At 49.6% G+C, this 56,613-nt stretch carries 60 protein-coding genes (2 of these 60 running past the window's edge); 42 read left to right on the top strand and 18 right to left on the bottom strand.

What is annotated here, in order from left to right:
* The 9 genes in view from fliM to AMM03_RS07905 are tightly spaced (at most 36 nt apart) and all read left to right on the top strand, a layout consistent with a single transcriptional unit that may run on beyond the window.
* A protein-coding gene (fliM, locus tag AMM03_RS07945) for a flagellar motor switch protein FliM (RefSeq protein WP_090130180.1) crosses the window boundary here: on the top strand, window positions 1–430 show its 3' portion. Its footprint begins 560 nt before the window's first position; the window shows 430 of its 990 coding nt (coding positions 561–990); the start codon falls outside the window, past its left edge; it ends in the stop codon at window positions 428–430.
* Between the two features lie 17 nt (window positions 431–447).
* The gene (gene fliN / locus AMM03_RS07940; protein ID WP_090130179.1) at window positions 448–759 is read left to right on the top strand and encodes a flagellar motor switch protein FliN; all 312 of its coding nucleotides are present in this window, start codon (window positions 448–450) and stop codon (window positions 757–759) included.
* 36 nt (window positions 760–795) lie between these two features.
* Window positions 796–1,125 (top strand): flagellar biosynthetic protein FliO, encoded by a 330-nt coding sequence (fliO, locus tag AMM03_RS07935; protein WP_090130177.1) that lies wholly within the window; start codon window positions 796–798, stop codon window positions 1,123–1,125.
* On the top strand, window positions 1,115–1,882 hold the full coding sequence (gene fliP, locus AMM03_RS07930; RefSeq protein WP_090130175.1) for a flagellar type III secretion system pore protein FliP: 768 nt from the start codon (window positions 1,115–1,117) through the stop codon (window positions 1,880–1,882). Before fliO ends, fliP begins: the two co-directional genes overlap by 11 nt.
* Before the next feature lie 14 nt (window positions 1,883–1,896).
* Entirely contained in the window at window positions 1,897–2,166 is a 270-nt protein-coding gene (gene fliQ, locus AMM03_RS07925; protein WP_090130173.1) for a flagellar biosynthesis protein FliQ, read from the top strand.
* Window positions 2,166–2,936 (top strand): flagellar biosynthetic protein FliR, encoded by a 771-nt coding sequence (gene fliR / locus AMM03_RS07920; RefSeq protein WP_090130171.1) that lies wholly within the window; start codon window positions 2,166–2,168, stop codon window positions 2,934–2,936. Before fliQ ends, fliR begins: the two co-directional genes overlap by 1 nt.
* 12 nt (window positions 2,937–2,948) lie before the next feature.
* Window positions 2,949–4,097 carry a flagellar biosynthesis protein FlhB gene (flhB, locus tag AMM03_RS07915; protein WP_090130169.1) on the top strand — a complete coding sequence of 383 codons (1,149 nt, stop codon included), beginning with the start codon at window positions 2,949–2,951 and terminating at the stop codon, window positions 4,095–4,097.
* Between the two features lie 22 nt (window positions 4,098–4,119).
* Window positions 4,120–4,659, top strand: a complete 540-nt coding sequence (locus AMM03_RS07910) for a hypothetical protein (RefSeq protein WP_090130167.1) — start codon at window positions 4,120–4,122, stop codon at window positions 4,657–4,659.
* An 11-nt stretch (window positions 4,660–4,670) separates the two neighbouring features.
* Window positions 4,671–5,582, top strand: a complete 912-nt coding sequence (locus AMM03_RS07905; RefSeq protein WP_090130165.1) for a hypothetical protein — start codon at window positions 4,671–4,673, stop codon at window positions 5,580–5,582.
* A gap of 37 nt (window positions 5,583–5,619) precedes the next feature.
* Here AMM03_RS07905 and AMM03_RS07900 read toward each other — a convergent pair whose 3' ends face one another.
* Window positions 5,620–6,807: a sigma-54 interaction domain-containing protein gene (locus AMM03_RS07900; RefSeq protein ID WP_090130163.1), complete on the bottom strand. Its 1,188-nt coding sequence runs from the start codon at window positions 6,805–6,807 to the stop codon at window positions 5,620–5,622.
* A gap of 202 nt (window positions 6,808–7,009) precedes the next feature.
* On the opposite strand from AMM03_RS07900, the gene AMM03_RS07895 reads away from it, so the two are divergent.
* The 5 genes from AMM03_RS07895 to AMM03_RS07875 are packed head-to-tail and all read left to right on the top strand — an operon-like array spanning window position 7,010 to window position 10,664.
* Window positions 7,010–7,486 (top strand): LPP20 family lipoprotein, encoded by a 477-nt coding sequence (locus tag AMM03_RS07895; protein WP_090130161.1) that lies wholly within the window; start codon window positions 7,010–7,012, stop codon window positions 7,484–7,486.
* Window positions 7,487–7,488: 2 nt separating this feature from the next.
* Window positions 7,489–8,877, top strand: a complete 1,389-nt coding sequence (locus AMM03_RS07890; protein ID WP_090130159.1) for a hypothetical protein — start codon at window positions 7,489–7,491, stop codon at window positions 8,875–8,877.
* Between the two features lie 16 nt (window positions 8,878–8,893).
* The gene (locus tag AMM03_RS07885) at window positions 8,894–9,322 is read left to right on the top strand and encodes a hypothetical protein (protein WP_090130157.1); all 429 of its coding nucleotides are present in this window, start codon (window positions 8,894–8,896) and stop codon (window positions 9,320–9,322) included.
* Complete coding sequence (locus AMM03_RS07880; RefSeq protein ID WP_090130155.1) at window positions 9,304–10,365, top strand: hypothetical protein; 1,062 nt, start codon at window positions 9,304–9,306, stop codon at window positions 10,363–10,365. Before AMM03_RS07885 ends, AMM03_RS07880 begins: the two co-directional genes overlap by 19 nt.
* On the top strand, window positions 10,362–10,664 hold the full coding sequence (locus AMM03_RS07875) for an EscU/YscU/HrcU family type III secretion system export apparatus switch protein (protein ID WP_090130153.1): 303 nt from the start codon (window positions 10,362–10,364) through the stop codon (window positions 10,662–10,664). Before AMM03_RS07880 ends, AMM03_RS07875 begins: the two co-directional genes overlap by 4 nt.
* Before the next feature lie 14 nt (window positions 10,665–10,678).
* Here AMM03_RS07875 and AMM03_RS07870 read toward each other — a convergent pair whose 3' ends face one another.
* The 3 genes from AMM03_RS07870 to flgA all read right to left on the bottom strand — a co-directional run bounded on the left by AMM03_RS07870 (window position 10,679) and on the right by flgA (window position 12,305).
* A complete protein-coding gene (locus tag AMM03_RS07870; protein WP_090130151.1) occupies window positions 10,679–11,059 on the bottom strand; it encodes a hypothetical protein in 381 nt (126 codons plus the stop codon).
* The gene (gene flgM, locus AMM03_RS07865; RefSeq protein ID WP_090130149.1) at window positions 11,052–11,369 is read right to left on the bottom strand and encodes a flagellar biosynthesis anti-sigma factor FlgM; all 318 of its coding nucleotides are present in this window, start codon (window positions 11,367–11,369) and stop codon (window positions 11,052–11,054) included. The genes AMM03_RS07870 and flgM overlap by 8 nt, the downstream gene beginning before the upstream one ends.
* Window positions 11,370–11,516: 147 nt before the next feature.
* Entirely contained in the window at window positions 11,517–12,305 is a 789-nt protein-coding gene (flgA, locus tag AMM03_RS07860) for a flagellar basal body P-ring formation chaperone FlgA (protein ID WP_194942821.1), read from the bottom strand.
* Window positions 12,306–12,325: 20 nt separating this feature from the next.
* Between flgA and AMM03_RS07855 the strand changes: the two genes are divergently transcribed.
* The 16 genes from AMM03_RS07855 (at window position 12,326) to AMM03_RS07780 (ending at window position 31,528) form a co-directional block, all read left to right on the top strand.
* On the top strand, window positions 12,326–13,531 hold the full coding sequence (locus AMM03_RS07855) for a LysM peptidoglycan-binding domain-containing protein (protein WP_194942820.1): 1,206 nt from the start codon (window positions 12,326–12,328) through the stop codon (window positions 13,529–13,531).
* A 286-nt stretch (window positions 13,532–13,817) separates the two neighbouring features.
* Complete coding sequence (flgB, locus tag AMM03_RS07850; protein WP_090130144.1) at window positions 13,818–14,201, top strand: flagellar basal body rod protein FlgB; 384 nt, start codon at window positions 13,818–13,820, stop codon at window positions 14,199–14,201.
* A gap of 5 nt (window positions 14,202–14,206) precedes the next feature.
* Window positions 14,207–14,632, top strand: coding sequence for a flagellar basal body rod protein FlgC (gene flgC, locus AMM03_RS07845; RefSeq protein ID WP_090130142.1), 426 nt, complete (start codon window positions 14,207–14,209; stop codon window positions 14,630–14,632).
* A 40-nt stretch (window positions 14,633–14,672) separates the two neighbouring features.
* Window positions 14,673–15,416, top strand: coding sequence for a flagellar hook assembly protein FlgD (locus tag AMM03_RS07840; RefSeq protein ID WP_090130140.1), 744 nt, complete (start codon window positions 14,673–14,675; stop codon window positions 15,414–15,416).
* A 72-nt stretch (window positions 15,417–15,488) separates the two neighbouring features.
* Window positions 15,489–18,011 (top strand): flagellar hook-basal body complex protein, encoded by a 2,523-nt coding sequence (locus AMM03_RS07835; protein WP_090130138.1) that lies wholly within the window; start codon window positions 15,489–15,491, stop codon window positions 18,009–18,011.
* A 35-nt stretch (window positions 18,012–18,046) separates the two neighbouring features.
* The gene (locus AMM03_RS07830) at window positions 18,047–18,808 is read left to right on the top strand and encodes a flagellar basal body rod C-terminal domain-containing protein (protein ID WP_090130136.1); all 762 of its coding nucleotides are present in this window, start codon (window positions 18,047–18,049) and stop codon (window positions 18,806–18,808) included.
* Between the two features lie 48 nt (window positions 18,809–18,856).
* Window positions 18,857–19,639 (top strand): flagellar basal-body rod protein FlgG, encoded by a 783-nt coding sequence (flgG, locus tag AMM03_RS07825; protein ID WP_194942819.1) that lies wholly within the window; start codon window positions 18,857–18,859, stop codon window positions 19,637–19,639.
* Window positions 19,640–19,663: 24 nt separating this feature from the next.
* The gene (locus tag AMM03_RS07820) at window positions 19,664–20,395 is read left to right on the top strand and encodes a flagellar basal body L-ring protein FlgH (RefSeq protein ID WP_090130134.1); all 732 of its coding nucleotides are present in this window, start codon (window positions 19,664–19,666) and stop codon (window positions 20,393–20,395) included.
* 36 nt (window positions 20,396–20,431) lie between these two features.
* Complete coding sequence (locus AMM03_RS07815) at window positions 20,432–21,580, top strand: flagellar basal body P-ring protein FlgI (protein ID WP_194942818.1); 1,149 nt, start codon at window positions 20,432–20,434, stop codon at window positions 21,578–21,580.
* A gap of 50 nt (window positions 21,581–21,630) precedes the next feature.
* A complete protein-coding gene (locus AMM03_RS07810) occupies window positions 21,631–22,140 on the top strand; it encodes a rod-binding protein (protein WP_090130132.1) in 510 nt (169 codons plus the stop codon).
* The gene (gene flgK / locus AMM03_RS07805) at window positions 22,137–24,908 is read left to right on the top strand and encodes a flagellar hook-associated protein FlgK (RefSeq protein WP_090130130.1); all 2,772 of its coding nucleotides are present in this window, start codon (window positions 22,137–22,139) and stop codon (window positions 24,906–24,908) included. Before AMM03_RS07810 ends, flgK begins: the two co-directional genes overlap by 4 nt.
* 22 nt (window positions 24,909–24,930) lie before the next feature.
* On the top strand, window positions 24,931–25,854 hold the full coding sequence (gene flgL, locus AMM03_RS07800) for a flagellar hook-associated protein FlgL (RefSeq protein ID WP_090130127.1): 924 nt from the start codon (window positions 24,931–24,933) through the stop codon (window positions 25,852–25,854).
* 17 nt (window positions 25,855–25,871) lie between these two features.
* Entirely contained in the window at window positions 25,872–27,668 is a 1,797-nt protein-coding gene (gene fliD, locus AMM03_RS07795) for a flagellar filament capping protein FliD (protein WP_090130125.1), read from the top strand.
* 179 nt (window positions 27,669–27,847) lie between these two features.
* Window positions 27,848–28,246 (top strand): flagellar protein FlaG, encoded by a 399-nt coding sequence (locus tag AMM03_RS07790; RefSeq protein WP_090130123.1) that lies wholly within the window; start codon window positions 27,848–27,850, stop codon window positions 28,244–28,246.
* Between the two features lie 133 nt (window positions 28,247–28,379).
* Window positions 28,380–29,813, top strand: coding sequence for a flagellin N-terminal helical domain-containing protein (locus AMM03_RS07785; RefSeq protein WP_090130121.1), 1,434 nt, complete (start codon window positions 28,380–28,382; stop codon window positions 29,811–29,813).
* A 77-nt stretch (window positions 29,814–29,890) separates the two neighbouring features.
* Window positions 29,891–31,528: a tetratricopeptide repeat protein gene (locus AMM03_RS07780; RefSeq protein WP_090130119.1), complete on the top strand. Its 1,638-nt coding sequence runs from the start codon at window positions 29,891–29,893 to the stop codon at window positions 31,526–31,528.
* Between the two features lie 15 nt (window positions 31,529–31,543).
* On the opposite strand, the gene pseI is transcribed toward AMM03_RS07780, so the two are convergent.
* The 11 genes from pseI to AMM03_RS14150 form a co-directional block, all read right to left on the bottom strand.
* On the bottom strand, window positions 31,544–32,587 hold the full coding sequence (gene pseI / locus AMM03_RS07775) for a pseudaminic acid synthase (protein WP_090130117.1): 1,044 nt from the start codon (window positions 32,585–32,587) through the stop codon (window positions 31,544–31,546).
* A gap of 1 nt (window position 32,588) precedes the next feature.
* Window positions 32,589–33,344, bottom strand: a complete 756-nt coding sequence (locus AMM03_RS07770; RefSeq protein ID WP_194942817.1) for a WbqC family protein — start codon at window positions 33,342–33,344, stop codon at window positions 32,589–32,591.
* 11 nt (window positions 33,345–33,355) lie between these two features.
* The gene (locus AMM03_RS07765) at window positions 33,356–34,006 is read right to left on the bottom strand and encodes a class I SAM-dependent methyltransferase (protein WP_090130112.1); all 651 of its coding nucleotides are present in this window, start codon (window positions 34,004–34,006) and stop codon (window positions 33,356–33,358) included.
* A 3-nt stretch (window positions 34,007–34,009) separates the two neighbouring features.
* A complete protein-coding gene (locus AMM03_RS07760; protein ID WP_090130110.1) occupies window positions 34,010–35,131 on the bottom strand; it encodes a DegT/DnrJ/EryC1/StrS family aminotransferase in 1,122 nt (373 codons plus the stop codon).
* On the bottom strand, window positions 35,121–36,167 hold the full coding sequence (gene pseG, locus AMM03_RS07755; protein WP_090130108.1) for a UDP-2,4-diacetamido-2,4,6-trideoxy-beta-L-altropyranose hydrolase: 1,047 nt from the start codon (window positions 36,165–36,167) through the stop codon (window positions 35,121–35,123). Before pseG ends, AMM03_RS07760 begins: the two co-directional genes overlap by 11 nt.
* Window positions 36,164–36,868 carry a pseudaminic acid cytidylyltransferase gene (gene pseF / locus AMM03_RS07750; RefSeq protein ID WP_090130106.1) on the bottom strand — a complete coding sequence of 235 codons (705 nt, stop codon included), beginning with the start codon at window positions 36,866–36,868 and terminating at the stop codon, window positions 36,164–36,166. Before pseF ends, pseG begins: the two co-directional genes overlap by 4 nt.
* Before the next feature lie 3 nt (window positions 36,869–36,871).
* Complete coding sequence (locus tag AMM03_RS07745; RefSeq protein ID WP_090130105.1) at window positions 36,872–37,927, bottom strand: putative sugar O-methyltransferase; 1,056 nt, start codon at window positions 37,925–37,927, stop codon at window positions 36,872–36,874.
* A 29-nt stretch (window positions 37,928–37,956) separates the two neighbouring features.
* Window positions 37,957–39,117 (bottom strand): UDP-4-amino-4,6-dideoxy-N-acetyl-beta-L-altrosamine transaminase, encoded by a 1,161-nt coding sequence (pseC, locus tag AMM03_RS07740; protein WP_090130103.1) that lies wholly within the window; start codon window positions 39,115–39,117, stop codon window positions 37,957–37,959.
* The gene (pseB, locus tag AMM03_RS07735) at window positions 39,117–40,115 is read right to left on the bottom strand and encodes a UDP-N-acetylglucosamine 4,6-dehydratase (inverting) (RefSeq protein ID WP_090130101.1); all 999 of its coding nucleotides are present in this window, start codon (window positions 40,113–40,115) and stop codon (window positions 39,117–39,119) included. Before pseB ends, pseC begins: the two co-directional genes overlap by 1 nt.
* A gap of 166 nt (window positions 40,116–40,281) precedes the next feature.
* A complete protein-coding gene (locus AMM03_RS07730) occupies window positions 40,282–40,578 on the bottom strand; it encodes a BrnA antitoxin family protein (RefSeq protein ID WP_090130099.1) in 297 nt (98 codons plus the stop codon).
* A gap of 78 nt (window positions 40,579–40,656) precedes the next feature.
* Window positions 40,657–40,833: a hypothetical protein gene (locus AMM03_RS14150; RefSeq protein WP_194942816.1), complete on the bottom strand. Its 177-nt coding sequence runs from the start codon at window positions 40,831–40,833 to the stop codon at window positions 40,657–40,659.
* 37 nt (window positions 40,834–40,870) lie between these two features.
* Between AMM03_RS14150 and AMM03_RS07725 the strand changes: the two genes are divergently transcribed.
* From AMM03_RS07725 to AMM03_RS07680, 10 genes are all read left to right on the top strand, one after another.
* Complete coding sequence (locus tag AMM03_RS07725) at window positions 40,871–41,338, top strand: hypothetical protein (protein WP_090130097.1); 468 nt, start codon at window positions 40,871–40,873, stop codon at window positions 41,336–41,338.
* A 99-nt stretch (window positions 41,339–41,437) separates the two neighbouring features.
* Window positions 41,438–44,407: a flagellin N-terminal helical domain-containing protein gene (locus tag AMM03_RS07720; protein WP_090130095.1), complete on the top strand. Its 2,970-nt coding sequence runs from the start codon at window positions 41,438–41,440 to the stop codon at window positions 44,405–44,407.
* 221 nt (window positions 44,408–44,628) lie between these two features.
* Window positions 44,629–46,122, top strand: a complete 1,494-nt coding sequence (locus tag AMM03_RS07715) for a sigma-54 interaction domain-containing protein (RefSeq protein ID WP_090130093.1) — start codon at window positions 44,629–44,631, stop codon at window positions 46,120–46,122.
* Between the two features lie 11 nt (window positions 46,123–46,133).
* Window positions 46,134–46,505 carry a flagellar hook-basal body complex protein FliE gene (gene fliE, locus AMM03_RS07710; protein WP_090130091.1) on the top strand — a complete coding sequence of 124 codons (372 nt, stop codon included), beginning with the start codon at window positions 46,134–46,136 and terminating at the stop codon, window positions 46,503–46,505.
* A gap of 50 nt (window positions 46,506–46,555) precedes the next feature.
* Window positions 46,556–48,454, top strand: coding sequence for a flagellar basal-body MS-ring/collar protein FliF (fliF, locus tag AMM03_RS07705; RefSeq protein WP_090130089.1), 1,899 nt, complete (start codon window positions 46,556–46,558; stop codon window positions 48,452–48,454).
* A 9-nt stretch (window positions 48,455–48,463) separates the two neighbouring features.
* Entirely contained in the window at window positions 48,464–49,519 is a 1,056-nt protein-coding gene (gene fliG / locus AMM03_RS07700) for a flagellar motor switch protein FliG (protein WP_228764610.1), read from the top strand.
* Window positions 49,512–50,537 (top strand): FliH/SctL family protein, encoded by a 1,026-nt coding sequence (locus AMM03_RS07695; RefSeq protein WP_090130088.1) that lies wholly within the window; start codon window positions 49,512–49,514, stop codon window positions 50,535–50,537. The genes fliG and AMM03_RS07695 overlap by 8 nt, the downstream gene beginning before the upstream one ends.
* Window positions 50,530–51,858 carry a FliI/YscN family ATPase gene (locus AMM03_RS07690; RefSeq protein ID WP_090130087.1) on the top strand — a complete coding sequence of 443 codons (1,329 nt, stop codon included), beginning with the start codon at window positions 50,530–50,532 and terminating at the stop codon, window positions 51,856–51,858. The genes AMM03_RS07695 and AMM03_RS07690 overlap by 8 nt, the downstream gene beginning before the upstream one ends.
* Window positions 51,855–52,313, top strand: a complete 459-nt coding sequence (locus AMM03_RS07685) for a flagellar export protein FliJ (protein ID WP_090130085.1) — start codon at window positions 51,855–51,857, stop codon at window positions 52,311–52,313. The genes AMM03_RS07690 and AMM03_RS07685 overlap by 4 nt, the downstream gene beginning before the upstream one ends.
* Window positions 52,310–53,044, top strand: a complete 735-nt coding sequence (locus tag AMM03_RS07680; RefSeq protein ID WP_090130083.1) for a hypothetical protein — start codon at window positions 52,310–52,312, stop codon at window positions 53,042–53,044. The genes AMM03_RS07685 and AMM03_RS07680 overlap by 4 nt, the downstream gene beginning before the upstream one ends.
* Window positions 53,045–53,055: 11 nt before the next feature.
* Here the strand turns inward: AMM03_RS07680 and AMM03_RS07675 are convergent, their stop codons facing one another.
* Complete coding sequence (locus AMM03_RS07675) at window positions 53,056–53,508, bottom strand: surface-adhesin E family protein (RefSeq protein WP_090130081.1); 453 nt, start codon at window positions 53,506–53,508, stop codon at window positions 53,056–53,058.
* 46 nt (window positions 53,509–53,554) lie between these two features.
* Between AMM03_RS07675 and AMM03_RS07670 the strand changes: the two genes are divergently transcribed.
* Together AMM03_RS07670 and AMM03_RS07665 are read left to right on the top strand one after the other, a co-directional pair.
* Window positions 53,555–54,418: a hypothetical protein gene (locus AMM03_RS07670; protein WP_090130080.1), complete on the top strand. Its 864-nt coding sequence runs from the start codon at window positions 53,555–53,557 to the stop codon at window positions 54,416–54,418.
* 64 nt (window positions 54,419–54,482) lie between these two features.
* On the top strand, window positions 54,483–55,784 hold the full coding sequence (locus tag AMM03_RS07665; protein WP_090130078.1) for a carbonic anhydrase: 1,302 nt from the start codon (window positions 54,483–54,485) through the stop codon (window positions 55,782–55,784).
* A gap of 9 nt (window positions 55,785–55,793) precedes the next feature.
* Here the strand turns inward: AMM03_RS07665 and AMM03_RS07660 are convergent, their stop codons facing one another.
* Both AMM03_RS07660 and AMM03_RS07655 read right to left on the bottom strand, forming a co-directional pair.
* Entirely contained in the window at window positions 55,794–56,495 is a 702-nt protein-coding gene (locus AMM03_RS07660) for a hypothetical protein (RefSeq protein ID WP_090130076.1), read from the bottom strand.
* 91 nt (window positions 56,496–56,586) lie between these two features.
* Window positions 56,587–56,613, bottom strand: partial view of an MFS transporter gene (locus AMM03_RS07655; protein ID WP_228764609.1) — the 3' end only. The gene runs 1,218 nt beyond the window's last position; only the last 27 of its 1,245 coding nucleotides appear in the window; its start codon lies off the right edge, out of view — the gene reads right to left on this strand; the stop codon is at window positions 56,587–56,589.

The raw sequence follows: 56,613 nt of genomic DNA, 5'->3' as shown, positions 1-56,613 counted from the left end.
TCAGTTTGCGCAAATTGCCGACGAGAACGATTTGGTCATCCTGACGCGCTTTGAAGCCGAAGGCAACCAGAACACCCAAGGTTTCATCGACTTGGTTTACCCCTATGCCTCCTTGAAACCCATTCGCGAATTGCTGCGCAGCCGCGTGCAATCGGGCGATGGCAACGAAGAATCCGACAAACAATGGCGCGAAGAATTGGAAGATGCTGTCGACAGCGCCAGTTTGGAAGGGCGCGTGTTGTTGGGTAGCATTGAGTCTTCATTTGGCGAAATTGAAGCCATGAAAGAAGGCGACGTGTTGTTCTTCAAGAAACCCGAATTGGCCCGCTTGTTGGTCAACGGACTGCCAGCTTTTGATGTTCAAGTAGGCACCATTGGCGCACAAACCGCTGTTCAAATTGAACGGGCTTGTATTCCAGGTATGCAATAAATTTTCAGGAAATCGACATGACCGACACCACCACTCCCGAAGCAGCCATCGAAAACGAAGCGGCTCAACGCCAAATCAACCCCGAGGTTTTGCAAAACATCAGTGTGACGCTGTCCATTGAAGTGGGCCGCGCCATGATCAAAATTCGCGACCTGATGCGCCTGACACAAGGTAGCGTGGTCGAGCTTGACCGCATTGCTGGTGAGCCCCTCGACTTGTTGGTCAACAACACGGTTGTCGCCCAAGGCGAGATTGTGTTGGTCAACGACCGTTATGGCGTTCGCCTCACCCGCGTAGCGCCCGCATCAGAACGCATGAAGAACCTTTAAACTTCAGGCTTCTGAACGACAAGAAAAGAGCACACCATGGCATCCGGTTTAGGCACCGCCGACTTGTTTCGCATGCTCGGCAGTTTTGCCTTGGTGTTGGCCCTCATGGCAGCCCTGTTGTGGGCTCTGCGCAAATTGCAAACGCGCATGAGCACCCAAAACACGGGCAAGCGAATGCAAATCATTGAATCCTTAAGCGTAGGTCCCCGCCAAAAATTTGCGTTGTTGCGCGTTGGCGAACACGAGGTGTTGGTAGGCATCACCCCCACGCAAATGACTTCGCTGGCTCAGTGGCCGGCAGAGATTTCTAGTGCGGCAAATCTTCACGCAACCCCATCCGCCACCGGAGAAACGCATGTTGCGTAAATTGTTAAACAAACCTTTTGTCTTGGCCAGTGTCATTGTGGCGCTGACCTTCTTGGCATTGCCCTTGGTCTCCTCTGCCCAAGGCATTCCCATGGTGAACGTCACAGGCGGCCCCAAAGGCCAACAGCAATACAGTCTGTCGCTGCAATTGCTGGCCTTGATGACATCGCTCACCTTGCTGCCATCTTTCTTGCTCATGATGACGGCATTTGTGCGCATCATCATTGTGTTGTCCATCTTGCGCCAAGCGCTGGGTACGGGTCAAACACCGCCCAACACCGTGTTGGTGGGCCTGTCTTTGTTCTTGACCTTGTTCATCATGTCGCCCGTTTTCAATGACGTCTACAACAATGCCGTCATGCCTTACATGCAAAAAGGCATGGCCTTTGACAAAGCCTTGGCCGCTGCCGAAGAGCCCATTCGCAATTTCATGATGAAGCAAACGCGCGAAGACGACATTGGCTTGTTCATGCAAATGGCCAACAAAGGCGAACCCGCCAATGCTGCAGCCGTGCCATTTTCAACCTTGGTGCCTGCATTCATTACGTCTGAATTGAAGAGCGCTTTCACCATTGGCTTTTTGATTTACATCCCCTTTGTGGTCATTGACCTCATTGTGGCCAGCGTGTTGATGTCAATGGGCATGATGATGCTCTCGCCCATGATGATTTCGATGCCCTTCAAACTCATGCTGTTTGTGTTGGTAGACGGATGGAGCCTCATTTTGGGTTCACTGGCCGCCAGCTTTGCGACTTAATTAGGAGCTGCTTGATGGACACCGCTACCGTTGTTGATTTGGGTCGCCAAGCGCTTTGGATGACCGTTCTCATTTCAGCCCCCCTGTTGGGCGTGGCTTTGTTTGTGGGCTTGCTGATTGGTATTTTGCAAGCAGCCACTTCCATCAATGAAGCCACCTTGAGCTTCATTCCCAAATTGGCCGCACTGGCCATCACTTTGGCGGTGGTGGGCGGCTGGCAACTCAACACCTTGGTCGATTACACACGCGCCATTTTCCAGCGCATACCGGGCTTGTTTACCTGATGGACATCGCAGTCACCGAACTGATGGAGCGCTTTTATGGGCTCATCTGGCCGATGCTGCGAATCTCGGCCCTGTTGGTGGCCGCCCCTATTTTTTCATTGCGCGCACTGAATTTGCGCATTCGCATTGTTTTGGCCATGGCGCTCACCTGGCTGGTTTACCCCATGCATGAATGGCCACAAATTGATCCGTTGTCAGCCCCTGGTCTGATGGAAATTTGCAACCAACTCATGATTGGTTTACTGATGGGTCTCATGCTCCAAGTGGTGACAGCTGCCATTGTGGTGGCGGGTCAATCGATTGCCAATGCCATTGGTTTGTCCATGGCCACCATGATTGATCCCAACATGGGCAACGTGCCTGTGATTTCCCAATTTTTGTTGGTCATGGCCACGCTCATTTTTGTAGGCTTGGGCGGCCATGCGCTCTTGCTCAATTTGGTGGTGGAGAGTTTTACCAGCCTACCCATTGGCAGCAACCTCATGAGCACCGAAGCCATGAAGCAAGTCATTGCCTGGAGCTCTATGCTGTTTTTGGGTGCGCTGCTAACAGCGCTGCCAGTCATGGTGGCCTTGTTGTTCATCAACATTGGTTTAGGGGTGGCTACCCGTGCGGCACCCAGTTTGAATATTTTCTCTGTCGGCTTTCCAGCCATGGTGTTTGCCGGTTTTGGTGTGCTCATGTTGGCCTTGCCCAACATCGGCGCGCGCATTCAATGGTTGTGGATGCAGGGCTTTTTCCAAGTCCGCGCCTTGGTTGGCATTAGCTGAGGGGCTACAAGCATGGCTGAAGAATCAGGCGCAGAAAAGACCGAAGACCCGACGGCGCGAAAACTTCGCAACGCCCGAGAAGAAGGCCAAGTTGCACGCTCGGTAGAACTCCCAGCTGCTGCTGTCACGATTGGTGCCGTCTTGGTCATGTTCATGATGGGCGGCTACTGGATGAAACAAGTGGCCGAAATTTTTGCATCAGGCTTTAAGTTTGATCGCAAAACTTTGGACAACCCCGATCTCATGGTGACAGCTTTTGCCCACCACTTGGGCCAAAGCTTTTTACTGATTGTGCCGGTGCTCATGGTGACCGCCATCTTGGCTATTCTGTCCAGCGGTGCCACGGGTGGCTATTTATTTTCACTTAAAAGTATCTTACCCAATTTTGGCAAGCTCAGCTTAATATCTGGCTTTGGTCGCATGTTTGGCGCTCGTGCCGCCATTGAATTGCTCAAAGCCATTTTGAAATTCACCTTGGTGACCACCGTGTTGTGGGCGCTTGTCAGCCGGCAAATGGACCAGATGATGCAATTGGGTCAAATGGCCGTTGAGCCTGCGCTCACGGCAGCGGGTTGGATGATTGCTGAATCAGCACTGTGGCTGTCACTCAGCTTGTTGGTCATCGCCCTCATTGATGCGCCCTACCAACGCTACTCCTTCATCAAGCGCATGCGCATGACCAAGCAAGAAGTGAAAGACGAGATGAAGGACATGGAGGGACGTCCTGAAGTCAAGCAACAAATTAGAAGACGTCAGCGCGAGATGGCCAACAACCGCATGCTGCAAAAAGTCAAAGATGCCGATGTCGTCATTACCAACCCCGAGCACTTTGCGGTTGCCTTGTCTTACGACCCCACCGGCGATGGCGCACCTATTTTGTTAGCCAAAGGCTCGGACCACATGGCTGCTCGCATTCGAGAAGAAGCGCAACTTCACGGTGTGGAAATGTTTGCTGCGCCGCCATTGGCGCGTGCGCTTTATTTCAGCACCGAAGTCGACTACCCTGTCCCTGAGTCTTTGTATTTGGCAGTGGCCCAAGTCATTGCCTATATTTTCAGCTTGGCCGATGTTCGTCCTGGGGTTGATCCCATGCCGAAGCCAAGTCCCAAAGTGCCTGCATCCATGCAGTTTGATGCCAACGGTAAATTGATGACCTCATAAGGTCTAGAAAGTCAGGATCACTATGAGTGAAAACAAACACCCCGAAGAGCCGTTGATCATCAAGTCAGATCGACCCCACACGGTCAGCATGCCTGAAGGCACCAATGTGGCCGTTGGCAAAAAAGGCGAAGCCTTGGAGCCCTCTGTTCGAAAAGTGATGGCAGATGCAGACGAGCACCCAGTTGAGCACTTGGTCATGGATGGCGGGGTTAGCAAGTCTCCCGACCAAAACAAAGACATCAACGCACACGATCCAAATTTCAAAGGCTACAAAGACGCCGCAGAAATGCCAGACCGCTTTGTGTCCAACGAAAAACAGGCGGCCATTCCAGCGCCCGTTCGCAAGCCCATTGATGTCACCAAGTTAGACAGCATTCTCAGCCCTCAAGAGAAGCCAGTTAGTGCCGATGCTGTAGAAAGTAAAGCTGAAATTGCAGCGCCTGCTGCCGATGAACCGGTTGTAGGCTTTGGCCCGGGGCCAGAAATGGATTTTCCAGCGCGCGTCATTAATATCAAAATCGAGAACGATCAGTTGCGTGCGCGCCTGGACGCTCTTGAGTAAAGGAACTCACCATGAGTACTCAACCCACCACTGGCGGGCACGATCACGGCCATCACGATGCGCACGAAGATCACCACGATCATGCAGCGCACGCGGCGGCGGCTGCCCCTCTCAGCGACAACGACGAGCTAGAAGGCGTCAAAATGTTGGCGCTCGAGTCGGCCGAGCTGGCCACGCGCTCCGCCAATTTGGCTGTGGGTGCTGGCGAAAACATGAAAAAGGCCACGCACAATCTAGAAGACTTGATGAAGCTCAACCGCAAACAGCACATCATCATGCTGGCTGTTGCGGGTGGTTTGATGGTCGTTGTGGCAGCGGTTTTTGCAGCCATGACCATCAGTTTAAAGTCACGCCTTAACCAAATGGACACCATGATTGGGGCCTTAAGTAAACGCGTGACAGAGCTGGATACTTCGATGGAGTTGGTTGGCTCTGTGAATGAGGGCTTGCAAGAGATGGTGTCCAAGCAAGACGACATCACCAAGATGCAAACCTCCTTGGAGGCACGTCTTAACGATGCCATTAAAAATACCGAAAGCGTGCCCGAAAAAACTGCGCAGCAAGTGGGCGAAAAAGGTCAAGTTTTGGCCGCACAAATTAAATCTCTCGAGGGTCGCTTTGCGCAGCAGTCCAGAGCGCTTGAAGCATTGGGCGGCAAAATGAATGGCCTTCAGGGTGCTGTGGGCGAAACCGGCGCCTTCAAGAAAGAAATGGAAACCTTGGCCAGACTGCAACGCGAACGCCAAGCTGCAGAAAACGCTGCAGCAGCTGCGGCAGCGGCACGCGCAGCGGCAGCAGCCAACAACGCCAACACCATTTCTTCTGCGCAAGCCAAGCAAAAAGAGAAAATGGTTCAATACCCAAGGGCTCAGCAAGAGACCACACCTGCAGGCGCCAGTGGCATATTGAGTAGCAAACCCTGATGTAAATCGCCAAAAGCAGCTTGCCAAGCTGCTTTTTTTATGCCGCTTTGTCGGGCTCTGCGTTGGCCACGGGCAAGGTGCCCTGCCTGAGGTCGTATTTATTGAGCTTTTCTATCAGGGTGGTGCGCTGCAAATTGAGCAAGCGCGCCGTTTGCGACACGTTGCCATCTGTGCGGTTCAGCGCCTGAAGAATCAAATCGCGCTCAATGTCGGCCAGTCGGTCTTTGAGCGACAGGCCTTCGGGCGGCAAGCTGGGCAGACCTTGTGCCAACATGATGATGTCTTGTACTTCGTTGTGCATGTCCATGGCCATAGTGGGCGAGGGATTGGCAAAAGGATTCATGACTTCGGCATTGGCACTCTGATGCAAATCATGGTTGCTGATGGGCGCCACAATTTCCAAGGAATCAATCAGGGGTGTGGTCACGCGCTCGGCTTGCAACACGCGCAAACCTTTGGGCAACAAAGAAGAAGGTACTGTGGCCAAGGTTAAGGTTTGGCCGTTGAACAAGGTGTTGAAGCGATCGACTAAATTGGACAATTCACGCACATTGCCAGGCCATGAATAATCTTTGAGCGCCTCCATAAAGTCGACAGCAAAGCTAATGGGCGTCTGACCTTTGGCAGCAAAGTATTCTGCAAAATGCGTGAGCAAGGCTGGCACATCTTGCGCGCGTTGGCGCAATGCTGGTGTATTCAACGGCAACACATTGAGCCGGTAATACAAATCTTCTCTGAACCGCCCGGCTTCAATTTCGGCTTCCAAATCGCGGTGCGTCGCTGCCACTACCCGCACATCCACTTCCACAGATTTCAAAGCGCCGACAGGGTCTACCGTGCGCTCTTGTAAAACACGCAACAACTTGACTTGCATGTCCAAAGACAAATCACCGATCTCGTCCAAGAAAATGGTGCCGCCGTGGGCCAGTTCGAAGCGCCCAATACGGTCGGCCATGGCCCCCGTAAAGGCGCCCTTTCGATGACCAAACAATTCACTTTCTAGCAAATCTTTGGGAATGGCCGCGCAATTGATGGGCACAAAATTTCCGCCACATCGGTCGGACTGGTCGTGCAGCGCACGAGCCACCAACTCTTTGCCCGTTCCACTTTCCCCGGTGATAAGCACCGTGGCATTTGAAGAAGCCACGCGCTCGATCAAATGCCGAATGGCTTCGGCACTAGGGCTGGCGCCAATAAAGGCTTTGGAAGGACTCTTTTTAGCCATGGTGCAATTGAATGGGGGGGCTTTTTTGAATCAAGACACAACTGTATTGCAAATTTGCCCATAATTTTCTATAAATGTCGGGAAACCGTCAGATGGCATCGCCTTTTCACAACAGGACCCTCAGATTGGCTCAAGCTTCTCAAGTTGATGCCGAATCAGAGGTTGAAGGACCTCGTGTCCCCTCCCTCAACAAGGAAAGCCCATGAAACGCATCACCTCACTCTGCTTGATGGTTGGACTGGTCGCCCTCACAGGCTGCAAATCCATCAACTTGTCTGTTTCTAAAACAGAATCCGACGCCAAACTTATCAGCCCACCCCTGGTTGAAAAGCGCGAAACCATTTCAGCCACAGGCTATGCCGTGGTGACCGTGCAAAACCACAAGAATCCAGCGCAGCAGCGCCTGATGGCCATTCGCGCCTCCAAATTGGACGCCTATCGCAACCTGACCGAACAGGTCTATGGTCAGCAATTGGACGCCAGTTCCACCGTGGCCGACATGATTGTCACCAACGACACCTTCCGAACCAAAGTGGAAGGCATCATTTATGGTGCGCGTTTGGTCAGCATCACGCCCGTGGGTGAAGACACCTACGAAACCACACTGTCTTTAGACCGTGATGTAGTTCAAGACTTGCGCGTCTTGTACATGAGCCAATTGGGCTTAAAAGGTCGTTGATCATGAACTTGTTCAAAACCACCTTCAAAACTTCGGCATGGAACCTGAGCATTTGCTTGGGCGTTTGGGCCGGTTTTGCAGCGCCCGGTTTTGCGCAAGGTGCTGACGCACCCATGACCGCCCAAGAGCGCTTGGACGCCATTCGACTCAGCTTGGTTGAAAAGTCTCTGCAAACGCCCACCAAAGTGATCACCACCAGCTGGATTGATGGCAACGGCAGTTTGCGTGAAAGCAGCTCGTTTAAAAATGGCATGGAAGTTCGCGGCGTTCGTGTTCTGTCTTACACCCGCGATACCACAGGCATGCCCAAGGCCAACCTGCAAAATTCAACCAAAGAGGGGCTGAGCGGCGCCAAGGAAGTACAAGCCACTTCGCCTTGGAGTTCGCTCAAAGAATTCAGTTTTAAAAATCTTCTGCAGAAATTAAAGCAAGCCAGTGCTGCGCCAGCAGAATTGCCTTCTGCACGAATGTGCACGCCGCAAGTGACCACGTCCATGAACCAATTGGTCAGTTTGGACCTCGACATCGACATGTCATCCAACCCCGTGGTGTTGAGCACTGTGCTGGCCAGTTTTCAATCGCAGTGGGTTGACACGGGCATTGCCAATGCAGCACAAGGCGACGTGAAAGCTTGGCGTGCGGTTAACAATTTACCGCCCCCTTCGATGGCCAACAAGATGACCACGTATGAGCGTGCGTTGGTCAGCAACCGTCCTGCTTCATTGCCCTGGCAAGCCAAAGTCAAAATCAGAACTGAAGTGCTGTCAGCACAAACACTTGAAGTTCCGTACTTTTACAAACATCCCAGCTTGGCCTTGACCATTGACTTTGAGTTGGTTGGTAACGAAGGGCAATCCGCCAAATTCGAAGACCACTTTACTTTGGCCCTTGATTTGGTTCGCCCTGAATGGGCGCCTGCCAAGCTGAGCAGCGACAGCCGTGAATTGATTGAATCGCAACTTCAAACCTGGCGAACAGAAGCTGAGCAATGGTTAAGCTGCCAACAAAACTTACCAGCTGTCACTGCCATCAACGGCAAACAACTCGAAATCAATGCGGGTAGTTTGGCTGGCATGAAAAAAGGCGATGAATTTTTAATCGCCAACCCCGCGCGCTTTCCTTCACAGTTGGCAGGCAAAGATGGCGCGCCACAAACTTTGTTGGCCAGAGTGCAAACCGTGACGCCATTTAATTCTCAGCTGGTGGTTTTGGCCGGTCCCGTTCAATTGGCGCAAGCCAACTGGCGTGCGTGGCCCACAGAAACCCTTCTGAAAGAACCCGCTGTTCAACCTGCCAATGCAGGCTTCAACAATCGTGAAGCCAACATCGCTAAACGATCCACTAAACCTATGATGACTTCAAGCGCTAGCTCGGGTCCATCCCCTTACTGATGAAAAAGAGTTTGTCATGACACATGCACCAAGCTTTGCCCAAACTTTCTGGGCCGCCCGTAAAACCTTCGTACTCACAGCTGTGTCGTGTGTGCTGTCATGTTCTGCCATGGCATCAGATGCGACTGAAGACAAACCTGCAGTCTCACCAACCTACACAGTGCCGCAAAGCACACCCGTCGACAAAGTTATTCAAACTGTTTATGCCAATAGCCCACTCAACACGGCGGTGTTGAGAAAAGTTTTGGTAGAAGCCAACCCAAAAGTCATTACTGGTAATCCACAACAACGTGTCAAAGCTGGCACCACCCTTGCCGTGCCAGACCATGCACAAGTGGTGAAAAAAATATTGGCGCCGCACATGGCGGCTGCCGCAGAAACACAAGAATCCGGCCCCTTAGCCCGCGACCTTCCGGCTCGCAGGCAATGGGTCCGGTTCCCTTGATTTCTGGGGCCGAGGCGTACTTAGCGCCCGGCCGAGTTCACCCCATCTATCTAGAAGGAAAGCTGCCAATTCTGCAGACCACCACGGCGGCTGAATTGGGTCTGCGTGAGGGGCAAGTGGTCCAGGCTTCTGTCAAGCTAGAACACGATCAACCCATGCTGATGCTGCAAGGCAAAACCTTGCCTGCACTGGGTTTGCAAACGTCTCAGGTGGGTGAGTCCATTTGGCTGCGAGCACAAGGCGGCGTATTGGTTCCCGTGAACCAACAGCCTTTGGTCTCGCGCATTGCCAACTTGCTTTATCGGCCTGAAGTCAATGCCGTGTTACCCCAAATTTTGCAGCCGGGCACGCTCGATGCCTTGCTCAGCAAAATTCAGCGACCAGACATGCAAGCGCAGTGGCGAGGCATGCAACTTTCTATGGCGCAACTCACGCCAGCTGCGTTGCAGCAAGCCATGATGGGCGCCATGGGTTCAGAAGTTTGGTTGGCCAGGGGCATGCAGCCGCCCGCACAAGATCCCAAGCAACTTCTCAGAAAGCTCATTGCCGAATTGAGCATTTCGAGTACCGATGAATCTGCAGACACGGACACCAGCATCATTGAACGACTGACCCAAGCGGTGGACGACATCGAAGCCAGCCAAGTCAAGTCTGTGCAAGCACAAGCGCAACAAGAAGTTTTGTTCAGCATGGTCTTGCCTTTTGCAGATTCCAACCCTGTTGAGCTAACCGTGCGTCGCGGCCCGCGCCAAGAAGGCGAGCAGCCTGTATTGACTGTCAATGTGCATTCCAAAACAGAAGATTTGGGGCCGGTGTGGCTCAAAACACAATTGATGAATGCCCAACAAATTGAACTGACCATGTGGGCCGAGCAAGCCCTTGTGGTTGAGCAAGCCAGATCTCGCTCTTATTTGCTGGGCGATGAACTGCGCGCTGCAGGCCTTAACATGCGTGCATTCAATGTGATTCACGGTAGCAGGCCTGCAGAGCCGACTGACTGGACGCCCTCAGGCCGCGGCTTGGTGGTGGATGTGTCCGCATGAGCCGTTACATGCGTCAAGCTGTTGCGCTGGCTTATGGCAAGCACCCTATTCCCGTTGTCACCGCCAAAGGTGACGACGATTTGGCCATGCGCATGCTAGAAGAAGCGCGCAAACAAGGTGTGTTTATTTCAGAAGATCCGCAACTCTTGGCGCTGCTGAGCCGGCTAGATGTCGATCAAGAAATTCCACAAGAGCTTTACACCGCAGTGGCGGTGGTCTTGTCTTGGGTGTATTGGCTCAAGGGCATGCGCCCTGGTGATGAAAAGGTAGCGCCAGAAGAAATGCCGACCGAGCCTTAAATCCAAGTGGACAATCAAACTTCTTGGTAACCACGGCCGCGGCTAAAGCGCGCCACTTGACCCAGACGGTCATACACCTCAACGGGGCTACCAGAATCGCCCACACGCAAACTGTGAAGTGCGCCGCGAATGGTGTCGAGTTTGCGTTCAATGAGAACCGCATTGCGCCTGTGCAAGTCACGGCATTCAATGAGTTTCTCGCGCAGCGCTTCCCACTCGGGTAATTGTTGAAGATCTTCAGAGGATGGGCACAGTTCAGCCAACTGTGCCAACAAAACATTTTTTCCAGGCTGCAATGATTCGAACCGGTCCAGATCTTGGCTCTTGAGTGCTTCGAACTCTAAAGCCAACAGCTGGACCAGCTGATCAGAAACTGATAGTGCCTGCTCACTCACGAATCATTTGCTCGATGGCGTGGAAACTCTCGGCAATTTTGCGGGGGTTCAAAGGATACTGACCGTCTTGAATGGCTTGCTTGATCGACTCTACTTTGACACGGTCAAAATCGGGTTCGGCCATGGCACGCGCCGCCACATTGCTCAAGCGCAATTCATCGGGGCCAGGTGCTTTGGCACTGACAGTAGGAGCGGCCGTTTCGGCAGGCGCACTGCTAGAGCCACTTTTACGGTTCACTTTATCCAATGCGCTGCGCAGCGACGCGTCCGACTGGGCGCGCTGTCCATAATTTGAAATTGCATCGGTCATAGCTGACTCACTTTCTGGTTCTTTCGCACATCAACCCACACTTTAGGGGGTTGGACATGCTCAGTATCGACAGTAGATTCTAGAACTTGAATCATTTTTTGGAAATATTTGAGGTTTTGTGGCAAAAAACAGCACATTTTGCGCACCTCAGAGGCCTTTGGCCGAATTGGGCCCTGTCACGATGCCCGAAACCTGCTTGCCTGAATCTGGGTTTTTGAGCTTCACTTGCTCTCCCATTCGGCCATCTTGCATGGCTTCCATCCTGACAGATATCTGAAAATTGGCCTTCTCACCCACCGTCAGCATCACCGATTGGCCTTGTTTGACCATGACGGCACGCCGAATATCGGAAATTCTCAAAGGCTGCCCAGCGGCAATGTCCCTGGTGAGTTCTGCCTGTTGGGCATCCTTCAAAGTACTCAGTAATTGGGTATCGGCATTGCCAGGGGAAGCTTGAACCTCTTCCAGCATATCGGCTTGCAAAATAGCGCCTCTTTGTAAGAGCCGCTTGGCAATGACCATCGTTTTCCCGCCTGAAGCAGGGTTCTTGGCTGCATTTGCAGGGTTAACTGCCCCGCCACTTGGCAATGTCACTTGTAAATAGAGTTGCCAAACAGGGTCTGGGCAACGCACCCGAACCGTCTCTTTAGACGAAAACGGATGGTCTACCAACAAAGGTTTTTGGCAGGACTGAACTTTCAATCGATCGTCTAAGGGGGCAATGACCACCTCTTTGGCGGTCACTCCGTGGCTTGCAGACAGCCATTGACGCACCTGCAAAGCCATGCTCTCGGTGGGTGAATTGGCCGATTGTGCCTGGCCGCTCAGGGGCGAGGCCAGCAAGAACAGCCAAAAAACCGTCAGGCACAGGATTTGCATCAAGGCTTGGGCAGGTGTAGATGTTTTGACACTTGGATTGAACATAACGTAGTTCATGCAATAAAGATGCCACCACCATGAGAGTTGAGTCAAATTTACCCAATGCCAATTTAGGCAAGGCGCCCACCACCACGGTGGCTTTGTCGCGCCCAGGTTTTGCGCAGGCCATGGACAAAGCCATTGACCAAGCATTGCCAGCTCAAGTCAAAATTATTCAGTCAGGCGAGACATTAACCAGCATCGTCCGCGAGCAAGCCCAGCAACAAGGTGTCAAATTAAGCCCCTCAGAAGAGTTTAGATGGACCCAAGCTTTGGCAGCCGACAGCGGCATCAAAAATCCAAACGCCATTTTCCCGGGCCAACGACTTCAAATGCAGAACATGTTGGCGTCGTGGCAGGCTGGACAAACTCAGCCCAACAACTTGGCCAGCCACAATTCATCCGCCAATGGCCTAACGACCCAAACAGGTCAACCGAGCCAGTCAGCCACGGCCACAGGGGTGGCCAACCCCAAAGCGAGTACCGTTTCTGGATTGCCAAAAGGCACCTACATCAACGCTGTAGCGCATCCAGTGCTCAGCCAAACTTTGGACCGTGCCGTCTCAAGAGGCTTTATCCCAAAAGTTGAAAAACAAGATGTCTACAACAAAGTCTTGCAAGTTGCCAACAAACACAATTTTTCGCCCGATGACTTTGCCCGCTTAACCCTGATGGAAAGCGACGGCATGAACCCACAAGCGTCCAATAATCGATGCCACGGCATCATTCAATTTTGCGATGGCCCTGCCCGCGGCGCCGCCGAGGTGGGCTTTGGCAAAGCACCCAAGCAAATATTGGGCTTGAGTGTTTATCAACAACTGCACTTGGTGGATACCTACTTTGAGAAGGCGGGCCTTAAAAAAGAGAGTCCTGTTCCCTTAGACGAACTCTACTTGGCCGTTTTACATCCCGCTGCGCGCGGCGAAAAGCGTCCTGAAGAACCTTTGGGCATTCCAGGCAAGCAAGCCAAGTACTTGTACGAAGGCCGTGACCCACAAGCGCCCATGACACGCGCTTCAATTACGCAAGGTTTGATGCAAAACGCGGTTGATCGTTTGGGTTTCAGCAGTTTCAAGCACAACCAGCCTGGCGCACAGAGCAACAACGCTGTTAGCAACGCGATCAACCAAGCCCTGAATCCAGCTCAAGACCCGACAGCCAATGCAGCCGCACGGGCTCGTTTGCAAGTTCAAAAGGCAGCCGATTACGACGCACTCGAAGCGCCCAAAGTTTGGCTTCGCTGATTTGATTCTTTGCGCCACGTTCAAGGCTGCTTGGTGTCTTTGAAATTCGCATTCATAGAAAGCGGCAAGGGTTTGCCGCTTTTCTATTTGCGTACAAATGCTTTCAAGGCCCACGCCTAAACCCTTGTCTCGCCTGACAAATCAAGTCACTTGCCCGTCAAAAACCCATCGAAAAACGGCAAGAAAAGCATGGCACGGCTCTTGCAATCGAAGTCATTGCGGAGAACTTTAATTCTTCGGGCTGTCGGTAAACCGGCAATTTTATGAACGCGAAGGAAGCCACATCATGAACATGATTGACAACGCTCTGGGTGTACACGCTCAAGCCTTGGGATTGCGCAGCAAGCGCATGGAAGTGCTCGCGCGCAACATTGCCAATGCCGACACCCCTCACTACAAAGCCAAGGACATTGATTTCAGATCGGTCCTTAAACAAACGCGTGAAGACGCGTTGAACACCACCAGCCGCTCACACATGGCCATACCGATGGAAGAGAACGAAGCTGGTGAGAAGTTTCGTGTGCCCTTCAATGCGGCCTTCGACGGTAACACCGTTGAATTGAACGTGGAACAAGCCAAGTTTGGTCAGATTGCAGCCGACTACCAAACCACTTTGAACATTCTTGAAAATCGCGTCAGCGGTATTCGTCGTGCCTTGCGTGGAGATTAATAACCATGTCACTTGATCGCATATTTAACATCGCTGGTTCTGCGCTCAATGCGCAAACCACCCGCATGAACACCACCGCCTCCAACTTGGCCAACGCGGGCACAGTGACCGGCAACGAAGCTGAAGCTTTCCGTGGCAAGCGCCCTTTGTTCAAGACCATCATGGAAGGCCAACAAAAGGCCCATGAACAAGGTTATGCAGGCGGTGTGCGTGTTGAAAAAATCATGGACGACACAGCGCCCATTCGAAAAATGCAAGAGCCTGGCAACCCTATGGCCGACAAAGATGGCTATGTGTATTTGGCCAACGTCAACGAGATGACCGAAATGGTTGAAATGATGGCCGCGGCTCGCTCCTACCAAAACAATGTGGAAGTGGTGAACACCACGCGTCAGATGTTGATGCGCACCATCGACATCATCAAAACTTGATTTGTAAAAAACACAAATCAACGATCAGGAAACTTCCATTATGTTCTTATCAGCCAACAACACCGGATTGAATGCAGCGGCCAACGCGGTCAATTCAGGCAAAACAATCAACGCCCCCGCCGGCATCAAAACCACGACACAAGCTGCACAAGAAGCTTTGACGGCCAAGTCAGATACTTCAAGCGGCATGGGTCAAAAAGACTTTTTGACCTTGTTCACCACACAGTTGAAATGCCAAGATCCATTGGACCCCGTGAAAAACGAGGCCTTCGTGGCACAGCTGGCGCAGTTCTCTCAACTGGAAGCCACCACCGGCATGGCCGACACACTGAAAGCTTATGTCGACAGCATGGCTGGCGAACGCATGATGAGCAGCACCAGCATGATTGGCAAAACAGTGGCAGCCCCTGGCGCCCCCGCCATCATTTCTCAAGGCGGTCGCCCCGCACAAGGTTTTGTGAGCTTGCCTACTGGCGCCGAAGGCGTGAAGTTGGAAGTGTTCAACGACAAAGGTCAGTTGGTCACCAGCCAAGTCATGGGCGCTCAAAGCATTGGCGACATGCCCTTCTATTGGGATGGCACCAGCTCCACGGGTAACAAGGTACCTGATGGCGCCTACACCTTCAAAGCTTCAGTGACCAGCCAAGGCAAAACCACCACCCCCGTTGTAAATGTTTTGTCCACAGTCACCGGCGTGAATCAACAGGCCGACAAAACCATCTTGCTAGAAGTAGCCGGTGGCAAGTCCGTCAAGCTGATCGATGTTCAACGCATTGGCTCTTAAGTGCTGACATTGAATTTACAGAATATTTAAATCTTTTCACAAGACCCAACTCAAACCTAGGAGTTACCTACCATGTCTTTCTATACCTCGCTAACCGGACTGAATGCTGCCACCGCCATGTTGGGCGTGACCAGTAACAACATCTCCAACGTGGGTACCACTGGTTTCAAGCGTTCACGCGCTGACTTCGGTGACATTTTTGCCACATCACCACTGCAAAAAGCTTCTTCTACAGTGGGTCAGGGTGTGTCACTGAAACAAGTGTCACAGGAATTCTCACAGGGTAATATTTCTTTCTCGTCCAATGCGCTGGACTTGGCAGTGACCGGTGACGGTTTCTTCCCAATGCGCTCAGCTGACGGCTTGCAAGAACTCTACACACGTAACGGTTCTTTCTTGCTGAACGAACAATTTAACGTGGTGAACTCTTCAGGTCAGCGTTTGATGGCGGCGACCGTTGACTCGACCGGTTCTGCGAACGTCAATGAACGTGTGGTGTTGACCATTCCACAAAAAACATCGGGTGATGCCAAGCAAACTTCTTTGGTGTCTTTGGGTTTGAACTTCCCAGCTGATGCGGCCGTGATTACCGAGCCCTTCAACCGCTCGAACCCCGCCACCTACAACAAATCAACCGCCTTCACGGTTTATGACAATGGTGGTAACGGTTACTTGGCCACTATTTATTACACCAAGACATCGAATGCGAACCAGAACGTACCGTACAACAAATGGCAGACCAACGTGTTCGTGGGAGAAGATCAGGTTAATGCGTCATTGGTGCAAGCGACCGATGCCAATAACGAAAAAATTTACGTTAACCAATATGGTCAAACCAAGCCTTACAGCGAAGTTAAAGATGAATTAACCACAGCCAAAACACAACTGTTTTCATTGGATGAGTTGACTGCCAAGAAAACGTCTGTGGCAGCCACCACCACTGGCAACATTGTTCCCGAGTCAGGTGCAAACAGCTACGACTGGGTTGCTGGCCTGACCGTAGGTGACTCAAAGTTAACCCCTATTTTGACGGCGAACGCATTCACAGTTGACGTCGATGGCAGTGGCTCACCTGTCACCGTTGATTTGACCAAGTTGGCCTCGCTGCCTGCCGGCACCAGAATCACTGGCGATTTAATCGCACAAGAAGCGACCAACCAATTGATCAGCAAGTTTGGTTTGTCTAGAGGTACCGCCACCACAACCTCAACAGCATTGCCAGCCTCCAATGCCACAGCTGGCACCGTTGTGACCACAGTAGGAAGCGTTACAACAACTGTTGTGACCACTTTACCAACAGCTGCCAGCGGAAGCACACCAGCCACAACAGGCAGTGTGGTGACCACCGTTGTGAGTCCAGCCGCCAATCAACGCTACGGCATGAAAGTGGGCTTTGATGCGGTGAACAAACAGTTCTACTTGGAGTCAGGAACCACAGGTGACACTTCCAGCATTACGCTCTCAGCAGTCAGCGCTGGCGCTGCAACAGCTTTGGGCTTGAAAGCAGATACCGTCGGTACAGAAACAGTTGCCACGCGCGGTATTCCTTCTACACCTGCCATCACTTACGGCTCAACGCCTACAGTGAATACAGCCACCAACTTCAGTGTTGATGCAACCAACAACAAATTCATTGTGACGGTCGACGGCATCAAAGCTACAGTGACATTGGATGTTCGTGAATATTCTTTGGCTGAATTCACACAAGCCTTGCAAGACAAAATTAATGGCATTCAAGAAGTGCGTACTGACGGCCTCACACCCAAAGAAATCAATGGTGTGAAAGTTGAATTTGACACTACCAATAAGGCGTTCAAATTCACAAGCGGCACCACAGGCGCTGATTCGTTCATCAAAATTTCTGGCGAACCTATTTGGGGCTTGTCAGCTGTTGAAGCCGGTCGTGGCGAAACTTCCAGCTGGATTCAACCTACACAGCACATTGATTACGTCAATGGCACACCACAACCTAAGTACATCGATGCGCAAGGCAATGAGACCACCAGCACCGACGGTTATGTAGGTCTGCCCGCCTGGTCACCTGTTTACTTGGACAAGGGCGAGCTGACCTTTGACACCGGTGGTAATTTGGTGTCACCTATCGAAGGTACGCAGTTGGAAACTGTTTACTTAGCGGGTGGTAAAGGTGCTTTGAAAATTAACATCGATTACTCAGCCTCTACTCAGTACTCTTCAGCGTTTGCTGTGTTGTCACAGTCTCAAGACGGCGCCCCAGAGGGTGACTTGGTGGGCGTGACCATCGGTAACGACGGCTTGGTGAGTGCTTCATTCTCCAACGGCTCACAAAAATCTTTGGCCAAAATTTTGCTAGCCAACTTCTCAAGCCCCGTGGGTTTGCGTCAGATTGGTGACTCTAGCTTCTTGGCTTCTGCGGCTTCTGGCAAACCTATTCTGGGTACACCAGGTTCGGCTGGTTTCGGTACCTTGCGTGCTGGTGCAACAGAACGAGCCAACGTGGACTTGACACAAGAATTGGTGGACTTGATTACCGCACAACGTAACTTCCAAGCCAATGCCAAAGCCATTGAAACGTCCAGCACGATGACGTCGGCCATCATTAACTTGCGTTCATAAACAACGCTCAACTGACTTAACACCAGGACACCAAAATGGATCGTTTAGCCTTTAACGCCGCGGCTGCCATCAATGAAATGCGGACCGGCCGCCAGATGACAACCAATGAGCTGGCCAACGTGGCAACGCCTGGTTTTAAGCGAAGCTTTGAGTCGGCCATGATGACCTTGAAGGTTCAAGGCGCCGGTTTTGAATCTCGACTACAACCGCAAGCGTTTTCAAGCGACAACATCAACATGAAGCCTGGCGTGATCATGAAAACGGGTCGCAACTTGGATGTGGCCATGGACGATCAGGCCGTAATGGGCGTCACAGCACCGAATGGGGAATTGGCGTTTACACGTCGCGGCGATTTAAAACTGAGTGGTACTGGTGTCTTGGAAACAGGAAACGGTGCGATTGTTCGCGGTCAAAACGGAGGGGCCATCACCATTCCGCCTGGTTTTTTAATTGACATTGCCAAAGACGGTTCTATTTATGCGACAAACCCAGGTCAAGCTGAAGTAGCGGCACCAGTCTTGATTGACCGAATTTTGTTGCGCGATGCCAGCGAAGTGAACTTGGAGCGTCGCGAAGACAGCTTGTACCGAATTGTAGGCAAGCCCAACGAAGACATTCCCGTCACAGGCAAATTGACCACCTTGTCACCCCAAACACTTGAAGGCTCCAACGTCAACGCCATGGAAGTGATGGTGAAGTTGATGGACCAGAGCCGGACATTTGAAATGCAAGTGAACGTGATCAAACAAAGTAAAGACGTTGACGAGTCGGGCGGCAGCATGATGCGCGCTTCCTGATAACGCCGAGTATTTTTAACAAATAACCAAACACAAAAGGAGCTTGCCATGGACGCTAGCATGTGGGTTGCCAAAACTGGCTTGGACGCGCAGCAAACGCGCATGAACGTTATTTCCAATAACTTGGCCAACGTCAACACAACAGGCTTCAAGCGCGACCGCGCCGTGTTTGAAGATTTGCTTTATCAAAACATTCGCCAAGCGGGTGGCCAAACAGGCGCCAACACACAGGCCCCTACGGGTTTGATGCTGGGTACCGGTGTGCGCATTGTTGCCACTGAAAAGCAACACGCCCAAGGCAATATGGTCAACTCCCAAAATCCTTTGGACTTGGCCATTGCGGGTGAAGGCTTCTTTCAAATTGCTCAACCCGATGGCACCATTGCCTACACCCGCGACGGCAATTTCAAGCTCTCCAACAGCGGTCAAATTGTGACGGCCAACGGTGCCTTGTTGCAACCCGCCATCACAGTTCCCAACACCGCTTCCAGCGTGACTTTTGGTCGCGATGGCACGGTGTCGATCGAATTGGCTGCAGGTGGCTCACAGATCATTGGCCAAATTCAGTTGGCACGTTTTGTCAATCCAAGTGGTTTGCAATCCAAAGGCCAAAACCTGATGAAAGAGTCGCCCTCTTCAGGCGCACCGCAAGTGTTGCAACCTGGCGTGGCTGGCGCAGGCAGCTTGATGCAGGGTACGTTGGAAGCTTCCAACGTGAACGTGGTGGAAGAAATGGTCAACATGATTGAAACCCAGCGTGCTTACGAAATTAACTCCAAAGCCATCTCTGCAGTTGACGGCATGTTGAAGTTCATCAACAACAACCTGTAATTTAAGGCTTTAAGGCAAATCATCATGAACCAGCTGACAAGTTCCGCTTCTAAGTTTCGCACTGCTTGCATTCGCGGTGCCGCATGGTGTGGTGCTGCTTTAGCGGCTGCCAGCCTTACTGCTTGCACCAATGTATTGCCACCCCAAGCCCTGACACACTCCCCTCAATTTGAGCCTGTGTACCCGGTACCTACAGCTCGCGACACCCTGGCCACTGGCGCCATCTATGTTGGCCGTCAAAGTGACAGCTGGTTTGGCAAAGGCCGCAACTTCCAAGTCGGCGACGTCATTACGGTGTTGCTAAACGAGTCGACACAAGCCGCTCGCACACAAAACGGCACGATCACACGCGACTCTTCCAACACCCTTGCGCCCGCAGGGTTGCAAGCCTATGGTGCTGGTCTGGGCGGTCTCATGAAAGGCATCAACATGACCGGCGGCTCTGTGTCCAACAAGGGCACCGGCGCAGCCGATCAACAAGCCAGCCTGAACGGCTCTGTGGCAGTGGCGGTGGTCGAAGTCATGCCTAATGGCAACTTGGTCTTGCGCGGCGAAAAACAACTGGCCTTGACTGAAGGCACCGAAGTCATTCAAGTGGCCGGCATCATCCGTCCTGAAGACGTCGCACCCAACAACACCGTTCAATCGCGCCGCTTGGCCAATGCCCAAATTGCATATCGCGGTACGGGCGACTTGGCCAACGCCACTCGCGCTGGCTGGGGCACCAGTGCTCTGCTCAAACTCTGGCCCTTCTAAGCAGCATTGTTTAGAACATCACGCACAAAGATTGTCATGAACAAACTCATTCAAATTTGCAAGTCACCTTGGCTCGTCATGCTCACGGTGCTGTCCTTGAGCTGCACCAGTGTCATGGCCGATCGCATCAAAGACCTGACCACAGTGGCCGCCATGCGCTCTAACCAACTCATTGGTTATGGCTTGGTGGTGGGTTTACAAGGGACAGGTGATGGTGCTGACGTATCGTTCACCGCACAAAGCATGAAGACCTTGTTAAACCGTTTGGGTGTCAGCATGGAAGGGCCTTTGTCTGACTTTGAAACAGCTTCCAGCTCCGGCAAGCTCGATATCAAAAACGTGGCCGCCGTCATGGTCACAGCAGAGCTTCCTGGCTTTGCCAAGCCCGGTCAAAAAATTGACATTACCGTATCCGCCATTGGCAAGGCCAGTAACTTGCGCGGCGGCACCTTGCTGCTGAGCAGCTTGCGCGGTGTCGATGGCGAAATTTATGCTTTGGCACAAGGCGCATTGACAGCCACCGGCATCGATGCAGCAGCTGCTGGCTCTAAGGTGGCCATTGGCGTGCCCACAGCAGCCCGCATTCCAAGCGGCGCCACCGTTGAGCGCATTGTGGACAACCCCTTTGACAAAGCAGACCGCATTGTTTTGAATGTTCGCGAAAGCGACTTCACCACCACCAACGCCATTGTGAGCGCCATCAATGGCCGCTTTGGCGCCGATGTGGCCCGTGCTTTGGATGGTGTGTCTATTACGTTACAAGCCCCGCAAGATTTAACCCAGCGCGTGGCCTTCATGAGCATGGTTGAAAACATGGACGTCATGCCCGGCGAGCCTACTGCTCGGGTGGTGGTCAATGCCAAGACAGGTACCGTGGTCATTAGCCGCAATGTGCGGGTCAGTGCTGCGGCTGTGACACACGGCACCATCTCTGTATCGATTGCGGCCACCAACGAAATTTCTCAGCCTGGTCCCTTCAGCCAAGGCCAAACAGCTGCGGTTCAAAACGCCGAAGTGAAAGTCAGCGAGCCCAACAAGCCCATGTTCTTGTTCCAGCCCGGTGTTGATTTGCGACAAATTGTGGATGCCGTCAACCAAGTGGGCGCATCCCCCTCTTCCTTGATTGCCATCTTGGAAGCCCTCAAAACATCTGGCAGCTTGCGTGCCGAACTGATTGTGATCTAAGCGGCAATCGCTTCGAACATCACTGGCACAACACTTGCTGTTAAACCATCATGGACGCCCTTAACAATTCCACCACCAGCTCTTACCTCGACTTTGATGGTCTAGGTCAGCTCAAGGGACAGGCGCGTCAAGACGCTAAGGGCGCCATCAGAGAAACAGCCCAGCAATTTGAGGCTTTGTTCCTGCAGATGATGATGAAGTCCATGCGCGAATCCATTGTGAAGAGCGAATTGTCTGAGTCCAACACCATGGAAACCTTTGAGGGCATGTTCGACAAAGAAGTGTCTGTGCAGTTGGCCAAAAAGAACAGCATGGGCCTGGCCGACATGCTGGTTAAAAACTTAGAACAGCAACAAGCCAACGTTGCCACAACGGCAGAAATTTTGAAACAGCGGCAAGATCCTGCCGCTTTTACCGCCAAGCCTATGCCTCTGAACCCCGTTCAGTTGGGCATGCCTTTGGACAAGCTATTGCCCAAACAAAATGGCTTTGCCTTGCCCAAGCCACAAATGTTTCCGCTGAATTTGCCAGCCAAACCCATTAGCGGGAGTGGCTCATGACCGATTTAGTTAGCGTTGCCTCCAATGCGGTCCAGTCGTACCAACGTGCGCTGGGCACCGTGTCCAACAACATTGCCAACGTATCGACGGACGGCTACTCACGCCAAGAAGTGGTGCTGGCTGCCAACCCGGTGGCCAAAGTAGGTACGGTTTATTTGGGTACCGGCGTGACGGTGGACACCGTCAAGCGCCAGTACGACACCTTTGCCGAAACCAACCTGCGCAACAGCAACAGCGAACTCTCTAGCCAAGAGCCCATGGTGAACTATGCCAATCGCGTGATTGACATCATGGGCAGCACCTCGATGGGTTTGAGTGGTGCACTCGATCAGTTTTTCAATGCCGCTCGTGATTTATCGTCTGACCCCGCCTCCACTGTGATGCGTGGCAGTTTCTTGCGCGACTCCGAAAATTTAGCAGCCCGCTTTGGCGAACTGTCGGGTCAATTGGATTTGGTTCAAGAAGAAACCGACGAAGCCGTTAAAAGCTACGCCAATGCAATGAACACCATTTTCAAGCAACTGGCGGCTGTCAACACGCAGATGACCAAGCAGAAGTCTGTCGACCTGCAGCCTGCCGACTTGCTCGACCAACGCGACGTGTTGCTCAAAGATCTTTCGAGTTATGTGCACATCAAGACTGGCTTTGCAGAAAACGGTGCTGTCACCGTCAGCTTAGGTCCCTCCCTCACACGCGATGTGGTGGTGGATGGCGTGAAGTCTTTCATGTTGGGCACCAACTTCAATTCAGCGGCCCCCGAAAAAGTCAGCTTGGTACTCGATCCCTACGGCGCATCGACCACCCTGTCTGGCATCAGTGGCGGCAAACTGTCGGGCATCATGAGTTTCCGAGAACAAGTCTTGGGCAGCAGCCGCAGTTCTTTGGACACGCTGGCCAACAACTTTGTCAAAGAAGTGAATGCCATTCACACCAGTGGCATTGATGCCTATGGCAATACAGGCATTGAGCTGTTTACCATTGACACCAACTCTGTAGGGGCAGCCGGCACCGTCAAAGTGAATTTGAACGACCCCCTCAAAGTTTCTGCTGCCGCCCAGTTCAGGATCATTGAAGCGCCCAACAACACCGGCGGCGCCGATGCTGGCATTGTGTATGTGGGCAAGCCTACCAATGGCCCGCCCGACATCACCTTGGCTTTGGTCAACAACCCTAGCTCGTCGGCTGCCATCACGGTCAAGCCCACTGTGTCTAGGCCTGTAGCTGCTGTGGCCACCATCCCCAATGGTTTAGAAAACATCAGCGTGCTGATGGGCGAAGCCGACCCTGGCCAAGAGTTGCAAATTTTCACGCGCGATGGCCGCCAGTTGGCTGGCAAAAAGGTAGACACCGCCACCCAGAGCCTGATCCTGACAGAAGCCAATGGCTTTGCAACCAACGCCAGCTACAGCGATACCTACTTGAATGTGAACGGCGCCAACAGCTACAAAGACATCAATGTGTTTTATGGCGCCAAAGCCAGCGTAGGCGCTGTGCTGCAAGCCGACAGCACCGAAACAGACCCCACCAAGCACAGCACCTTGGCCAAAGTGGCTGTGCCGGCCACCTTGCAAAGCGATCGCATTCAAACAGGTTTAACTTCCATTGCCAGCGGCTTGTTTAAGCTCAATGGCGTGACCTTGCCAGAAATATCGGTGCTCACAGGCACCCTTCAAGCCTCCGACATTGCCACCAAAATTCAAGCAGCAGGTATTTCAGGCATTACTGCGAGCGCCAAAAACGAAATTCACATTCCAGTGAATCAACTCAAACTGGATTTGCCTTTGTCACTCAAGAGTGGCAACGCCAGCGGCTTTACCGTGATCAAAGCGGTACCCACTGGCCTGACCAGTGTGCAGGGCTTGATCGATGCCATTAACAGCAAAAGCAGCAGCACTGACGTGCGAGCCTATTTGGGCAGCGATGGCACTTTGGTCTTGACCAACACCACAGGCAACGAAGGCAAAGACATTGCCATTGACAGCTCTGCCTCACCCAATGCTCTGGGTTTGAAAGCCATCACTTATGGTGGTCAAATTAGCATCAGCCGCGCATTGGTGGACGGTGTCGATACCCCCATTGAGCTTGGCTTTGCCAACGGCGCTCCCGCCGACTTGGCCAAAATGGGCTTCAAAACAGGCGCTTATTTGTCGGGCACAGCCGACGAAGATTTGTTGGTGTTTGTCACAGGCCCTGGCGAAGCCAAAGTTTCCACCGGCTATACCGGCAAACCGATTGACGCCAAGCAGGCCTTGCGAACCGCTCCTTTGCAAGTGCGCTTTGATTCGCCCACCCACTTCAGCATTGTGGATGTCAACACCGACACCGTGGTGGCTTCGCGCAATTTTGACCCTAACTACCTTGAACCGGCCTTCACTTACCAAGGCATTCAAATTTCGCTGTCTAACCCGCCTAAAGCGGGTGACATCTTTGTCATTGATGGCAACAAAGACGGCACCGGCAACAACGAAAACATGTTGGCCTTGATCGATTTAGAGTCAGAACCCGTCATGGGCGGTGGCAAAACTTTCGCTGCGGCCTATATCGACAACGTGAACGACATGGGCAACATTGCCCGTCAAGCCACCATTTCGCAATCGGCACTGCAAGTGGTTTACGACCAAGCACTGTCTGCTCGCGACCAAGTGTCGGGCGTGAGTTTGGACGAAGAAGCCGCAGACCTGGTGCGCTACCAACAAGCCTACCAAGCCGCCGCCAAAATTTTGCAAGTGGCCAGCCAGCTGTTTGACAGCGTGCTGCAAGTTCGTTGAAGTGCGTGAAAGCTAAACCATCATGAAAATTTCAACCCGCCTTTTGTTTGACCGAGCCTCCGCCCAAATGAGTGGCGTCCAAAGTAAGCTGACGCAAACCCAAGCGCAGCTGGCACAAGGCAAACAAATTATCAATGCCAGTGATGCGCCCAACCAAGCGGCCACCATTCAGCGTTTGAAATCGGTCTTGAACAAACAAGACAGCTATCAAAGCTCTTTGAACACCATCAAGGCCAGACTGGAAGGGGAAGATACAACCCTGAACAGCGCCAGCAACTTGCTGGTTCGGGCCAAAGAAATTGCCGTGCAAGGTGCCAACGACACATTGAGCGTGCCCGACAGAAAAGCCTTGGGCACAGAAATGCAAGCTTTGCGCGACCAGCTGCTTAGCTTGGCCAACACCAAAGACAGCAACGGCAACTACTTGTTCTCTGGCAGCCGCGTGAAGCAGCCCGCCTTTGTAGAAACCGCCAATGGCAGCCCGGTGTACATGGGCGACCAAACCCGCATGAATGTGCGTGTGGGAGAACAGCGCAGCATTCCCGTTAACCGCACAGGCACCGATGCCTTTGTGCCGGTGGCACGGCCAGACACCAACGGCAAAGCCACTGGCGTTGGCTTTTTCAAAGTGCTCGACGACTTGATTTCTGGCTTGAACAACTCCAAGGGCGATGACATTCGACGTGGTGTGGGTGAGCTGGATGCCTTGACACAAGGCGTGAGCTTAGCGCAAGCACAAATTGGTACTAACTTGAATGTGGTGGATCAGCAAACAGCTGTGTTGGAAGACACCACCCTGAATTTGAAGACCACCTTGTCTTCCATTGAAGACCTGGACTACGCCAGCGCCATTACCAAAATGAACCAGCAAATGATGAGCTTGGAAGCGGCGCAGGCCAGTTTTGCCAAGGTGAGTCAGTTGAATTTGTTCAACTACATCAAGTAATTGAAGAGACCTGAGCCATGGCAACAGATACCATCAGTGCTTTAGGTGCCGGCTCTGGCGTTGATGTGAAAGCATTGGCCACCAGCTTGGTCGATGCGGAGAAGGCGCCGCGGAAAGCGGCCATCGATGCCAAAATCAAAAAATCTGAAGGGGGTATTTCGGGCTACTCGGCAATTAAGTTTGTATTGGGTGATCTCAAAACTGCTTTTGCCAATTTAAAAGATCAAAGCGATTTCAACTCGGTGGTTCCTCGCGTGAGCCAGCCTTCGGCCATTAGCGTGACAGCCACAGCCACAGCCAGTGCGGGCAGTCACACAGTGAACGTGACCAACTTGGCAAAGCCACAACGCAATATTTCTGGAGAAAACGGCGCTGGCTTTGCGACTCCCCTAACGCAGTTAAACGGCGGCGCAGCTTTTAGCTTGGTCCTTAAAAAAGGCATTGACCCCACGCCAACCAAAGTGTTTGCGCAAGGCAACACTGCAAGCGTTGGACCACCTGCGGTGAACGCCACACCTTCTACATCGACCCTTACATTCAAGGCCATGGGCACAGGCGACACCGTTACGGTGAATGGCTTGACATTGACTGCCAACAAGGCCCTGACAGCCTCTGAAGTGGGTGAAATGTTTGACCAATTGGGCAATGGTGGCGTAGCGGCAGCAGCCATCAACAGCGACGCACTGGCCACCTACGGCACATTTTCTGGCACCTTTGCCGCTGGCTATTCATCAGGCGTGAACAACAACGGCGTGCTAACACTGACCTCTGCTGCCAATGCAGCGGCAGACATTGCCACCCCTACAGCCACTCAATTTGCAAATAGCATTGCCATTGCAAGCACCGCCACCACGCCTGCGGGTATTGTGGCTGCCATCAATTCTGCCAACCAAGGTGTGAGCGCACAATTGGTAAACACAGGCGATGCCAGCGCCCCTTTTAGAATTATGGTTACGGGCACTACAGGTGCTAGCAATGCTTTCTCGCTTACCAGCCTGGCTACAGGCGGCGGCACAGTGGCCAACGTGAATTTTGGCACCCAACTTCAAGCTGCAGAAAACGCAGCACTCACAGTGGATGGGATGGCCATTACCGCCAGCTCCAATCGAGTGACAGATGCTATTGCAGGCACTACTTTGGAGTTGTTTACCACCACCACTGGCAACGCTAGCCTAGACTTTTCTCGAGACACATCGGGCGTTAAAACCAAAATACAAGCCTTGGTAACCGCCTTCAACGATGCCAACTCCATGTTGGGTGTGGTGGCCGACCCCAAGTCAACTGTAGAAACTTATGGTGCTACTTTGGTGGGCAATTCCATCGTGAGCACTGTGCGAACTCAAATGCGCGCCATGATTACGGCCGATTCCAATTCGCCCGCTGGTGGGTTGACTGCTTTGCGCGACATTGGCCTCACCATTAGCCGCACGGGTGAGTTGGAACTAGACGCCACCAAGCTTGACAGCGCCTTGCAAAACAAATTTGACAATGTGGTTACCCTGCTAACGGCCAACAAAGAAAATCAGAGTTCGTTTAGCGTATTGCCGGCCGGCACTGCAGGTGAAGCCGTTAAAAAACTCACTTCCATGTTGGATACCAGTGCGGCATTGACCACGCAAAGCACCAACCTCAGCACAAAAATAGCTTCTTACCAAAAAGAACTGGCGGCCTTGGATACCCGAATGACCGCCATGCTGGCCAGGTACAACAAACAATTTGCCGCCATGGAATCGATGGTGGGCCAATCTAAGAGCCTGCAAACCAGCTTGAAGAGCACCTTTGAAGGCATGATGGCCAGCTACACCAACAAATAATTAGCCCCCTTTCTCCTCTGTAGAAGCATTTTTTTTCAAAAAACTTGAAATTCGTCCTCAAGTTTGGCTTTGGCCTGCCGATTCACCAACCACTGAACTTCTCTTGACACTTTCTGAGTGCAGGAGACCGGTGGTACTCGGCATGTTCAGCATGCTTATGAAGAAAAGGACGGACAACTATGGTTTCCGAAATCAGCAATATTGCTAGAGGGGGTGCCGGCGTCGCAGCAGCGCGGCCGAGTGCCCCTGCGTCTGCAAGTTCACAAGCACCCGGCAGTTCGGCCATCCAAATTCCTGAAACACCCAAAGTTCTAGCCCCTAAACCAGTGGCTATTAAGTTTGATGCTTCAGAAGTTAGGCAGAACTTGCAAGAAGCTGTGAGCATGCTCAATCAACAAATGGCATCCACCAAACGTGGTCTGGGTTTCCAGATTGACGAGGCCGTAGGCGGTCCCGTGGTTACTGTGCGTAGCGCAGAGACCGGTGAAGTGGTTCGGCAAATTCCCAATGAAGTGGTGGTGCGTGTAGCGCACAACATTGAGAAGGTCAAAGGCCTGTTACTAAATGCTCATGCGTGAAGCGAAAGCTAAAAACATTGCATTATTTTAATCAACACACTCAAGTAATTTCTACAGATACCGAATCAGCAAGTAACAAGATTTCAAATTGGATTTCTTGTAACTTCGTTAAAACCCTTGAAGGAGAAAATCCATGTCAGTTATCAATACAAACATCAGTGCAATGGCTGCCCAAAGCTCATTGCGTAAAACTGGACTCAACCAAGACACAGCAATGGAGCGCCTGTCAACAGGCATTCGCATCAATAACGCAAAAGACGATGCTGCTGGCTTGGCCATCAGCACACGTATGACTGCAAATATTCGCGGAATTTCTGCAGCCATTCGCAATGCAAACGACGGCATCTCTTTGACGCAAACAGCTGAGGGCAGCTTGTCTGCGATTGGCGATAACTTGCAGCGTATTCGTGAATTGGCCGTTCAGTCTGCCAACACGGGTAACAATTCTTCTGACCGCTCTGCACTAAACGCTGAAGCAACACAGTTGGTTGCTGAGATTGACCGCGTTGCGAATAACTCTGCATTCAACGGCATAAAGCTGTTGGACGGTTCTTTTCAAAACCAATCGCTACAAGTTGGAGCTGGTAATGACTCAAATGACCGTATCACTATATCAATTAGCAATGCAAAAGCCAGCTCATTGGGCGTAGGATCAGGTTCTAGCTACTCCACTACCACTACTTCACTCACAGTTGGTTCTGCTGCGATTACGACAGCAGGATCAGTAACAATCAATGGCTACAACGTTGGCGCAACTGTTGCTGATGGCGTTTCTTCAACTGGAGATAAATCTAGCGCAATTTCCAAAGCTAACGCCATCAACGCGATTACCGGTCAAACTGGTGTGACAGCAGTTGTAGGTGCAACAGTTGTAACGGCAATCGCTGGTTCAGCAACCGCAGCTACCTTTACACTGGGCATTAATGGTGTTACTGTTACAGGCACTACTGATGCCACTGCTAAGGGCGCAGCTAGCTCAATTGCTGCCGCTATTAATGCTGTCAGCTCACAAACTGGTGTTGTCGCTAGCGTCGACTCAGGAGCTACTGGTGCTTACACTTTAACTGCCGCAGATGGTCGCAACGTTGACCTCACTACAACATCAGTCGGCCAGTCTGGTTTAACTGCTGCTACCAGTTATGGAAAACTTAGCCTGACTTCAAGCCAGTCGACAGGTATTACTGTGGGTGGCACGGCTCTTAGCGCAATTGGTGCAACAGTCGGTTACAGTGCTGCTACCGCTACAGCAGGTGCTGGTGTTTCATCTATAGATTTGACAACCGCAGCAGGAGCGCAAAGTGCATTGTCAACGCTTGACAAAGCGATCAACACGGTAACCGACTCTCGTGCAGCAATGGGTGCTTATCAAAATCGTTTGGCAGCAACCATCTCTAATCTTGAAACCACTTCTGTCAATTTGTCAGCTTCTAGAAGCCGTATTTTGGATACAGACTACGCAAAAGAAACGACCAATTTAGCAAAGGCACAAATCATCACACAGGCTGCTACAGCGATGTTGGCTCAGGCAAATCAGAGTGCTCAATCAGTTTTGGCTTTACTCAAGTAAAGTTAAACATCTAAAAGGCCACTTTACAGTGGCCTTTTTTTTTGCTATTGTCGTTAGCATATTGACACTATTTAAAAATGATTAATCACTCCGCTAAGATCAAATTTAATAAAATCTTAAAATCAATCGAAAATAGCCTCGCTCAAAATAAAACAAATCAAGCTATTAGATATTTACTAGAAGCCTATAAATTAGAACCTCAAAATTATGCTGTACTAAATGAACTTGGCACTTGCTACTCAAGAATTGGAAACTTTCGTGCTGCATTAGATTACCACTTAAAAGCACACGAGCTTTCAAAAGAAAATCCTATAATATTAGCTAACATAGGGATCGATTTATTTAAATTAGAACAATTCGAGTCTTCAATTGATATTTTTATTGAGGCACTTCGGATTGATTCTAAAAATCTACTGGCGCTTAAAGGCTTAATTTCAGTTTATCATAGTCTTGGTGATAATAAAAATTTATGTGATGCAAGTATCAAAGGCATCACTTTATCCCCTTCTAGTTTTGAATTTCATCTAAATCTTGGCCTGGCATTAATTGGTCTTTATAGACTTGAAGAAGCAAAGTATTCGCTTGAAACCGCTTTAACTTTAAATCCAAAATGTACGGAAGCGAAATTAAATATTGCTCTTGTTTATTCAAATCAAGGAAGGCATCTCGAAGCAATAGAAATTTATGAAAATATTTTAAATTCTAATAATCAACCTCATTATGACATTGAGGCCACAATCAAATACAATTTAAGTTATGCATATTTAACAATTGGAAAAATACAAGAAGGCTGGCAACTGTATGATAATGGCCTGAGTAAGTCGGTTCCCTTTTATCAAAGAAGACGTCCCAATCGTTCTTTTTCAGTTCCTCGATGGGATGGTCAAGAAATTGGTTCTGGCACTCTTATGATTTGGGGCGAACAAGGTCTTGGTGATGAAATTCTTTTTATGAGTCTCATCTCAGATGTTTTATTAAAATTTAAAAACGTTATTTTAGAATGCCAACCTAGGTTGGTATCAGTTGCTCAAAGGTCTTTTCCTAACATTAAGGTGCGGCCTTACTCTTTTGACGAAAATGGAAATCAACTAATTTTCGACTACACTTATCACGTTCCAATCGGTTCTTTAAACAAACATTTTCGCAAATCAATTTCAGACTACGGCAGTAAAAATTCGTACTTAATCCCTTCTCAAAACAACAATCATGCATTCAATGAGTTAATTCAAAATAATCTTGATAAATTGATTATTGGAATATGCTGGCGAAGCGGATTGATTACAACTGAACGCTCTACAAACTATATTCCCCTTTCTGACTGGGAGGCTATTTTTTCAATCCCCAATGCAGTCTTTATCAATCTTCAATATGGCGATTGCGATGAAGAATTAACGCTCGCAGAAGAAAATTTCAATGTCAAAATTCATCGCTGGCCTGACATTGACCTGAAGAATGATTTGGAAACTGTATTTTCGTTGATTTCACAGTTAACTTTCGTTGTAACTGCGGCAACTGCAGTTTCTCCAATGACATTTTCAATTGGAACGCCCGCTCTAACTTTCAAACCTTCTCTAGACTGGACGAATTTGGGAACAACTTATTTTCCATTTTCAAAAAACATGATTACCTTTACACCCCAAAAGAACGAAGAGTTTAAGTCTGTTTTAACTCACATAGCAAACTACATAAACAAAAAATTCCAACTTGAAAGTTGAGGCTGTAATTTACATCTATTCAATTAAATTCCAATTGATTGGTGTTCCACGTTTAACATTACGGTTCAGTTTCTTACCAAGAACCACATCCAAGTATTTGGTAGGCAAGCCTAAGCCTGGGCGGATGACGCGGACATTATTAAGTGTCAATTTTTCACCAGCTTTAATGTCTTGGGAGATATAAAGAGATCTCCTGTATACCATAGACTTTTTTTCTGTTTCACTTGCACCGTAACTAACGGCTCCAAGTGCTCGCCATGCGCGCTCGGATTCCTCTACGAGTTGCTTCATTTCTGAAGGCTCCATAGAAAAAGCACTATCTACGCCACCGTCTGCGCGACTAATTGTGAAATGTTTTTCTATGACTGTCGCACCCAAAGCGACGCTTGCTATAGCTACGCCAATTCCCATAGTATGGTCTGACAAGCCTACTTCGCAACCGAACAGTTCACGCATGTGCGGAATAGTGAGAATATTTGTGTCACTGGCATTGGCTGGATAGGTACTTGTACACTTTAAAAGTATTAAGTCTCTGCAGCCAGCTTCTCTGGCTGTACGCACTGTTTCATCTAGTTCCGCAATACTTGCCATGCCAGTTGAAATAATTAAAGGTTTACCTGTAGCGGCAACTCGGCGAATTAAAGGCAAATCTGTATTTTCGAACGAAGCAATTTTGTAGCAAGGTACATCCAAATTTTCCAATAAATCAACAGCTGTATCATCAAATGGCGTACTGAATGCAATGATTCCCAATTCGTGCGCTCTATCGAAAATTGATTTGTGCCATTCCCAAGGTGTGTATGCCTCCCCATATAACTTATAAAGCGATTGACCAGCCCATAAGCTGTTGGGATCAGCAATGTGAAATTCACCTTCATCGAGATCAAGCGTCATTGTGTCAGGTGTATATGTTTGGATTTTTAAAGCGTGCGCGCCACACCTAGCTGCAGCATCAACAATTTCAATTGCATGTGCCAGTGACTGATTGTGATTGCCAGACATCTCAGCTATGATAAAGGGCTCAGAATTTGAACCAATTTCGCGATTTCCAATTTTCATTCTAATTTTCCTCAGAACTAATATGTGACTGACTTGAGAGTAGCCTTAATGCACGCCTGCCCGATCGCATAATTTCAGATGCATTAGGGCCCTCATTGAAAATCAAATCTATAGCACTTGCATAGGGAGTAAATGGACTAAAACATTGCGCATAATTCGGATGTTCATAATTGTGTATCGAAATTTTTATACCACTTCGATTAAAAGTAGAAATATCATCCTTCAAATAATCTTCAGCACCAATTGTAGAAAGATAGTGATTTGCGCCTACCGCTTCACATATTGCAGCAACATGTTCACCTCGCTTACCTCCCACATTTAGGTCACTGGCGAGAACAGTTGGAGTTGTGACTTTTAATTTTCTTGCCATCCATTTAATAATGCAAAAATTAATTTCAACAAGCTTATTAGAATGACTTGAATTTTCAATTAAATCGATTAATTCTTCAAAATTTTCACGAAAAAACAAAGCCTTAGAGTAATTGGCTTGCAGCGTTGTAATAATTTTTTTTAAAAAAAATAAATTAACAATTTCACAATCTTTAATTAATTGTCCTGTTCGTCCAGATGTCTGCACGGGAACAGTGATAAATTCAAGTCCTTTAGGTGTTCGTATACGATTCCTCTGCTGCCAAGATTGCTTAGAAAATGAGACGTCATCCAATATAACAAATACATCACTTTGATCTGCAAGATCAAACCAACCAATCCATGGCATAAATGTAGGTTGCGCAATTACACATGATTTTTCACTCATCATATGGCTATTTATTTTCGGCCCCAAATTACGACATCATCATTTGCAATAACTACACCACTTTGAATATTTTCATACTTAGCACTCAATACATTCATGTGATTTAATTTTTCAAAACTGTTCTCAATCATATTTGTCAGTTCATTTTTCTCGTAGAAAACATTTAAACACCCATCCTCACCAGTTTCCTTGCAATCTAATATAAAACCATTATTTTCAACTTTTCGTCCACGTCCATACCGCCAATCCTGGCAAGTTCGTGAACGCAAGAAAAAAATACCTCCTTCACAAAGGGAGGCGCTACAGAAATTCAAAATATTTTGAAATTGAGCACGAGGAATGTAGTAGTTAAAACTTGGAAGTATGATTGCATCAAATAGTTTTTCAAATACAGGAATCTCTTTAGACAGATCCATCGTTATTAGATTTGCTGACTTGCTTTCACAATTAAGATTATGAGAGGCATTACTCAAAGATTCGCTGGATATGTCTATGCCAATGACTTCCCATTCATATTCTTGAAACAGAATCAAATTATTGCCACTACCGCATCCAAGCTCCAAAACACGTCCTGGTTGCTCATGAAGTCTCTCTTTGAAGAACATACGTACTACGTATTCGTCTGGAAACCTTAAGCCCTGCAAATTTTTTAATTGCTGCATGTATCACCCACTGCGGCCAAAGAATTGGCATGTAATTGCTTTCACCACCTTTGCGCCAAACTCAATGTCCTCAAAGGATGTATTGTCATCAATCCAAAATTGAAACACCTCTTGCGCTAACCGTTCAGCCGCAGGCATTGATGGATGCTTACTTTCGCAATACCAGTGCCCTGGCAAATACCAATGACTCACATTCACCCCTCGTTCCCGCATCATTTCAGCTAAGCGGTACTGATCAGCCCAAGTTAATCCAGGCAAACGACAAGTAAAACGCCAAGGCACTGAACCAGTACTCATACCCACAGGAATAAATCTACTGCCCACTAATTCAGCGTTCCACAAAGCCACTTTTTGCAGTCGAAGCTCAATTGACTTCGGATAATTTTCAAGTGCGACATAAGCAGCATACGAAGCCCCAGCTGGAAAATCCAATTGCAGGTAAGGAGCGTATCCATTTAGCAGTCCGGCAAATGCAACTGGAACGACATTTGACCCACCTCGCAGACTTTCTCTGGCAGCGTCAAACCGACTCCGAAAGTTAAAATAGATTGCTCGCCGATGATCATCTGGCAAGATTTCAAATGATTGAAGTGTGGCAGCTACGTTATTTGCAAAAACAGCATTTTTAAATAGAACGGCCGCACCACCGACCTCGATATGCTTGCTTTTGCCAAACGAAATTAAGCCAACATCGCCTTGGCCACCAACGATTCCAAATTCATTTCTAGAACCCAGAGCCTGTGCCGCATCATCAATGACTAATGAATTTTCTGTAGTGAAATATCGACGCACTACAGAAAGGTCTACCGGGTTTCCATACGCATGCACGACAAGCGCAACTGTTGCGCCAGAAATTTGAGCTCTAGCCCATTCGGACTCAAGAACATTTCCATCTAATAAGTCGATATCACAGAAAAAAGGTTCACATCCAGCGCCAATAATTGCGGCAATCACGTCATGACAAACATTTGCCGACAAAGCGACGCGACCTACATTACCTAATGACACCCATGTACGCAAAACAGCCATCAATCCTAGCGCAGCACGCGAAACGGGCATGGAATAAGGAGCATTAAAGTCGCGCTCAAGTTTGCGATACAAAAGAAAGTCGAGATTAGGAGACATCTAACAGTATCCTCAGGAATTTTGAAAATGCCTCAGATCGTCCAACCATCACATCTTTTGAAGCTACAGACATCCGTCTTATTCGGTCTGGATCGTTTATCGCACGGCTGATTGCAAATTTCCAATGAATGGAATTCAGCAATTCAGCGTCGCCTAAATTGTCTACTGCACCTAGACGATCAAGAATTTCTGCATCTTCACGCTGATTTTCAGCAGTAATTGCAACCAAGCTGGGTAGACCAAAGATGCACCTTTCCCAAGCAGCAACTCCACATGTCCCAATCCCCATATCTGCCTGCTGTATTAGCTTTGACATTTCATCTGTAGCGTCCAACACACTGATATTTCTTAGCCCGTTGGTACAGGCATGTATCATGTCACCAAATGGATTTGCCGGTCCAAGTACGATGGTACTTTCGGGCGCCTCCGTTCCAAGAGAACGTAGTGCCTCAATGACTTTCAATGTTTGATTGCCCGGATCCGTTCCGCCAAAAAATACCAATAAGCGCTTCACTTTGCCATCTCGTACAAAGTTCAGACCTTCTCCATCAAATTCATTTCGTAAACAAGCGAATTGAGGCCCAAGAAAGAGCATTGCGCTCTTTGGAAGCAGCTTTAAATATCGTGCCTGCGGATTTTCGTGAAGATTTTGATCTAATAGGAAATCGCAGTCATGATAGCGATTAGCTAAATCATCAATTACCAGAATACGCTTAGTGTAGGGTCTCATCTTTGACTCCCACTTTTGGTCGAGAAAGTAATGATCCACAATTAATAGATCTATCCCTCCTATCTCTCGAACCACTTTGCTAGTTGCATCAAAGTCAGCATGCCAATTTGAAGTGGATTCATTTGGTAAAGTAGTTAGTTCAAAACCGCAATCGCGTACCCATTTCGCAAGACCTGCGGGGAGGCTCGAACTTAGAAACCGAACCGAAGCACCTGAAACCATCAATTTCTCACCGAGTGCTGCACATCGCATGATGTGGCCAGTGCCAGTTTTTAAATTAGCATCAGCGCGAATAAGAACCTTCATTTGTCACCAACTGATGAATTTTCAATAACACTGAACATTAGCTCAGCACGAGTCCAGTCTTCAGCCGTGTCAATGTCTTGTACTCGCCACCTTGGAATAATGACTGGCGCTGAAATTCGATCAAAGACTTTTTTCCGTTCTACCCACGCAGATGGTCTTCCCCAGTAAAACTGAGCTGCATCATGAAATGCTGAGGGCAAGTCTTGAGACCGTGAATTGAAATTTTCAGGGAAAAACATTTCCACTGAGTTCTCATTTGTCACCTTAAGTGATCTGAAAATTGGACTGGCAAACTCAGTTACTGAAAAAGCATAAGCCCAATCTCCGGATGACAAAGTATTCCACCCTCTTTGTATATCTTCAACTTGCAAAAATGGGGCCGTTGCGTAAATGCAGCACACGGCCTCAACGTTGGCGAATGTATTCAGCGACCATTTTGTTGCATGCGCAACGACATCTGTCGTCCCAACAAGATCATTTGCCAGCTCCATAGGCCGCAAAAAGGGAACATCAGCACCAAACGACTGCGCCACTTCGGCGATCTCTGCGTCATCAGTTGAGACAATAATGCTATCAAATAACCCGCTTTTCTGAGCCGCCAATATGGACCAAGCAATCATAGGTTTACCATGAAAAGGTTTTATATTTTTTCGCGGAATCCGCTTACTGCCACCTCTAGCCGGTATGACTGCAATTCTCATGTCTCAATTTCTTTTTAACTTTAGTAATAGTAGTTCAGAATTAAAGTCATCAACGGTTTGATAACCAAAAGGTACCGTATTGCGATCGACCAATTCATAATTCGGCAACATGGATAAATAATCATCACCCAAAATTGGGGTCACAACACCAACCTCAGAACCCCTACTGATATTTTTTCCTTCTTTCATGTTTCGCAACAAAATCCATCTTGCGCCCAATCTAGTTACGTGACTAAGATAATTTCTTACGATGTGCGGTTCCATTTCTTGAAAAGATATGAAATTGACGAACAAATCAATTTGGCCGACAAGTCTTTCAATTTGCCATGAGCAAAGGACAGATATCTTTGGAAGTGCGTTGATCTCAATGGTTTCAAGATTTGCAGATTGCGCGTAAGTAAATACGTTACTATTACCAAAAATCTGGCTTAGATAGTACTGAGCAATAAAACTTGTAGGAGGGATGTCGACATCAATGTACTGAAAGTCTGAGATGCCCGAGCTCCCCAAGACCTCTCCTAAAGTACCAAAACCACCGCCAATTTCAAGCACAGTTCTAGGTAAATCTTCATTTAAATGCTTCTTGAGCATTGATATACCCAGCAAATAATTAAGTGAACTGCGGCTAAAAATCCGGCCTTCCAGTTCAAATTGCTCAACTGGATTGCCAACTTTACTTTCAGAAAAGTTATGCAGATACGGCACCTTATTCAAATCGTCAGATGCTTTTAAAACCCTATAGTCAGATAAAGCTGAAAAGTGGCCACTTAGAAATTTCTGCAAAGCAAGTATAGGTTTGCGTTCCTCTGGCCAAGCATTACAGAAGTATTTCAATAATGCTTCTGACTGGTCTCGACTAAATCCTCCACCAGGGCTGCCGTAAGTTGGCACAAAAAAATCCAGTGCTGTAGGTATAGATCGAAAATTATTAATGCCAAATTTTGAAATTTCATCAACTATTGTTGTGGAAGCTTCACCCCAAAATTTTGACGGTTGATAATACTCTTCTTGCAAGAGCATGTCTTCTCGTGCCATTCGGAGTTCAGGATAGTCATACATAATTTTGTCCTTATAAGACTAGCTTAACTTTATGAAAGTGCCATCTCAAAAGAACTGGCTACTTGATCCTGCTGAAATTCTGTCAACCCTGGGTACAAAGGGAGCGTTATTGCTTCCGAAAAGTATTCTTCTGCTTTGGGACAGTAACCAGCTAAAAATCCCATTTTTTCAAAATGAGGTTGTCGATAAACGGGGATGTAATGAAGGTTCACTATCACACCACGATCTTTTAATGATTCAAAAATCTCACGTTGATTTCGGTTTGTGTCCGACAACTTCAATCTAACAACATAAAGGTGAAACGCAGAATACTGATTGGCTCTTTGGATGGGCGTTATAATCGGTAAGTTCGATAGCAGCGACTCGTATCTCATCGCGAGAAATTGCCGTCTTGTTACAAAATCATCCAATCGCACCATTTGACTGTTACCAAGCGCGGCCTGTATGTCGGTCATGCGGTAGTTGAATCCCAACTCGATTTGCTGGTAATTCCAGATTTCATCTGGCGAACGCTCGTGCATGTCTTCTAATGCACTGCTAATTCCATGACTGCGCAGTACTCGCATCCGTTTAGCCAAATGTTCATCATTTGTAACAGCCATTCCACCTTCACCTGTGGTGACAATTTTGACTGGATGGAAACTGAAAACAGCGATGTCGCTAAATTGGCAATTTCCAATGGGTAACCCGTTGTATCTTCCCCCAATGGCATGCGATGCATCTTCTAAAATTTTGAAGCCATACTGCTGTCCAAGTTTGTAAATTCGCTCCATGTCGCATGACTGGCCACACATATGGACAGGTATGACCACCTTGGGCAATTTGTCTATTTTTTTTGCTTCAGCCAATTTTTCGGCCAAGCGCTCTGGGCACATGTTGTAGGTTTGCGCATCAATATCAACAAAATCTACTGATGCGCCACAGTACAAGGCGCAATTAGCACTTGCAACAAATGTGATAGGGGAAGTCCATACAACGTCTCCTTTGCCAACACCCAACGCTAGACATGCAATGTGAAGTGCACTGGTAGCACTGTTCACAGCCACTGCATACTTAGCATCGCAATAATTAGAAACAGTTTGCTCAAACCGAGGAACAGCTGGTCCTTGCGTCAGGAAGTCTGACTTCAACACCGCTGTGACAGCGTCGATATCTTCCTGAGAAATATCTTGACGGCCATATGGAATCATTAGATTTTCCCAATTTTTGCTTGGTGTGTTTCAACCCAACTCTTGAGGTCTTCTGAATTCATCCATTCTTCGTTGTTGTCAGATGAATACGTGAATTCAGGCGAAACCAGTTTTCCTTTGCAGATTCTTTTGGGGTCTTGGTACCAATTGTTGATGGCCGGGAGTATTTTGAAATAGTCATCGTACTCATATGTATAGGGGGCATCTTCAATGCCAATCATCTGCTCATGCAATTTCTCACCTGGGCGAATACCGACAATTTCTTGCTGCGCATCTGGTGCAATTGAAGACGCCACATCTGTAATTTTCATGGATGGAATCTTCTTGACGTATATTTCACCGCCAACCATGTCTTCAAATGCATGCCAAACCAGCTGTACGCCCTGCTCTAAACTGATCATGAACCTTGTCATGCGCGGATCAGTAATGGGTAATTTTCCTGTATGCGCCAGTGATTGGAAAAATGGAATTACGGAGCCGCGCGAGCCCATCACATTGCCATAACGAACAACAGAAAATTTTGTTTCTTTTTGGCCTGTGTACGAATTGCCTGCAATGAACAATTTGTCTGACGTCAGTTTTGTTGCGCCATATAAATTAGATGGGCTGCTTGCTTTATCAGTTGACAAGGCAACGACTCTTTTTACGCCTTGGTCGATGCAAGCATCAATGAGGTTCATTGCACCAATCACATTGGTCTTGACACATTCAAACGGGTTGTACTCAGCGATAGGGACAATTTTGGTGGCCGCAGCATGCACAACATAATCAATACCATTCAGTGCTCTTGACAGACGATCTTTGTCTCTAACGTCGCCAATGAAAAACCTAACCCTGGAGTCATTGCCATAAAGTTTGGCCATTTCCCACTGCTTCATTTCATCTCTTGAATAGATAACCAAGCGCGATGGGTTGTACTTTTCCAATGTCAATGGCACAAAGCTATGCCCAAATGAACCTGTTCCACCTGTTATCAGTATTGAAGGGTTTTTAAGCATTTTGACTTTAGCAAATAGGATTGCAATGAATTGATATGCCTATGGCTAAGCATTTTTCAGACCAGCATTGCTTTGCCTTATTCAAGACAAAGTTGACTCTTAATTTAATTCTAAGTAATTACTTTTCCTTGTTTTGTGTCGAAATATCGACATATTTAGCCACTTTCTATCTGTTTTTTTGATGATTGCTGCTGTCTACATAGGCCCTTAATACAGCATGCATCTTGGTTTGATACCGGCTTCCTTGCAGTTTAAAAAACTCCAAGATATCCTCATCTATTCGTAGGCTCACCTGCTTCTTTGCTGGTACTTGGGCCGCACGCTTAGCTTGCACAAACCAAGAATCACTCAACTCAGGAATGTCTGAGTAATCAATTTGCTTTTCTTTGACCATTAACGCTGGCGGACTTTGCTCAAGTCCGTCAGTTGTTTGAATCGCTTTAGTTTTGTTGTTCTCTGTCATTCGTTTTCCTCAAAGGCAGACTTGAGTGCCAAGAAATCAACACCGTGTTTTTCTAGGTTAATTTGCCGCTTTGCCGGATCATAGTCGAATTGCATCTACAAATGTTATTTCTTTTGTAGATGCAAATTGCAATAAAGCGGCAAATGTTGTCGTTTTGCCGTTTGCAATTACTTTCTTTTGACGAAAAACGGCAAAGAAAAGCTGGCACACCTCTTGCTCCATACCCTGCATTCGCATCAGCAGCCTTGATTTCATTCAATTTGCTGGTGTTCATTCACTAAAGGAGCTAGACATGCACATTGAATTACAACAGGCCATGCAACATTTGGTCAGCGAACAATCTTTGAACCTCAAAGAGGTTTCACGCTTTACCCCCGTTGATTTCCGCCTGGGCATTCAGTGGCTTGTCGCTCAAGACCAACCCGACTTGGCTCAAGCCTTGGCAGAAGCTGGTTTGGCTCTGTATCCATTGAGTGAAGACATTCTGGCAATTTCTGGCCTTTTGGCCATTACCCGTGAAGACTGGCCTCTTGCTGTAGAAATTCTGCAAGACCTGGTTTCTATTCAAGTTGACCGCGTACAGCCCATGACTTATCAAATGTTGGCACGCGCATTGGCTTGCAACCTCGACGTGGCTGAAGCACACCAAGTGCTCGAGGCTGCTCTCCAAAAGTGGCCCAACGATGCCACTTTGATTCAAGAACGCAATGCAATGGCCGCAGTTCAGGATGCCATGCCTGCATCCAACATAACCAACTAATTCAATCGTCAATTGAACTAACGGCAATCAAAGCGGCAACGTGTTGCCACAAAGCAATCCATCGCAATACCTTGCCACTCGCCCCATTAGGAGATTCTCATGACCGTCATCAATACCAACGTCAAAGCCTTGTACACACAAGCGGCGCTTAGAACGTCCAACCGCGACAGCCAAGTTGCCATGCAACAGCTGTCCACCGGCAAACGCATCAACTCATCCAAGGATGATGCTGCCGGCCTGGCCATTGCAGCGCGGATGACTCAAAACATCCAAGGCTTGAAGCAAGCGGTTCGCAATGCAGGTGATGCGATCTCCATGATTCAAACGGCTGAGGGCGCCACACAAGAAATTACGGTCATGCTGCAACGCATGTCTGAGTTGGCTGTGCAGGCTTCCAACTCCACCTACTCTGACGAGCAGCGTGGCTACCTGGACCAAGAATTTCAGCAGCTCAAACAAGAGATTGTGCGAATTTCTGACACGCACGAGTGGAATGGCTTTCCTATTTTGAATGGTAAGGCGGGCAACCCAGTTGGCGCACCTAAAACGGAATCACTAACACGTGCTGGCGTGAGCGCAAGTACTTTAGGTAAAGCCTTGAACGATGGCGACTTAGAAATACAGACTGCTAAGGGATCTTTCGCAATTCCTGAGTCTTTGTCATCCAGCGATCCTAAAAGTAGCGCTCTAGCTTTCTCTAGCAATAAAGGTGGATCAGCCATTGCCATTGCTGCTGCAATTAACTCCAAAGTCGGTGAAACAGGTGTAAACGCAACGGTTAAGGGTGCAGAAATTACTGCAAATAAAACAACTGTTGCTACTACATCCATTCAAACTGATCTGTATGTCAATGGCGAGAAAGTATCCTTAAGTTTGTCTGCTGGCCAGACCCTAGGTGAGCGTCGCCAATATGTGATGGAAAGTATCAATGCAGGTACTTCAGTCCACGGCGTTTCCGCTGGTGATGGTGGTAATGGTGGATTGACTTTAACAACCATTGATGGTCGAAATCTTTCTGTTTGGTATGACTCAACTTCTGTACAAGGTTCGGACTTCGGTCTAGGCTTGGACACAGCCACAGCATCAAATCCTTTAGGCGTTACAGGAATTCCTGGCAACGCAGGTGTTTCTGCAGGCTCAGTTGAAAAATCCACCTTAACCTTTGCTGCATTACGCTCTGGTCAGCAAGTCACCGTCAATGGCTTGACATTTACGGCAACCACCGAAGTTTCTGCCAATGACGTAGCCAAAGCCTTTTCTTCCTTGAGCTCAGGAATGACCGCCGTTGCAGCAACTGCAGCTAACGCGGCAAGTGCAGCAAAAGGCGCTTTTTCGGGCACTTTCTTCGAAGGCTTCTCAACCAATGCTTCAAGTGGTGCAACAGTAACGGCCACAGCAACAGCCAAGGGAAATGTTGGCGATATCAAGTTGTCAGGTAATTTAGATCCAACTGTTACGGTCAAGCTTGAGGCTGCGCCAATTCCAACTGTAGTATCAACTGTAGTGGGCACTGGCTCAACAGCTCAAAAAGACACTGTGACGTTCAGTCCCTTGACAAGTGGTCAATCCATCACGGTAGGTGGACTCACATTCACTGCAGGCTCTTCTGGTGCTACTGTCGCCAACTTAAAAACTGCGTTCGACCAGCTCACAAGCGCAATGACAGCCACAAATGCCAATACCGCTATCAGATCAGCAAGTATCACTGAGGCGATTGGTACATTTTCAGCAGGTCCATTTGCGGCTGGAACCATGGATGCAAATGGTGTATTCACAGCAACAACTCCTTCAGCAACCCAAATTGATTTATCCGCTTCAGCAAGTAAAGAGCAAAATGAAATCACTTTCTCTGCATTAGGTGCCGGTCAGACGACAACCGTTGGAGGACTTTCATATACAGCTACAAGCAGTATGTCCGCTGCTGAAGTTGCTGAAGCCTTTGCTGGTGTATCGGCTGGCGTAACGCCTGCTGCAAAACCCACCGTGGTCGCTACAACTGCAGGGGTAACAGGTTCAACCGCGCAGGTTAGTACAGTGACATTTGGTCCTTTGAGCGAAGGTCAATCAATCACGGTAGGTGGACTTACATTTACCGCAGGCTCATATGGTGCAAGTGCCAATGATTTAAAAGCTGCATTCGATGCAGTAGCGGCTTCCTCAACAGCTGCTAGTGCAAACGCAGCACTTCGCACTGCGACTATTTCCGAAGCTACTGGCAGTTTTTCAGGCGGCCCTTTTGTTGCAGGCACTTTTGATAATGCAGGTGTCTTTACTGCAAGTGCACAATCAAGCACTCAAATTAGCCTCATAAATCCAGCTGTGAATGGAACTTTCTCCGGCACGTTAACAGGTTTTGACATCAAACCAACAAGCCCTCCTGGTAACTCTGTAATTGCTACAGCCACAGCAAGTGGCAATGTTGCCAATATTGTTGCAACTGGTCCTGGTAAGCCATCTGCAGAAACCACCAATGGCATCACTGTTGCAGCAAGTACTGCTTACGGCACAGTGGTTTTGACATCCAACGACCCCTTCACAATCAAACCTGGTGCGAACGCATATCCACAAAATGGCGCACAACCAGTTGATCCAACTTACTCCAATTTCACGGCTCTTGGATTTGAAGCCAAAACCATCAATCCTAAAAACATTGGTCGTTTAAGCTTCCAAGTGGGCCCTGCAGAAAACCAGTTGATCACCATCGACATGGCAGACTTTGGACCCAACGGCGACATCACTGGTCCTATCACCAGCGACAAAGCACCGACCAACATTCGCACGGTTCAATCGTCTAACGATGTGATCATGAATGTGAACAAGTCTTTGGACCGCATTGCCGAAACGCGAGCCACAATGGGTGCGGTCATGAACCGTTTGGAACACGTGATCGACAACTTAACCAGTGTGGTCATGAACTCCGAAGCTTCACGCAGCCAAATTGAAGACGCCGATTACGCACAGGCCTCTACCGAGTTGGCCCGTACGCAAATCATGCAGCAAGCCGCCACTGCGGTGTTGGCCCAAGCCAATACGTCGCAGCAGACGGTGCTCAAGCTGTTGCAGGGCTAAGCCCTTCTGGCTTCGTTCATTAGCGGAAACGCTGGTGCTTGAAACTTTTCAAAGTTTCAGGTGCTAGCTTTTTCACGCGGGTTGGTTACTGTTTGCACCCCGCAAACTGTCGGTAAATTGACAAAACACCCCACATATTTAGCCATTAAGTATTCAATTTAACATGGCACGGCCATTGCTACTACTCATGCATTCCTATGCACATGAGGCACCAGAAAGCAATGAGCTCTTTACACACTGCGCAACAAGTTCTGTGGCTGGACCCGATCCAGCCATTAGACGCGCCTGAGCACGCCCAGTTAACCGATGCGGGTTTTTCTATCCGCTGCATTAACACGCTTGACGAACTTCAATCGGCTTTAAGCCATGGCCAAACCTTGGCTTTGGTCATCAGGCATGACACCAACATGGATTTGTTGAAGAGCTGCCAATCGATCATGTTGCGTGCAGGTATCTCAGTTCCCATGGTTTGCCGCGTTGACCGCCGCCATTTAGAGCTGGCCGTTCAAGCCATGCGCCAAGGTGCCGCTCATGTGTTGGCCACAGACGATTGGTCTGCAGCGTCCTGGCAAATGGCGCATCAAGCCATTCAAGCTTTGCGTTTGTCTTCTTCTGCCGCTTCTATGGTGGCGCGCATGGCACCGCCCACCGAGGTGGTGGCTGCAGCCGCCCCGCAAAAGAGTGTGGTGTATGTCGACCCAGTCAGCCGTCACTTGTTGGCTTTGGCACAGCGTGTGGCCCAAGCCAACGTCACAGCCCTCATTGAAGGCCCCACAGGTGCCGGTAAAGAAATTTTGGCGCGTGTGTTGCACGAGTCTTCTAAGCGTGCCCGTGGCCCGTTTGTGGGACTCAACTGCGCAGCCTTGCCAGAACACCTCATTGACGACATGTTGTTCGGCCATGAAAAAGGCGCGTTCACAGGCGCACAAAAAGATTTCAAGGGTTTGTTTGAACAAGCCCAAGGTGGCACTTTGTTCTTGGACGAAATTGGCGAGATGCCTTTGCACTTGCAATCTAAGTTACTGCGTGTGTTGCAAGAACGTTTGCTAACGCGCTTGGGTTCTGAGCGCCAAGTGGCCATTGATGTGCGCATCATTGCAGCCACCAACAAAGATTTGCGCGTAGCCATCTCTGAACGCGAGTTTCGCGAAGATTTGTATTTCCGCATCAGCACTTTCAAACTGCGTGTACCGCCGCTGCGTGAACGCAAGGGCGACATTTTGCCGTTGGTGGCCAGCCTGTTAATGCGCCACGCCCCCAATGCACAAGAGTTCACCTTGAGCGATGAAGCCCAAGCGCAACTCTTGGCTTATCCATGGCCAGGCAATGTGCGCGAATTAGAAAACGTGGTGCAACGCGCTGTGGTGCTTTGCGCAGACCAGCACATTGAAGCGCAGCACTTGATGTTTGACAATGCCGCCGACATGCCGATGAGCATCTCACAAGAATTGCCGGCAACACCTGTGCCCTCTTTTGCCATGCCCACTGAAGCTTTGCGTTACCCAGATACCAGCAACACAGAAGACAACGCAGTGATTGCTTCTAATTTGCAAGAAGCTGTCAAAACCAGCGAGCACCAAATGATTTTGGCGGCCATTCAAACCACCGAAAGCCGCATGGAAGCCGCCGCCAAGTTGGGCATCAGCCCCCGCACGCTGCGTTACAAACTTGCCAAGCTCAAAGCTGACAACGGCACCATGGCTTGGGCCGCTTAAGGGAAAACATCATGATCGAAAAAATTAATTCCCAAGGCAACATTCAATCGATGTTGCAAACACTTCGCTCTTACCAAAGCCAGGCTGCTGGCGGCATGGACGAAGACGGCAACAAAGTCGGCGGCCTAAATGGTCTGAACGGTTCACAAAGCACACAAGGTCCTTCTGGCTTTGGCGACTTAGTCCGTCAAACCGTTGACAAGGTGAACGAAAACCAAATGAACGCTTCCAAAATTGCTGCATCTTATGAGCGCGGTGAAGGCGTGCCACTGACCGATGTGGTGTTGAGCATGCAGAAATCATCTTTGAGCTTTGAAGCCACTTTGCAGGTGCGCAACAAGGTGCTCAAAGCCTATGAAGACATTTTGAACATGCCTGTTTAAGGCTCATTTCGAGTAGCGACTTTAAAAGATACGACTGAGAGATTCCAAACATGGCCACTACAACAGCTCCTTTCACCCCGGCCTTGGCCACGGGTGGCTCGAACAGCACCGCACTAGCCACCTCAGGTGGCGCAGGCTCTAATGCGGGTGGTGCATTGGCAACCTTCACGCCTGGCATGGATGTGCAACAAGCCAACGGCAACAATTATTCAGGCGGTGCTGGCGGCCCCTTGGCCTCCATGCAGCAAATGATGCAGCAGCCGGGCGTCAAAAAAGCCATGCCCCTCATCCTGATGGGCCTGGGTGTTTTGTTGTTTGCACTCATGTATGTGTGGATCAACATGCCCAGCTACCGCCCTCTCATGGTCAACATGAGCGAAGCCGATCAGCAAACGGCCATGGAAGCATTGAAGGCCAGCGAATTCAAGCCCGTAATGGACCCTTCTTCTGGTCAAATTACAGTGCCTTCAAACAAGTACCACGAAGCCCGAATTTTCTTGGCTTCTAAAGGCATTCCAAAAACTGGCAACTTGGGCATGGAGTCTTTGAAGGACCAATCTGCCATGACCACCAGTCAGTTCATGGAGCAAGTGCGCTACACCTCGGCCATGGAGCAAGAGTTGGCGCGCACCATCATGCAAATTGACACCATTCAACAAGCCCGCGTGCACTTGGCCATGCCCAAGCAATCGGTGTTTGTGCGTGATCGCACGCCCCCCAAAGCCTCGGTCATCATCACCCCTTATGCCGGCCGTTCTGTATCACCCAACCAAGTGCAAGCATTGGTTCATTTGGTGGCTTCTAGCGTGCCCCTCATGACGCCGGACAACGTGGCGGTGGTCGACAACCAAGGCAAGCTCATTACCGACTCCAGCAATGCGGCTGCCTTGGGCCTCACATCGGCTCAAAGCACACACAAGCAAAAAATGGAAGATGTGTATCGCCAGCGTGTGATGCAAATCTTGTCCCCCATCGTGGGTGACAACAATGTTCGCTCACAAGTGAACATGGCGCTGGACTTTACACAAACCGAAGTCACCACCGAAGACTTTGATACCCGCGATAAAGGCCCGAAGACCCGCTCAGAAGCTATCAGCGAAGACAAAAATGGCGCCGCTGAAGCTGCAGGCATTCCTGGTACGTTGTCCAACACGCCTCCGCCTGCACCTTCTGCCACCACCAATTCATCTGCAGCTACCACGGCAGGCGCTGGGGGTACAACCACCAGCACCACGGCTCGCAGTACTCGCAATTATGAAATTGACCGTTCTGTGCGCCATGTCAAAAATGCCACTGGCACAGTAGATCGTTTGAGTGTGGCTGTGTTGATCAACGAACGCGCCCCCACGGTCACTAAAAATGACAAGGGCGAAGTGACCGACTCCAAGCCCAACCCCTACTCTGAAGATGAACTGACCCGCATGCAAAATTTGGTGCGCGGTGTTGTAGGCTATGACGAAAAACGTGGTGACGTGGTCACTGTGGTTCAGGCCAAGTTTGAACCTGAAGTTGTTTACGACTTGAGCATTCCTTGGTACAAAGACGAATCTTTGCAAACCTACATCAAGAGTGGCTCCTTGGGTGTTGTGTTCTTGGCCTTCCTCATGCTGGTCATCCGCCCTGCTGTGCTGCGTATGTTGGGCTTGCTCAAAACACCAGCAGAACTGGAAGCAGAAGCCGCAGCCGCAGAAGCCGCTGCAGCAGCCGCCAAGGTTGCGCTGGCCGATGGCGAGTTGTCTGCAGAAGACATGAGCGCCATCCAGTTGGGCGAAGGCGAAACCTTGGAAGACATCAAGGCCAAGCTCAAGCCCAAGAAATCGAGCATCTCCATGGAGATGTTGGACACGGCCAACACTTACGACGACAAGGTGGCTTTGGTGCGCATGATTGTGGCAGAAGACACCTCGCGTGTGGCCAGTGTGCTGAAGAAGATGATCAAAGTAGCCTAAGGAAATACCATGGCCGAAAAAGAAATTCAAATGTCTGCCGCAGAAGCCGAAGCTGCAGAAAAGCTTCGCAACGAGATGGCCAACATCAGTGGTGCACAGCGTGCCGCCGTCTTGATGTTGCTCTTGGGCGAGCAGCAAGCTTCCGAAATTATCAAGTTTTTGAACCCCAGCGAAGTGCAAGCTTTGGGCGGCGCCATGGTGGCGGTGTCTGATGTGTCACAAGAAGCTGTGAACGAAATCTTGGATGAATTCGTGGCCACCATCAAAAAGCAATCCAGCTTGGGTTTGGGCACCACCGACTATGTCGAAAAAGTATTCAAGCGCGCGCTGGGCGACGACAAAGCGGCATCTGTATTGGGACGCATTTTGCCTGGTCAAAGCACCAAGGGCTTGGAAATTTTGCAGTGGATGGATGCACGTGCCATTGCCGACATGATCAAAACCGAACACCCTCAGGTGACGGCCATTATTTTGTCGGTACTAGACCACCAAGTGGCGGCCGACGTGTTGAACTTCTTGCCCGACGAAACGCGCCCCGAAATTATTCAGCGCGTGGCCAGCTTGGAAACCGTTCAACCTTCAGCCATGCAAGAGCTTGAGTCCATCATGAAGTTGCAGTTCTCCACCAATACCAGCTCGAAGTCTTCTAGCTTCGGCGGTATCAAAGCGGCTGCGCAGATCATGAACTCCACCAAGACCGCTTTGGAAGCGTCCATCATGAAGGGCTTGGAGAGCATCGACGCCGACTTGATGATGCGCATTCAAGACAACATGTTCACCTTCGAAAATCTCAGCGCAGTGGACAACAAAGGCATCCAGGTGCTGATGCGTGCAGTGGACAACAACCAGTTGATGATTGCCATGAAGGGTGCCAGCGAAGAAGTCAAAGCACGTTTCTTCGACAACATGTCCGAGCGTGCCCGCGGCATGTTCAAAGACGAGATGGATGCCAAAGGCCTCATGCGCTTGTCCGATGTGGAAGAAGCGCAGAAACAAATCATGCGTTCTGCACGCAAGTTGTCTGACTCTGGTGAGTTGGTCTTAGGCGGAGGCGACTTTGTATAACCCCACGCCCGTTAGCAAGTTGGCAGGCAACGGCACACCTCGCGGTGTGTCTGGCTGGAAACCATTGCAGCCACTCAGGCCCATCGAGCTTCAAAACGCTGGCTTTGTTCAGCAAAACTTTGCAGGCGCCAAGAATTCTGGCTTTACGCTGTGGACCGTTGAAGAACAAATGGCCGCTAGCAAGATGGCCGATGCTGCTTCGGCCGACAATGGCATTGAGGATCCAGAAATCAATTCAGATTCAGAGGATGCGTCTGCACAGAGTGCATCAGAATCAAATATTTCTAACCTAGATGCTGAGGCCATAGAGAAGATTCAAAGCGAAGCCTATGCAAAAGGCGTCGAAGAAGGCCAGCGGATGGCGCAAGCTGCCGCCGCCGAAGAAGTCGCCAAGGCGCAAAGCAATTCATTGACTGAACTGGCCGACAAGGCCAATCAAATTTTGGTCAACATTGAGCAAAGTGTTTTGGCCCTTCAAGAAAAGCCCGAAACCTGGCACGAACCCCTGAAGCGCTTGGCCTTGCATTTGGCCGAGCAACTCACACTGACCGAGTTAAGTATTTCTTCTAGCGGCATTCAAAATTTAATAGATCGCTGCATCGAAACCTTAGATGTTCAAAGCGTTTCCAGTTTGTTGGTTGAACTCAATCCCAACGACATGGCGCTTTTACAAAACCACAAAGCCATGCCAGGCGAGCAAATGCCCACCTGGCGCATGGTGGCCGATCCACATTTATTGCCCGGCAGCGTGCGTGTGCGTGCCGACGATGCCGTGGTGAGTGACCTTATTGAGCATCGCCTTGAAACATTGGCCGGCGCACTGCTTCAAAACACAAAACCATGGCAAGCCCAAACTGCTTTCCAACCAGAGCGTTTGTCTGCACGACGCGGCAAAGCAGAATCCGTTGAAGACGCTTTGCCTCGAGATCCAGCCCCCGTCAATTTGTCGTCACTGGATTTGCCCAATTTAGATTTAGACGTTTCTTCAGAACCCAAGCCTGGAGAGGCACATGACTAACTTTGCAGCCGAAGTGGCGCGCACCATGTCATTGGCTCGGGCCTCTAGCCCAGAGCGTTGCGGCACTTTGGTGCGATTGGTAGGCCTGCGCATGGAAGCGCGCGGCATCATGGCGCCGGTAGGATCCAGCTGCGAAATCATTGGTCAAGACGGCCACAAAATTGAAGCCGAAGTGGTGGGCTTCAATGACAAAACCTTGTACCTCATGCCACTCACAGAACCTGTGGGCATTGGCCCTGGTGCTTCGGTGCGCATGGCCCATGACTTGGGCACAGCCTGTTTAGGCCCAGAACTTTTAGGCCGCGTCATTGATGGCCGTGGTGAACCTTTAGACGGCAAACCCAAGCCTGCTTGCAAAGCACGTTTAAGTTTGCTGGGCTTGCCCATCAACCCAATGGAGCGAGGTCCGATTGACAGCGTGCTCGACGTGGGCGTCAAAGCCATCAACGGCTTGCTGACACTGGGCCGCGGTCAACGCGTCGGCTTGGTAGCCGGCTCTGGCGTAGGCAAGAGTGTGCTTTTGGGCATGATGACACGCTTTACCAAAGCCGACGTTGTAGTCATTGGTTTGGTAGGTGAACGTGGCCGCGAAGTACAAGCCTTCATTCAGGAATCTTTGGGAGAAGAAGGACTGGCCAAGTCGGTGGTGGTGGCAGCGCCAGCCAACGTTTCGCCCGTGCTGCGCTTAAAAGCCGCACACATGACGCACGTCATTGCTGAATACTTCAGAGACCAAGGCCTGAACGTGTTGATGCTGGTCGACAGCCTAACTCGCGTGGCCCATGCCCAGCGCGAAATTGGCTTGGCCATTGGCGAGCCACCCACAGCCAAAGGCTATCCGCCTTCTGTGTTTGCTTTGCTGCCCAACCTCATTGAGCGTGCCGGCGTAGGACGTCATGGCCACGGCTCTATTACTGCCATTTACACCGTACTGGCCGAAGGCGACGATGCCAACGACCCGATTGTGGACATTGCCCGCGCCTCTTTGGACGGCCAGGTGATGTTGTCTAGAAAATTGGCAGATGCAGCGCACTACCCTGCCATTGACCTCAATGGTTCTATTTCTAGGGTGATGCAAAGTTTGTTGTCGCCCGACGATTTGAAACTGGCCAACAAGTTCAGACGCCTTTGGTCCTTGTATCAACAAAACGTTGACCTCATTCAAGTGGGCGCCTACGAAATTGGCAGCAATCCCACTCTGGACGAAGCCATTCGCTTGCGTGAGTCGATGGAGCAATACCTGCGCCAAGACATGCACGAAGGCAAAGACGAAACCAGTACCCGTGAAGACATTCGAAACATGATGGCAGTATCAGAATGAATGACACCGTTGTAGCTCGCCCCTGTTGGACCATCTTGGCTAACAAAGCCGAGGACAAAATTGCGGTCATTCAAAATGAAATGGCGTATACGCGCAAGCATTTAGAAGGCCTTAGAAGCAGTGAAGCGCGCGTCAAAAAAATGTACGATGAGTACCGTCAGAGTCTGACCCAACCCAACACAGAAAGTATGGGCATGCGCGAGACAATGAACCAGCGGCAGTTTATGGCGCAGCTGTCTACACTGATGCTGCGAGTTCAAACTGATATTCAGTACACTGAGAATGCTCTTTTAGGCATCAAAGAACGCTTGATTGAAGTCGAGCGTGAACGCATCAAAATGCAAACCCTAGCCGATCAAAACGCAGCTGCTGTTCGAAAAGAAGAGAACAAAAAAGATCAGCGACGCATGGATGCTTTGGGTGTCATGCAATTCAACCTGAAACCACAACCATGAACCTCACGGGTGGCATTGCGTGGCATTGGTTGGCCTGGCGCTCGCAAGCGAGATGGGCCAAAACCTCGAAAGCCATCGAAGATTGGTTGTTGCAACAAGCCAGCTTCTCCAAACTTGGGGACGCCTCTGAAAAGCCCAATCTGCTATTGATTGGCGCAAGCGCAGGTTGGATGATGTCCACCCAGTGGCTTCAACAATTTGCACGCGTGGACACGTTTGACATTGATCCTTTAGCGGCTCCTTTGTTCAAGTGGCGCAATGGCGCTGCACTCAAGGCACAAAGCGTCGAGCTTCATTGCCACACTGCGGATGCACTTCAAGATTTACCCGCTTTACTCAAATCTCACCCCAAGGCCTGCGTATTTTTTGACAATGTGCTGGGGCAATTGCGCTTTCAAAGACCTGCTTCGGCATGGCAACACGTAGAGCGCGACGTTCAACAGATTCAAAAGCAACTCAAAGGCCGCGAATGGGGTAGCGTGCACGACCGCATGTCGGGGCCCACCACAGAAACCATTCTTTTGAGTGATGAACTTCCCGTTAGAAGCATCCAACAGACCGATCAGCAATGGTTAACGCAACTCAAGGCGCAAAGCCCTTGGTTGGACCATTTGACGCATAGCGTTTTTCCTAATCAGCGTGATGGTCAAGGGGTATCAGTTGAAAATTTTGCTTGGAATTTTTCGCCAAGCTACAGACATTGGCTGCAGGCCGGATGGGTACGGCCATGAGCATGCTGAGTTTATTTGCAGACTTGATTGAACAAGGGCACAAGCGGTGTGTCTGGCGGGATGGTTTGCCACTCGCGCATCACGCCTTGCGAGTCAATGATTTCTCCTGTCAGCATGGGGCCGCTGTGCATAGAGAACTGCAAAATATGCACCATCTGTTTGCGGCAATCCATTTCCATGTGCGTGCGTGTGGACACAAAATAAGTGCCGCGCTGTGCTTTTTGAGGCGTTTTGTAATCGAGCAAGCTCCAAAACGACCTGACGTAGCCAGCTTTTTTAATGGTGCCCGTGTCGATGTAAATCGTGCCCGAATCGTAGGTGATTACTTTTTGCCATTCGGCATGCGCTGCATTGGTGGCGAAAAGAAAAATCACACCGGCCACCAAGGTGGCAATTCCGTTCAGAGCGCTACAAAATCCGTGAGTGAGCGCTGGGTATTTCAATTTTTGGGCTTGGGCATTCATACGCCCTACTATAAAGTAGTGGATTGATCTTGAAAAGAGCTGCAACATGACCTTTGCCAAACACCCTAATTTTATCGATTGCTTCAAAACTTGGATCGCCATTGGCTTTTCAAGTTGGATGGTGCTTGGGATCACGGCTTGTGGTGGCGGGGGTGGCGGTAACACAGTCGCTCCCAACACTTCCGAGACGCCTGCTAGCACATTAATTTCTGCAGGCTTTTACCAAAACGCAGGGCAAGATTGGGTCGTCGCTTTGTTACCCAACGAGTCCACCTCCTCCAACGTCTCTAGCTTCTATGCGCTGAACTACAAAGATGCAGGCACGGACATTTACAGCGGCTCTGGACAAATTACGGGTATCGCTTCAGCTTCTTTGTCCTCAATTAAACTGCAACCACACATGGCTGCTGTTCGAACGGGAACTGGCACATTGAGCAGCGCCAGTAATGGCGGCATAGCGGCCATGCTCAATTTCCCAATATCGGGCGCATCAAACACCCTCCAGATTAACCAAGCACTCACACCGCCATCAGGTTATAGCTTTGTCGCAGCTGCCAATTTGAGTGATGTTCAAGGAAACTGGTTAGGTAGCTTGTCATATGGGAGTGGCAGCGTACCCTTTTCAATCAGCGTATCTGCGCAAGGTGCAGTGAGCAGTTACATGGTATTTGCAGGCGATTGCCAAATTGCGCTTGGCAACTTGACTGCAGACTTTCCTAGCAAAAATTTATTTAAATTTACCGCCAGAATTTCAGACGGCACCTTGTGCCTGAGCAATTCTTTGGCAAACTTTAATCTAACAGGTGTGGGCGTTGTTACGCCAAGCACAGAACCTAACAAAACACGACGACTTCATTTAGTAGGCGTTACAACCGACGGCAGAGGAATCAGCTTCAAAGCCGACCGATAAATTCAAGTTCCTCAGTTTGGTGCCGAATCTGCCTAACTACGGAAATTAAATTCTGGAAAAGATCATGATAAGAACAATTGCCATCATTTTGCTAGCCCTCTCAACAGGTGGCGCAGGCTACTTTGGCTGGACCCAAAAGAAGTCCAGCACGGCGGCCACTGCGCAGGTGGCAGAACTGACTGAAAAAGTTGAGGAAGCCGACAAAAAAATTGAGGCTGCCGCAGAAGAATTAGCGGCCAGCAAAGAACTCCTACCCCCCTTGATGACCAAGGTCCAAGAGTTGGATGCCGTCAAAGCTGCCTTCTCAACAGGCGTTGTTCTGAAAGACTTGGAAGCTGCCTACGCCAAAGAGAAAAAAGGTCTATCGCCCGAACGCCAATTGGGCTTGGCGGGTGTGCGCCTGTTGACCAATGGCACGAAAGATCCAGCCACTGTCGAAGCCTTCCAAAAAGCTTTGGAAATGACTGACTGGAAAGCCCAGCAAAAAGTCATTTGTGCGGCTCAAAATGCATTGGCGGCAGCGGGTCAAAAAGTCAAAGTGATGTCGGAGTGCCTGCCAGAAGGCGCTGAAGCCAAAAAAGATTCGCACGGCGCACCGGCTGGCAAAGCAGATGCACATGCCGCACCCGCTGGCAAAGATGCACACGGCAAGGATGCGCATGGCAAGGATGCCCAAAAAGATAGTCACGGGACAGCAAGCACACACGCTGCACACTGGGAATACCAAGGCGCCATGGGACCTGAGAACTGGGGCAAAGAATTTCCGACGTGTGGCCGTGGCAAGTCACAAGCACCTTTGAACATCAAAGGCCCCTTTGAAAAAGTTCGCTTCAACGTTGCGCCTGATTACAAACAAGGCCAGCTCAAAGTGGTGAACAACGGCCACACCATTCAAGTAAATGTGCCTGGTGGCTCCAAAATTCGAATTGATGGCAAGCCTTTTGACTTGGTGCAATTCCATTTCCATCGCCCCAGCGAAGAACACATTGACGGCAAGCCCTCTGCCATGGTGATTCACTTTGTGCATAAGAATGCAGAAGGCGAATTGGCGGTCTTGGGTGTGATGTTGCGTGAAGGCAATGAAAACCCCGGCATCAAAACCTTGTGGACACATGCCCCCAAGTCTGAAGGTCCAGAAGTTGTGCCCGATGGTGTGATGTTCAATCCGGCCAACTTATTGCCACGCGAAATGGATTTCTTCCATTACGACGGTTCATTGACCACGCCACCTTGCACCGAAAAAGTAAAGTTCTATATCTTGAAGACACAAGTGAATGTGTCTAAAGAGCAAATGGCTGAGTTCCCATTCAAGATGAATGCTCGCCCTATTCAGCCTGCCAACGGCCGACCCATTTACACCAACTGATTTTAGAGATCAGTCAGACAAAGCATCCGCTTTGGCAATTTGATAGCGCACCCATTCGCGCTGATCAACTTGCTTGGCGGATGTTGTTTTTGCGGCGCCCAAAATATCTAGGTCTTGATTGGCGTTACTGGGATAGCGCACCCATTCGGCCGTGATTGGGCTCGGTGCAACCGCAGTTGGAAACTTCACCCAGCCTTCAACCTTTTTAGACAAGGCCATCATCTTGGCGGGAAACCTGACCCAGCTTTCAGTTTTGGGGTTGACTTTGGGTGGAGTGGTTTTTGTGCCTGCCAAGAGACCTTTAGGCTGGGACTTCGATTCAGATTGCTTAGCTTCCGCAACGCTCTGTACTTGAGTCGCTGCAATTTGGGCAAACTTGTCTCCCAACTGCGCCTCCACCATATTGAACACTTGGTTCTGGTTGGGCACCTTCAAAGCTGTATTGAGTTTGGTCACACTGTTGGCATCCTTGCTGAAATGCAAGGGGTTAAGTGCTTTAAAGGCTTCCGCCAACAGCTCGGATTTGAGGTCGCTGTTGGGCATGGTTTTGGCAATGATTCGCTCTAGCGATTCGCCCACCATGGGGGTATAGGTAAAACTTGACTTCAGCCCTTCCCAATTCACCAAGTTGGCAGCTTGACTGCTAGACGCTGCGGCTAAACCAAAAGCCAAAACAGTGGCGGCAAAAATGGGGCGAAGGGCGTGTGTCAAGGTTCCGACTCCTAAAGGGAGAAATCAAGGGTTTTGACACTCCCTCCTGCAAGACACATGCCATCGGTAATTTGACAGGGCTAGGGCTAACTCAAGTCTTTCGCTTCAACCGCCACAA

Origin of the sequence: Limnohabitans sp. Rim11, from assembly GCF_001269365.1 — a bacterium.
In the GTDB taxonomy this organism is placed as follows: Bacteria; Pseudomonadota; Gammaproteobacteria; order Burkholderiales; family Burkholderiaceae_C; genus Limnohabitans_A.
Note: the sequence above shows the minus strand (reverse complement) of the source record. Positions and strands in the feature narration are given on the sequence as shown.

Excerpts from the sequence above, each read along its gene's own strand:
- fliE (WP_090130091.1), top strand. The coding sequence starts at position 46,134 with ATGATCGAAAAAATTAATTCCCAAGGCAACATTCAATCGATGTTGCAA.
- AMM03_RS07725 (WP_090130097.1), top strand. The coding sequence starts at position 40,871 with ATGCACATTGAATTACAACAGGCCATGCAACATTTGGTCAGCGAACAA.
- flgA (WP_194942821.1), bottom strand. The coding sequence starts at position 12,305 with ATGAACTACGTTATGTTCAATCCAAGTGTCAAAACATCTACACCTGCC.
- AMM03_RS07675 (WP_090130081.1), bottom strand. The coding sequence starts at position 53,508 with ATGAATGCCCAAGCCCAAAAATTGAAATACCCAGCGCTCACTCACGGA.
- AMM03_RS07840 (WP_090130140.1), top strand. The coding sequence starts at position 14,673 with ATGTTCTTATCAGCCAACAACACCGGATTGAATGCAGCGGCCAACGCG.
- AMM03_RS07790 (WP_090130123.1), top strand. The coding sequence starts at position 27,848 with ATGGTTTCCGAAATCAGCAATATTGCTAGAGGGGGTGCCGGCGTCGCA.
- AMM03_RS07745 (WP_090130105.1), bottom strand. The coding sequence starts at position 37,927 with ATGTATGACTATCCTGAACTCCGAATGGCACGAGAAGACATGCTCTTG.
- AMM03_RS14150 (WP_194942816.1), bottom strand. The coding sequence starts at position 40,833 with ATGAAATCAAGGCTGCTGATGCGAATGCAGGGTATGGAGCAAGAGGTG.
- AMM03_RS07665 (WP_090130078.1), top strand. The coding sequence starts at position 54,483 with ATGATAAGAACAATTGCCATCATTTTGCTAGCCCTCTCAACAGGTGGC.
- AMM03_RS07780 (WP_090130119.1), top strand. The coding sequence starts at position 29,891 with ATGATTAATCACTCCGCTAAGATCAAATTTAATAAAATCTTAAAATCA.
- fliP (WP_090130175.1), top strand. The coding sequence starts at position 1,115 with ATGTTGCGTAAATTGTTAAACAAACCTTTTGTCTTGGCCAGTGTCATT.
- fliD (WP_090130125.1), top strand. The coding sequence starts at position 25,872 with ATGGCAACAGATACCATCAGTGCTTTAGGTGCCGGCTCTGGCGTTGAT.
- AMM03_RS07720 (WP_090130095.1), top strand. The coding sequence starts at position 41,438 with ATGACCGTCATCAATACCAACGTCAAAGCCTTGTACACACAAGCGGCG.
- flgM (WP_090130149.1), bottom strand. The coding sequence starts at position 11,369 with ATGACCGATGCAATTTCAAATTATGGACAGCGCGCCCAGTCGGACGCG.
- flgC (WP_090130142.1), top strand. The coding sequence starts at position 14,207 with ATGTCACTTGATCGCATATTTAACATCGCTGGTTCTGCGCTCAATGCG.
- AMM03_RS07835 (WP_090130138.1), top strand. The coding sequence starts at position 15,489 with ATGTCTTTCTATACCTCGCTAACCGGACTGAATGCTGCCACCGCCATG.
- AMM03_RS07685 (WP_090130085.1), top strand. The coding sequence starts at position 51,855 with ATGAATGACACCGTTGTAGCTCGCCCCTGTTGGACCATCTTGGCTAAC.
- AMM03_RS07890 (WP_090130159.1), top strand. The coding sequence starts at position 7,489 with ATGAACTTGTTCAAAACCACCTTCAAAACTTCGGCATGGAACCTGAGC.
- AMM03_RS07680 (WP_090130083.1), top strand. The coding sequence starts at position 52,310 with ATGAACCTCACGGGTGGCATTGCGTGGCATTGGTTGGCCTGGCGCTCG.
- fliR (WP_090130171.1), top strand. The coding sequence starts at position 2,166 with ATGGACATCGCAGTCACCGAACTGATGGAGCGCTTTTATGGGCTCATC.
- fliQ (WP_090130173.1), top strand. The coding sequence starts at position 1,897 with ATGGACACCGCTACCGTTGTTGATTTGGGTCGCCAAGCGCTTTGGATG.
- flgK (WP_090130130.1), top strand. The coding sequence starts at position 22,137 with ATGACCGATTTAGTTAGCGTTGCCTCCAATGCGGTCCAGTCGTACCAA.
- pseC (WP_090130103.1), bottom strand. The coding sequence starts at position 39,117 with ATGATTCCATATGGCCGTCAAGATATTTCTCAGGAAGATATCGACGCT.
- AMM03_RS07760 (WP_090130110.1), bottom strand. The coding sequence starts at position 35,131 with ATGTCTCCTAATCTCGACTTTCTTTTGTATCGCAAACTTGAGCGCGAC.
- AMM03_RS07820 (WP_090130134.1), top strand. The coding sequence starts at position 19,664 with ATGAACCAGCTGACAAGTTCCGCTTCTAAGTTTCGCACTGCTTGCATT.
- AMM03_RS07815 (WP_194942818.1), top strand. The coding sequence starts at position 20,432 with ATGAACAAACTCATTCAAATTTGCAAGTCACCTTGGCTCGTCATGCTC.
- AMM03_RS07880 (WP_090130155.1), top strand. The coding sequence starts at position 9,304 with ATGGGTCCGGTTCCCTTGATTTCTGGGGCCGAGGCGTACTTAGCGCCC.
- pseF (WP_090130106.1), bottom strand. The coding sequence starts at position 36,868 with ATGAGAATTGCAGTCATACCGGCTAGAGGTGGCAGTAAGCGGATTCCG.
- flgL (WP_090130127.1), top strand. The coding sequence starts at position 24,931 with ATGAAAATTTCAACCCGCCTTTTGTTTGACCGAGCCTCCGCCCAAATG.
- flgB (WP_090130144.1), top strand. The coding sequence starts at position 13,818 with ATGAACATGATTGACAACGCTCTGGGTGTACACGCTCAAGCCTTGGGA.
- AMM03_RS07690 (WP_090130087.1), top strand. The coding sequence starts at position 50,530 with ATGACTAACTTTGCAGCCGAAGTGGCGCGCACCATGTCATTGGCTCGG.
- AMM03_RS07770 (WP_194942817.1), bottom strand. The coding sequence starts at position 33,344 with ATGAGTGAAAAATCATGTGTAATTGCGCAACCTACATTTATGCCATGG.
- AMM03_RS07875 (WP_090130153.1), top strand. The coding sequence starts at position 10,362 with ATGAGCCGTTACATGCGTCAAGCTGTTGCGCTGGCTTATGGCAAGCAC.
- fliF (WP_090130089.1), top strand. The coding sequence starts at position 46,556 with ATGGCCACTACAACAGCTCCTTTCACCCCGGCCTTGGCCACGGGTGGC.
- AMM03_RS07905 (WP_090130165.1), top strand. The coding sequence starts at position 4,671 with ATGAGTACTCAACCCACCACTGGCGGGCACGATCACGGCCATCACGAT.
- pseB (WP_090130101.1), bottom strand. The coding sequence starts at position 40,115 with ATGCTTAAAAACCCTTCAATACTGATAACAGGTGGAACAGGTTCATTT.
- AMM03_RS07830 (WP_090130136.1), top strand. The coding sequence starts at position 18,047 with ATGGATCGTTTAGCCTTTAACGCCGCGGCTGCCATCAATGAAATGCGG.
- AMM03_RS07670 (WP_090130080.1), top strand. The coding sequence starts at position 53,555 with ATGACCTTTGCCAAACACCCTAATTTTATCGATTGCTTCAAAACTTGG.
- AMM03_RS07810 (WP_090130132.1), top strand. The coding sequence starts at position 21,631 with ATGGACGCCCTTAACAATTCCACCACCAGCTCTTACCTCGACTTTGAT.
- fliN (WP_090130179.1), top strand. The coding sequence starts at position 448 with ATGACCGACACCACCACTCCCGAAGCAGCCATCGAAAACGAAGCGGCT.
- flgG (WP_194942819.1), top strand. The coding sequence starts at position 18,857 with ATGGACGCTAGCATGTGGGTTGCCAAAACTGGCTTGGACGCGCAGCAA.
- AMM03_RS07785 (WP_090130121.1), top strand. The coding sequence starts at position 28,380 with ATGTCAGTTATCAATACAAACATCAGTGCAATGGCTGCCCAAAGCTCA.
- fliO (WP_090130177.1), top strand. The coding sequence starts at position 796 with ATGGCATCCGGTTTAGGCACCGCCGACTTGTTTCGCATGCTCGGCAGT.
- AMM03_RS07730 (WP_090130099.1), bottom strand. The coding sequence starts at position 40,578 with ATGACAGAGAACAACAAAACTAAAGCGATTCAAACAACTGACGGACTT.
- AMM03_RS07910 (WP_090130167.1), top strand. The coding sequence starts at position 4,120 with ATGAGTGAAAACAAACACCCCGAAGAGCCGTTGATCATCAAGTCAGAT.
- AMM03_RS07765 (WP_090130112.1), bottom strand. The coding sequence starts at position 34,006 with ATGCAGCAATTAAAAAATTTGCAGGGCTTAAGGTTTCCAGACGAATAC.
- pseI (WP_090130117.1), bottom strand. The coding sequence starts at position 32,587 with ATGAAAATTGGAAATCGCGAAATTGGTTCAAATTCTGAGCCCTTTATC.
- AMM03_RS07715 (WP_090130093.1), top strand. The coding sequence starts at position 44,629 with ATGAGCTCTTTACACACTGCGCAACAAGTTCTGTGGCTGGACCCGATC.
- AMM03_RS07885 (WP_090130157.1), top strand. The coding sequence starts at position 8,894 with ATGACACATGCACCAAGCTTTGCCCAAACTTTCTGGGCCGCCCGTAAA.
- flhB (WP_090130169.1), top strand. The coding sequence starts at position 2,949 with ATGGCTGAAGAATCAGGCGCAGAAAAGACCGAAGACCCGACGGCGCGA.
- pseG (WP_090130108.1), bottom strand. The coding sequence starts at position 36,167 with ATGAAGGTTCTTATTCGCGCTGATGCTAATTTAAAAACTGGCACTGGC.
- AMM03_RS07895 (WP_090130161.1), top strand. The coding sequence starts at position 7,010 with ATGAAACGCATCACCTCACTCTGCTTGATGGTTGGACTGGTCGCCCTC.
- AMM03_RS07900 (WP_090130163.1), bottom strand. The coding sequence starts at position 6,807 with ATGGCTAAAAAGAGTCCTTCCAAAGCCTTTATTGGCGCCAGCCCTAGT.
- fliG (WP_228764610.1), top strand. The coding sequence starts at position 48,464 with ATGGCCGAAAAAGAAATTCAAATGTCTGCCGCAGAAGCCGAAGCTGCA.
- AMM03_RS07855 (WP_194942820.1), top strand. The coding sequence starts at position 12,326 with ATGAGAGTTGAGTCAAATTTACCCAATGCCAATTTAGGCAAGGCGCCC.